This window comes from Clostridium sp. E02 (assembly GCF_003833015.1).
In the GTDB taxonomy this organism is placed as follows: Bacteria; Bacillota; Clostridia; order Lachnospirales; family Lachnospiraceae; genus Lacrimispora.
Genome location: NZ_RJLQ01000008.1, coordinates 1 through 54372 on the forward strand (window position 1 = coordinate 1; position 54372 = coordinate 54372).

Consider the following 54372-nt stretch of genomic DNA (forward strand, 5'->3'; position numbering starts at 1 on the left):
AATGAATACCTCCTTCGAGCCAGCCACTTGATGAAATATCAAAGGGTCTATTAAAGTTGCCCTATTTTGTTTCATTGTAAATATCAAATATTTTTTAATTCACTATTGACATTTATTAGCTGGACTAATACTCAGTTATTGTTATCTTAATCGGCTTATAGAGTATATCCTTTTTACTCTCATCAACATTCACAATCTCATAGGGAATATCTGAAATATAAAACGCCCCCGATTTATACGAGGACGTGTTTGGATTCCAGTATTCAATTTGACATTTTACTCTGTTTCCATGTGGGACAAAAGCATTCAGCCTGTCTACGTCCATTAATCGCAAATACGTGGTAGAAAATTCCATGGAGGTAGCTGTATGCGGCAGGGCATTTCGGTGGAGAGCGCCATCACCATCACGGTATGGGTCAAGGTCCATTATCTGATCCGGCGTACACTTATAGGATTCAAGCGCGATCAGCTCATTCGGGAACACTGTTCCATTTATTTTTAATAACCAGCCTTCAAACGCCAATCTCCCACCTCCAGACATACAAAAAAGCGCCATCTTTGCGACAACGCTTTCTTTTCATTCTATACCACAATATCATTTTAACATATTAGAAATGGGAAATGTGGGAAATATTAGCTAATAATTTTATTTATTCATTGCCTTTTAATTTATTATAAGCGTTATGTATTGTTTCAAATAATTCTTTATAAATACCTTCATCTGAAGGCCCTCCACATACATATCTGCATTTCATTATATTAAATTCATCATCATCGTTATAAAAAATATGCATATCCTCGTTACCAGTATAATGGTTTAACTTTCCTATTACATAATAGATGTATTTTTCTTTATTATGTTTTACTTCATACATTATAGTATTACCATCCGACCCCATACTATTTTCATATGGCTCGTAAACTTTACCTTGTGCCGCAAAATTATCGATGATGCTACAATAAACATGAAACTTTTTATCTTTAAGAGCAATACTACCTTCTTGATACATTAAATCATCTACATTATAATTCTCATTCTTAATATTCCAAATTAGATCTTCCATTACTGTTTTAGTTTGCCATTCAAACTGAGTATGCAAAATATTCCAATAATTCTCATATAAATTCTTATACATCACTTTTTCCCAAGTATCATTTTCACTCTTTTCATTTGCAATCTTTTTTAATAAGTCGACATGTTCTTCATTTAGCGATTCATTATTAGATATTATATTTAATATTTGTAATTTTCTTCGAAATTCTTCAATTACTCCTATCTTAATACCCGTCTCAAGGTTTATCTGTTGTATTGTTTTTCTCATATTTTCACCTCTCTGTTTTTATTTATACTCGGATTATACTCGCATTCTAGTTTTCTGTCAACTCAAATGCGAAAACAATTATAATATCACTTTGAAAAATCAGTTAAATCACTCGGTTCCAAATACTTATCAATCTTCTTCTGAACAGTAGTTCTATCATAATTCAATTCCTTTGCTATAGCTTCATATGACCACCGCTCAACATACCGATAATACAAAATCTGCTTAATCTCCACTAATTCGGGTCCCAGTTTTTCAAGATAGCACTCTATCTCTAATTTCATATCTTCAAACAGCTGCTCGTTGCCTTTCAAATCAATCAGGAGCTGCCGGACCATCTTTTCTCTTTCTTCATTTGATTTGACACTTGCACCGGAAACCACAAAATGGCACTCCGTATACGGGAACTGCTTTAGGGATCCTTTTACAATTCCATATTCAGAAGTCAACGGATTATTCTCATAGTATTTTATCCTACGCCTGAGACGCTTAATCTCGGATTCCAAATATGTATAAGTTGCTAAATACTCCCTCGTCAATTTCATAATCAAACCCTCCTCATATAAGTTTGCCTATTGGCACCTAATCCAGCACTCGGCGTATTTAAAGCGGTTTCCAAATCCCACCCCAATTTACAAACTCTGTCCCTAACCGTTGATGGTTTTATATCATGCTCTCTACACAATTGGGCAAATGACTTCCTATTAGTAGGTCTTTTAAATGCCCTTTCAGAAGACCACCCATGAGTAATTCGATTGTGAATTGTATCATACGTTAGATCTAATTCATTACACCACACCATTAAATCCTTCGTCTGTCCCTGGTAAGTAACAAAGATAGAATCTCTTTTATTAAATGCCTGCTGTTGCCTTGTAATCCAAATACAGTTTTGGGGTTCGTAATCACCATTCACATCTTTTCGTTCTATGGTTAATCCATTCCTGTATCCATTTGCTTTTGCCCAATCTGCAAATTCATCAAAGCCCTTTAACCACTCATCATAGATTTTGATTCCTCTACCACCGTAATCTTTATAACGCTTACAATTCGGATTCAAACAGCGTTTTTTCATGCTATGATACGAATTCCATAAGCTTAAATTTTCCTTTTTGGGATTTCTCAATGTTTTTGCCATAAAAATAAAATCTCCTTAACATGGTCTTTGAAAAACTGTGACTTTAGCTCCACCCATATTTTGTGTGAACAATGCAAACTGTGCCCAACCATCGGGTACATCATCATGAACATTCTTACCTTTTACGGAATAACTAAGCAGAAAACTCATCATGACCCCATAATCACTTTTAGATTTATACAAGGAAGAATCTTTAAATAAAACATGCTTTTTGACCCAATCCGCATTTACAATAATTTTTGTTTCCTTATTGCTATCAGTAAATTTAGTGGTTATATTGCAACGCCCGTTTTTTTGCTCCACCAGCTTATTCACTTCGTACCCCACACGGCTACCACCGTTATTGCTTTCAAATTGGCATTGCTGCAGCTTGTAATCCACGATTATCTTGGAGCACCTTTCATATTGAACACCATAGTCGGAATTATCATCACAGATGCAATCCAGGCAGTAATAATCATTTCCATATTGGGCCACACAAGGAAGAAACATATAATCAGTACCCTTATCCTTCGTATCACAAATGCCAAGAAAAGCTTCAGGCTCTCTTTCCGGAAGCGTAAAGTATCGTCTTAATTCATCTTCATGATATAGCAGTCCTTCACGCTCAATCGGTTGGCTTTTATATAGACACTTATAGGAAATGTCATCCATGGCCAATGCCTGGTCATTGAAGAAAGCAACAGAAAAACCATTGTATTCGTAATCAAAATTCGATTCCTCGGTTACCGGATCAATATCGGGGACCTGAATGAATCTCACTCTGTCACTGTCGTGATATAAGTTTTTAATCCGGCCAATGACATCATGTACGGACCATCTGGTTGCAATATGGATTTCTTTACAGCCGTCCATCTTTCTCTGTTTACCGTCAACACTGTAGAGGGACCAGAGTTTATCTAACCGTACTTTATTAAGAGCCTCTTCAATACCGCCAATAAGATCATCACAATACAGGTACCGGTTACACCTAACTTTACCGGCATTTTTTGAGCCAATAGATGTGCACTGAATATTGGGGAATGGCTTATATTTATTGAAATTAATCGTCTCTGTTTTAGCATTTGTGCTTTCAAGTCTCACGTCTGGGAATATTTCACACCAGGTGTATTCGTCTGAATTTGTGGTGATATCATATATACCGTCATAGAACATTCTCGTGATATCGCCGCTATGAGAATAAAACAAGCTAAAATCATCAGGGTGCTTTCCTATTACCCACGAAGCAAAGAATTTCTCTAAGGTAGTTTTCTGCGTTCCGGGAGGCATTGATATACTCAAAATATCCAGCCTATCATCTTCCAGATCCTGCATTGCCTGGATCAAACCATGCTTATTCAGTTGCTTGCGTTTCGGTAAATAAAAGCGGTCCTTTGCTTCCCGGTTCTTCTCTAGGTAAATCAGATAAGATTCAAATAAATATGGAGCCTCAAAGAGCAAAGTCCTCCAGTACAAATCGTCCCACCGTATATTCATGGTCTGGACAAAACTTGAGACCGCCCATTTCTTAATAAATCCGGAATAGGCCATGATAAAATCCCTATCATCAACCGGAAAATCCGGATTATCTTGCATTGTATATTGGAGTTCTGATAACAGAATGTTCAGAATGTCGTAAGAAGGCGGCGTCTCAATCTGCCGCTTTAATTTTTTGATTATTTCCCGGTGTTCCTGGAAATCCATAGAAAAAGAGCCCCCTTCCTCTGTTTATTAACAAAGGTCTGAAGGCTCACAAGGCGCTGGTTTAAATCAGACGTTATAATTCACATTATACATTTACAATAAAATCCCTTTGGCACTTGCTATTCTTACATTTGTACGGCATCATATGTATTCTTGTTTCTAGCAAAATTTTTACTGCCTTTTTGCCACAATAAGGGCAAGCCGCCCAACGGCTCTCGTCTGGCAATACTCTTATCTCCGCCTGCCCATCAAATCCATCTTCAGGAAGATTCATTAACTTTGAAAAATTCAATTCAATCACCGACCTCCTGTTATCGGCCATATAGCACATGCTTTTATGACCATCATTGCAAGTGACTTCAAATGGTTCCACTTTCAAAGCGTGAAATTGTTCATCAAGAGTATATTCGCGTATGTCCATGGAATCTATTAATTTTTTCTGGTCAGCACTAAGTTTTACCGTGACCAAATTATGTCTTTGCATAATTGCAGGATAAAAAACTCCATCTATCTCAATCATGCAATGCATTGGCTCATCATGTTTCATAACCCGCCCAAACGGCTCTCTCTCCATTGATTCAATTACTTTACTATTGCTCATTCTTCACCTCATATGCACCGATTAAATCGCCCAGACCATATATGCCATCATCACAAAGATGGTACAAACAAACTGGCCCCACAGGCACATCAACACCATTTGTTTGCATACTTCCTCTTATAACACCTGTCTCTTGAAATTCTTTACCGCACCGGCGGCAACGATATATTACTCTTATGTCTTTTGTTTCCTTTTCAGTTAAATCAAATGTTTTTTTCAGGGCTTGCAATTCGCTCTCTAAAGAACTAATTTCCCTGTATAGGTCTTTTACGTGATCTAAATAAACGCCGTACTTCACATATTCGCTTCCATTTATTCTTACTGGCAGAGCCGTAGTTGCTAATCTCAATTATTCCTACCTCCCAACGATTTAATGAATCTTATCCAATAGATGCTGGCAAAACGCAATATGCCGCTCATTCAATGCTTCTGTAAGCCATGGACTAACAGGTATACCATTGAACGCAAATATATCCTCTTTATTTTTAATGTGATTCCTAGAAGTTTCAATTTCCACTTGCAAGAAGTATTCCATTTCTTCCGTCTTGGAATCACCTGTATTTTCGCTAACAGAAACAGTTAAGGTTACAAAAAACATTGAGCAGCCTTCCGTTCTGATATTCTTCACTGTCAGGTCAAGTAAATCAATTAAATGCTCTCTTCTTAATTTTTCACAGTTCTTTAGGCTCTTATAATCAAAACTGATACTGACCGTTTCATTATCATCAATAACTGCCAAAACATCTCTTAACTTCATTTCTCTAACCTCGTTTCAAATCCGGCGGCAACCAATATTTTATTAATATCCCATAGGTAGTGAGCAAACCATGAATCATAATGAGTACCATGGCGTTCATCACGATATTTGTATAAGTCCCTGCGTTTAATCGATTCCCCGTCAGAAAGCAGAAGCTTCAGGCAATATGCAAGTGTGTTTCCATTATTCCTACCACCCATTCTTATATTTCTTTTTCCCAAGAGATAATCCTTTTGCCAGTCGTACAACGAAAAACCAAATGCATTTTCTATCTTTTGAATGTCCAATAAGTCTATTACTTTCATTTCGCCCTCCTTTTCATAGGCAGGCCATGTAGCCGCCGCCAGTTATTCTGCTCCAGCTGTTCAAACGTACACAGTCCACATAGAACCATAAACAGTTCTCCGGACGACGCTATCGTATCCACAGATAATTCCAAAGAAACCGGCTTAAGGAAGTTTTCTATTTCCTTTTGCATTTTCTGCAAAACTTGTATATCATGCTGTAAAAAATCCAGTTTTATTTCCTCGTATAAAGGAATGTCTGGCTTCGAAAGTTTCAACCTCTCACGGAATCCCCCATTGCTATCATAAATCGGCACGTAACAATCCCCAGTCTGAATATCAGGGAAACTAAACATTACACCATTATCATTTAGCTTCACAAGCAGAGCCGCAAATACTTCAACCAATGGCTCTTTATCACAGAATCCAAACATTCTCTTATAATACTCAAATTGCACTTCCTTACGAACTTCTTTTTCGTCCATACACCTCATACTTTCACCTCATTTTCGTAATAAAAAACCAACCACCGAATATTGATGGTTGGTAATATAAAGTCATTGATTAAAAAATTGTTCTCCCGATAGATTTGACCAGCTTAAACACTTTCCTGGCTTACCATATTCTCCATGTCTTCCACTCTTTCCCGGTAACCCATGTTTTCCACTCTTTCCTGGAACTCCATGCCTACCTGGCCTACCTAGACCACTTCCACTTGAGTTTTCAGTAAAGAAAACATAATATCCTCTTAAGTCAATAATCCAGCCGTTTTCGTACCAGCCAATATGATGTCCGCTAAATGTATATATTGTCTCACCATATAAATATGCTACTGGTTTTCCATTAAACAAATAAATATGCTCACCATCATCATCTAAATATGCAATGGGTCTACCGTTACAATCATAAAAATTCATAATATTCCCCCTTTATCTTTATAGGAATATTATATCACTCCAACCATCAATATTCAATTTCCATTGTGCAAATTGGGCTGCCCGGATTCGAACTAGGAAATGCAGAAATCAAAATTCTGTGCCTTACCATTTGGCAATAGCCCATTAAATAACCCCCCTAGATTTAACCCATGCCCACTCGGTTATGAGCCGGACGCTCTGATAGAAGATCCATGAGAATGCGATTACTTCCAGATCGGCACCATCGCCAAAATATACATGATTGCCATAATACCAAATCCAATCGTCGTTGCCTTATCTCTTTTCCAGATTAACCCTCTGGAAAACCAAAGAATGAAAATCACCATAATTACATTCCAGACTGTTACAATCCATTTAAGCAATTCCAAATCCTTTACCCCCTATTTCACATCTTCCAAATCAAACACAATGCCCCTGCAATATGGTTCTCGGTCCTCATATATCATGAATGTTTCATGGGGGATATCAGTTTTATAAGTCCAGGTAATAACATTCCCATTTTCATCTAATGCGGATTTGTCACACCAAAGGGCTTCAATCTTGTTTGTAGCATAACCATCACTGTCAAATGCACCTTGACGGTCAAAATATATCACGCCACCTTCAAAACAACCTTGTTCATCATAAATGGCACCGTCAAATTCCATCAAATCATCAGAAGCACCGCTGACGATAACCAGACCAGCTTCTTTTGCCTCCTGCCGAACGTCCTTGAACGGCTCATAACTGTATTGCCGGCCATCAATGAGCCTTTTCAATTCTTTCTTGTCCATGGGTAACTCCTTTCAAAATTCATAGTCTTCAGAACCGCATTCTGTATCTTCTACAGGATCCGTTTCTATACCAACTATCCTGTTTGCTAATTCCAATGCCATCTGGTCATAAGGCACTGAGCCATCTATCTCCTGCAGATAGCCATAAATGCAAGCCACAAGAGCATTGTACCAGTCACCTTTCTGCAGAAATTCATTTCTGACGACATCTGCAGCTTCTTGGAAGCTACCAGAGTTTTCAATACTTTCGCTGTTCATCCACTCAACAAACTGTCTAAAAAAAGAATCTGACGCAGTTTTCATTATTTCTTCATTTGCTCCGATTACTTTATAGTTTCTCAATTTTGGTACCTCCCTAAAAATTCAGCTGGCTGCTTTACGCCCAGGTGCCGCCACCTGATTGACCGCATTTAATCCGACTTCCCATGCACGCCGGAACCCTAAATAGCGATTTAGATAACAGATCCAATATTTACATGGAAACGGTAACTGCTACAGGCAACGGTACTCTTGCGGTACAATTAACCCTATCTAAACCTCTCAAAGTATATAGAGGTATAGTGGCAAATCTTATAGGGGGGAATTTATCATACACTGATACTGCTATAGCTTCAATAAGTGGAGGGGAAATTGGCTCTCAAAACATAACACTAAATACAACAAAAATAATCGCAAGTGGCAATACTTTTTCTGTTGCTGTATGTTACCTGATTAATTAAATGATCCATTTAAGCAATTATATAGATAGCACCGAATAAAACTACTTCTTCTATAACTATGTCTATGTTAGGAGTGAATGCCAAGACACCTTGTGGGGTGATGTATGCATTCATTATACTATAAGGCGTACTACATATAACTGGAACAGTATTTTCAGGGCCATAATTGGGTGCAGGAAAACCAGTAATACTATAAGTAGTTCCAGATGTAAGTGTTTCAAATGTTCGCACCCTTAAATTAATAATCATTAATTTTCCGATCTGCGTGTGTCCCCCTGCACCAATCGAAGCGTTCCATACCGGTGTTAACCCTGACCCATTTACAATATTATTTCCTAAATCGCTATTTACATTGCCTTATTACAGAAAATCTTTTTCCCATTCCACCTCAACCCTTAAGAATCTTATTCCTGTTTTCTTTCCAGAGTAACCATGCGATATAGCGCTTAACACATATCCGATACTTAATCCAGACCAGTCAGCCAGTTCTCTTGACGTGTCTGCCACATAAAGCGGCAACTCATACTTATCGGTTTCTACTGCCATGTACAGCTTTTTCTTCATAGCATACAACCCTTTTTAGTTTTTAAGAAAAATTGAAATCCATCTTCGTGACCGGACCCGATTTATTAAAGTCACGGTATCCCCATCTTTCTCAACCTCTACATTGCAGTTATACCGGAGAATGGTTCGTCGGAACTTTCTGGCCAGATCTTCATCTGGCAGGTTATAAATCATATACGGGTTCCCGGCTTTATCAATAATTGGTTTTTTATCATCTCCAACATCACTATTCGTGCAAGGAATAATTGCCCCTCTTGTATGCCTACCAAAATAAAAAAACAACCAACAGGCTAATGGCCACTTACCGTCATTCAGAAAGTACGGATCATATCTGGGAATCCACCAAGGTTTCTTTAAAGAAAACTGAACGTACCATTCATAGCATTCCTGAGTTCTGAAATTCACAAATGCAAACAGGAAAGTTCCTCTATGTCTTTTGGCTAACAATAATTTACGATTGAACATTTATGTATCCTCCAGGGGAAAGGCCTTTTTATATTTTAAAAATTTTTCAGGACCATCAATCACGCATATCATTTAAAATAAGCTTGCGCAGATATTCCGACATTGAAACCTTTTCTCTATCCGCTCTTCTCTCTACCCAGGAACGCATATCTTCATTAATCCTAAGCTTAATTGTTGATTCTTTCTTGTCCATTGTTGGTCTACCAGTTCGCATTTACTCACCTCTTTTCGGTCTACCATCCGTCATTTTAGGAACCGTTAAAGCCTCTTCTATGGACATGCCTTTATGCTTTACACGATAAGCTACCGTCTCCATAGAAACACCAAATTGAGAGCACCACTCTCTTGCTGGCTTTTCAATGCCATTTATGGTCCAAAGTACTTTCTTTCTACCTGTGGGACCAACCCATTCATCAATGGGTCTGCGATTTTTCATTTGCATTTCATCCGTTGCCCACCTGCAGTTAGATGGTTCGTAATTACCATTTACATTTATTCGGTCAATCGATAATTCATCTGAATATCCGTTGCTCAATGCCCACGCTTCAAATTCCTCACAAGAATCTAACCACTGAGGACAAATGCAGATTCCCCTGCCCCCATAATCCGCGTAGTTATCAGTCCGGGAATTATAGCACCTTTGTTTCATTCCTTGCCATATACGGTATATACGCCTACTGTTCAACGGATTTTCTTTTTTAAGTGCATTTCGCATAAGTTCGATAGCCATACAACCACAACTTTTTACCACTCCAGTTTCCCAGTTATTTGGATTGACGTGTGTTATTTTTCCGCAGTCACACTTGCAAATAAAACGCTTTTCTTTCCGTTCATTTTTCGTTAAGCCAGTAACTGTAAGAAAATTGTTTTTTCGTCCGATATAGGATTCATCATATTTTACCAGCTGAACATAATGCTTATGGCATTTTGAACCTTTCCATGTTCCATTAACAATTACGCTTGCCATAACCTGTTTCTCACCGCCACAAGTTAAACACCTGACGGTCAATTTATCAGGACTGCCAAATTCAACTTCAATAACCTCATAATCACCATGTCTCTTTCCAATCTCCGAAAGAATTAATGCTTTTTTATTTTTTAAAATTTTTTCAGCTTCCACCCTTGCTGCTTCTTTTTGGCATTTACACGATTTAATCAACTCGGACCATTTATTACGGCCATTTATCATCATGCGATGAATTACTTTTCCGCAAAGAGAGCATTTCAGCGTAACATCTCTTCCTCTTTCGGCAAAATCATAATTTATATCCATGATTTCATAAACGCCATTCATGGTTCCAATACGAGCCTTGTAATCGGTCAGCATACTGTCAGCAGTGAAAAGGTCAATTCCATGATTAATTAAATCCAACTTACTATTCATTGATAACTCCTTTTGTGGTACAGAATAAATGATTCATTTTTACTCGGATAGGTGACTGGCTCCTAAACTGCCTGCCCCTAGACCCCCTCCGGCTACCTGTTCAGTCTACGTTTTTAGAGTTCGTAAAACATATCAAAAACGAACTATTACGTATTTACAATGGTTTTATGGTGTGGTATGATGGTGTTAATAGATTATACGAACTTTTCAGAAGTATTTTACGAACTTTCAAGGAGGAGTACAGAATGAATAAAAAAACTGTTACACTAACCAGAGAATCATATCAGCTTATCATTGACACAATCCGGTCTGGCTTCACAGCCAAAGACGGCACTATCTGTAAGCCAAACAACCGGATCGCTACCGCCTTAGTACTGGAAGCCAACCTGGGCTTACGTATTGGTGATGTTCTGCAGCTCCATGCCTGCGACATTATCAAGGACGGCGAACGTTATCGTCTTGACATCACAGAGGGTAAAACTAAAAAGCAAAGAAACTTTACTGTGCCGGTTGATCTGTATAATTATATCTTGCAATATGCGCTTGATAACGGCATTTCAAGCCGGGCAAAGCTATTTGACATAAGTGAAAGAGCTATACAGAAGCATTTAAAACTGGTCTGCGAGGCTCTAAGCCTTGATAATATTGGTTCCCACAGCTTCCGCAAATTCTACGCGACCAACCTTTACAATGACAATGGATACAATATTGAGCTTGTTCGGCAACTCCTGCAACACTCAAGCGCGGCAGTTACTCAACGATACATTGGCATTCAACCAAAGCAAATTGAAGAAGCCATTCAAAAAAATCTATTCTTGATTTAACATCTGCCCTGGCAACCGCCGGGGCTTTTCTTATGCCCTTAATCCGGCAACTCATCAGCCGAACCTGGTAGCAGGTCGACCGTTTTTGCCCTATCCTCAATCTCTGCTCGGCTGTATTCCGGCTTCCCAGCTTTGTCATCATAGGCAATAATCTGGACATTGTCACGATACCCGTAATTTGCTTTCAAGGCGAACATGCACCCAATATTGCCCGTTTGTATCACTTCATCGTACAAAGTTGATTCGCATTCTGATTTCCATTTTTGCGCCGAAACGGAGTGCCCAGAAGCGACTCGACCATCATATTCCCCTTTTAACCAGCTGTTGATAGTGTCTTTATTGATATTTACCATCATGGAAAATCTAAGTAATGTAGGCTTAATTCTACATGTACAACAGATAACAGTATAGATATCCCATAATATATTAAGCTCTTTAATATCATACTCTTTAGTGACTGTATTAAATTTAACTTTATACTTACGACCTATATCTTTTAATAACTCAGATAACCCCTGAGAAGAACATAAATTAATATTACTATGTCTTTTAATAAACTCATTAGAGATATCCATAATGGTAGCAGTAATATTATTAATATATTCTTTATCGTCTGTGTCTTTATCATCTGTATTAAGCTCTATAATAAAGCTATTAACTGTATAATCATCTGATTTAGGCATTGTATTTATATCTCCTTTCTGGCTCTTATACAGGTATCATACAGATACATATAAAAGCTTTATATATTTATTATCTGGGTATATATCACAGGTTTATTAATCTTTAATCATCTGATCTGATAGTGCAAAATTCATCCGATCCACTGGGTCAGGAATGACCTGATATAGCAATTCCAGACATTCATTCCGCTGTTCTGGATCGGTGCATTTCCCAGTGCCATTAAACCTGCAGCTCTCCCGACCGCACTTATCACTTATTACCTGCATGTTATCAACTCCTTGATTTTAGATTCATTCTGATCCTGTTCTATCTGTGCTATCACCATTAGATTTAATATCCATTCTGACGTTCAAATTCGCCCCCGTGCGCCGTTTCAAATGTCTACTGCGGGCATTTTCTCACCTGTCCATTTAAAAACGATTTTTGGGCAAATAAAAAAGCCGCCACCTGTTGCAATGTACGTTATGCAACGGGTCACGGCTCCGAGAGCTACCAGGACGGAGGAGTAATATATAAAATTGCTATATATCCCTATCCACCAAAATGTATATATTAACGTGGCTATATACTGCCTTCTTTTAGTTGTCATTGTCTATACGTTACCAGATAATTAAATAACTGTCAATATCTGGTATAAAGTTTTTTTATATTCCCCTATATAGTTATTATACATACCTCAGGGGATACAGAAAGCCTAAGAGTATATTATTAATAAACTAATATGTCTATGTATATTTTATAATATATAGGGCTAAAAAATGCATATTTTCGAATACAAAAAGCAGGCTTCAAAGCCTTTTCTGCTCTTCTGCCTGCCTGATTTAATCACCATGATAAATTCTCAATGTCCGGAAGATATACCCTTGAGTATTTCTTGTAGAGCCCCCTCGGCTTTTTCAGATTAGCATAAAATGATTTTCAAATCAACCCTTGACAAGAAATTTTGTTTGTGCTATTTGTATTATAACAGCCGCCGGCATGGCTGCCCCCAAACGGTATGCCGGAGAGGTTCAGCCTTGCAGATGATGCAGGGCTTTTCTTTTTGTCCGCCCATGGAGCATATAAAAAGAGCCAGCAACCGCCGGCCCTTTAGCGCTAATAATCGTTATATATTTCTCCTCTGTTTCCTGCGTCGATGACAATTACCACCAATTCCCCATTATCCACCGTGTAAATGATTCGGTAACTCCCAACCCTTAAGCGCATTTGTTCGCTATGCCCTTTTAGCTTCTTGATGTCCTCGCCGTTTGGAAGTTGTTCTATTGCCGCCACAACTCTTCTTTTCTCATTCATGGGGAGTTTATCAATAAACTTTTTAGCTTTCTTCTTGATGATGATTTGATACATCAATCAATCCCCCATTCTTCTTTGCATTCTTCCAAACTGTATGTTTTATCTTTTTCCGGATCAGGATCGTTAAGATAATTTTGATACATTCTTTCGCAGAAAGCAGTATCCGCTTCTTCATCTGCCGTTATGCCCTGGATATATGCCAGCACATAGCCCAATTTATACTCTGGGACCTGATTCAATAGCTCTATCGCCCTTTCTCTATTGTTCATGGCTTAATCTCCTTTCTTTTGACACCTCATTATATTCTATTGTCATGTAATAATCAATTCTATTATTGCGTAACTTCTATCTTATCCTTATACTCCATTATTTGCCCAGGTTGACATTTCAAGAGTTTACACAAATTACATATGACTTCACAAGTGACATTCTCATTTTTTACCAACTTATAAACAGTGGCACGATGGATTCCATTATCTATAAGCCACTGCTTTTTTAACCCCTTCCTGTCCATTAAATTCCAAAACTTTTCAAAATCTATAATTCCATTTTCTCCGTAATTTGCCACTATCTCACCGCTTTCTATTATCGTGTATCATTCTATGTTTAATAATATTCTAAAATCATGTAATTGTCAACATTCTATTATCATGTATGTTTTTAACAATATATCGCCTTCAATTACATTCTATTTTTGTGTAATATGCCAGTATTCTATTATCGTGTATTTTTCTATTGATTTTTATTCTATTAACGTGTAATATAATCACATAGCAAGCAACACAAATCAATTCAATTTGAAAGGTCGTAATAATATGAAGATTAAAAAGTTTGAATGCATTATTGATGACGGTGAGCACGTTTGGAAAGAATATATCCCCGCAACTAGCAAAAAAAAGCTTATGAACACCTGGAGAGGAAATGGAGACTTTATAAAGATTGAAGAGATTCCGGAATACTTGCCATCAGCATTATCAGTCAGAGAAACCCTTGAGAAAAGCGGCTATGGGAAAGCAGAATGTGATCTTGTCTATAGAATTCTTTATCAATATGTAGAGGGCACGGAAAATTAAATTAACTCAATTCCCACCCCGGAGGTCACGAGGGCAGAAAGGACCACACATGAAAATAGAACATAGAGTTGATAACTGGAATCAAAATAAAATCTGGATCTGCAAAATATCAAAATGTAACCACTATTACATAGGCCAGCAAGTCGGTTGCCTGAACTTCCGACCAGTAAGAGTTTCAAAGTCTCATTACATGTCGATCTTCTTCAATTCAAAATTTGCTTATTAGGCGGCCACTGCCGCCCTCTAATGTAGCCGGACAAGTTCTGCAGGTCACAAGCCCTGGTAAATGCAGAGTGGGGGAAAACAAAAAATCGGAGGTAACAGAATGATTAAATTAACCACAACTGAAATTGCATGGATTATTGGGGAACTTGATAGGAATGCAGCAATTAATACAAATGCTGCCGCGTCCCCTGAAGCAAGCAACATTGAAAAAGGGCTCTTAAATCTCAAAGCAGAGAACTTAACCAGTATGTCTAACAAGCTCCAAAAAGTCCTTGACAGTGGCGACAAACGAATTGCAATAATTTAATTTACTGGCGGCGGTCAAGCCGTAGCGTCAAAGCAACCGCCGGATTATCAAATTTTAGGAGGATAACATCATGACAACATATTTTAAGAATGTAAAGAATTTAGAGGATTTAAAGAATCAGTTCAAGGCATTAGCAAGGAAGAATCACCCGGACGCTGGCGGCGACCCGGAAGTTATGAAAGCCATCAATGGCGAGTATGACGCACTCTTTCCAATTTGGAAACACAAATACAATACAACCGCATCGGAACCCACGAAAGAGACCGCAGACAGCACCAGAAGCGAATTTTACACTGATTTTGGTTGGAAAGGCTCAAGGCATGATTGGAGCCGCTCCACGAAGGAAGTAGCTGCACTGATCCGTGCCTATGTTAAAGAAGTTTACCCGACTTACAAGTTTAGCGTCCGCTTCTCATCTGCTTCCATGTGTTCAGAAATCCATGTGGAGTTGAAAGAATCCCCTCACGGATTATTTAAAGGTATTGAGGATTTAAGCAAGGAGGACATCAGCAATATCCACAGAAAGCTTAGGGTAAATAACCTTTTTAATAAAGATTCTTGGTTTGACCACGAGTTAAAAGCGGCCATTCTTGAGGCTTGGGAGATATCCGATTTTTACAAGGTTTACAATGATCAAACCGCCGCTGTCATTGAGGACGTGAACCGGGAAGTGAATAGTTATAATTTTGAGGATTGCGACGCGCAGATTGATTATTTCCACGTTGATTTTTACTATTTCGGTTGCAAGGTATCAAATGATTTTAAAATCGTTACTAAGACAGCGAGAATCAAAAAAAAGGAATCTAAACTATCTAAGGCCAGCAAGACACCAGAACCGGCAGAAACGCAAGTCCTGGAACAGAAAGGCGGCTACACCTACAAAATAACCAAAGGTGAAGACAGCCGGGACGGCTCCGGGCTCTGGCTTGTGCGAATTACGGAGACTTTGGACAGGGCTGCATACCTCGAAGAAAGCAAGGCCATGAACGACCGTGGCGGCTATTATTCAAAATTCCGGAAAGCATTTATTTTCCGTACAGACCCAACAGAAACACTTCAAACGGCATAACAGGCAGGCAAGAGCGAAACCGGGGAGCATTTCCCCGGCTGTCATTTATCCAAGAAGAAAGGAAGCAAGCACATGAGAACACACGAGACAGCTGCCGTTAAAATGCTTCAGAAAATGGGCAAGGAGGTGTCAAGGACTATGAGATTTTGCACTACTGTAGGAGTTGCAGAAAAAATGGAACAATCCAAAGAGTTTAAGCAATTTGTACATCATTCGCTTTCCAGGCACCTTAGCGGAGACTGGGGAGGCATAAACGAGGAGGACGCAGGAATTAACAACACGGACCCGGAATACGCCCTAAGCGCCTACATGCTGGACGGCGTCAAAATCTGGATAAAGCGGGATAATGATATTATAACCGTGCTTTTCCCAGATGAATATTAAGCCAGACGGTGACGGTTAAGCCGTGGGCAGTTCAGTTCGCCGCCGTTCTTATTTCCCGGCCCCCAGGGATAAGGGGAGAATGAAAGTCAATGAAAAAGAAATATAAAGACTTCTACGGCTGTACCGCTACCATATCACACCGACCAGAGGACGCGCGTTTAATTGTGCGGCTTCAAACAGGGAAGAAAATTAAAGATTCAGTACATAAGAATTTCGCTGCTGCCAGATCTGCAATGTATCGCTGTTCAGACAGCTTTCATCAACTATAGGCCATTGGAGTACCACCGGTTCGATTCCGGTGGCGGCTATTAAGCACTTGTAAAAGGTCCGTACCTGTCTACTACCTGGAGCAAGCCGGCAACTCTCTACCCTACACCGCCCCGGTGACGTAATCCGGCGTTTAAAGCGGTTGCACGATAGCACCCAGCATATTATCAGGCAACGCACTATAAGCCACGGGGCAGGACGTGGACGGGCGCGGCTTGAGGTATGCAAAAATCAAAGTGAGGAGGTACAAGCCTATGTTAAATAGAGCTACGCAACGGGGGCCGCCACTCTGGCGGTTCTGGCATCTCTCTGAATCTACCCTTGAAGTCGCTACTTGTATATGGTATCATAGCACCAAATAGCATTTATATGGCCTCAACCCTCTAAATGCGATCAAGTTGACCCTGTGCCATTTTAATGCTCACTACTAGGCAAATAAAAAGCCCTGATTAAGTATTAAGTCATATGGCACCATCATTGTAGGAACGTTGGCCTTTCTGTGGCTAGGTTGGAAATTCTCAAATTATTGTACGAATCTGCACTGGATTTTCCTCAAAATATTAACACAATCTAAACCAGATTTTCAACGGTAATTTTTGCAATTTCAAAATGGACATTTCAGATTTCCATTTTCTAACCTGGGGGGTATCATTTTCTCTTACCTAATTTTCATGTGAAAAGAATATTCACATTTTTATTTTCTGCAATTGAAATATAAAGAAATAATTAGTACAAATGCAGGAATTAAGATAGTTATTCCTAATATTTTATTTGTAATGATAAATAGACATATAGATATTATAATTAATATACCGTAAATTAAATATTGTCTTAATGGCCGATCTTTTATTGGATTTCTATTTGATTCTTCTTTACAAAGTAATGATTCAATATATCTTGTATATTCATCCTTATTCATTAATAGATTCCCTTGCTCGGATATTACTTTAAATTTTAAAAGCAACGTTAAAATTTTACGAGCTTCTTCACGATTCAACTTATTAAACAAAAATTTCTCAACATCTTCTATTTTGATTTTTTCCACTTCGTTCTCAAAAGTAACATCCATAAGCTGCCTTATGTAAGGATTGATGTCACCATCAACAACTATCCCCTCTTTAAATGGCTTATATGGCCCATACCTTTGCTCATATAAGAAGCCCAATTCATCATATTCCCTTTTGCTTATCCCGATGAAATCAACCAACTTTATACCCCCAGTACTATACCATAAATTTTAATAATGTAACCGAATTTTACAATAAGGTGACTATTGATAATATTTTTTCTTGCATATGTGTAAATAAGAATCATCACTATATCTTAATCTTTCTATATCAATGAGATTCGTAATTGATAACCTCAGCGATCTAAAATTTCATTATTAAAAATAGTCTTTCCGAACTGCGGGATAATCTCATAACTTTCATATTCCATTTATCTATCCTCCTGTTTTTCTTTCATCATACAACAAAATTAAATAAAAGAAAACACCCATCGACCCAAAATCGACAGGCATTTTAAATGGATTTATATCAGGATCTATTCGTAATTCTTTATAATCAATTCTTTATATCTCCTGCTCCTACCCTTATTTACCAAATTATCCATTCTATCAACTTCAATAATGGTATATCCCTCATACAAATTCCTGATCCACTGGCAATCGTTATAAGACAAGATGAATTTACCCTTTATATTACCTAAACAGTTCCGAAGTCTTTCATGATCCTCTGGATTGAACCGATCTGGATAATACTTCTCTGCTTCGTAATATGGTGGATCCAGATAGAATAAACCATCTGGCCTGTCATATGTTTTTATCAATCGTTCAAAGCCCTGGTTCTCTATTACCACTCGATTTAACCGTCCTGACACCTCTTTTAGATAATCAACAGTTTTCTGCATATCTCTTGGACTTACTCTAAAAGATTTACAATCTGTACCAAAACTCTCCCTGATCAGGCAGAAGAACCGAGCGGCCCGTTGTATGTCCGTCATTCCTCTGATATTCCGGTTTAGCTCATCAAAAAATTGTTCCCGGGACATAAGCAGCCATTCCAGTTCCTTCTGCAGTGGTTCCGGGTGATATTTTACCACCCGGTACAGATTGATCAATTCCCCGTTGACATCGTTAAAAACTTCCAACGGAGCATGTTTATCTTTTGAAAACAATACCCAGCCGGCTCCGCCGAACACCTCAATATACCTGTTATAGGCAGCCTGATCCGGAAACTGTTCAAGTATCTGCTTTCGTAATAACTTCTTTCCACCAATCCAACTAATAAAACTGTTCATGCAATAAGCCTCCTTTATAATTCGGAGCATACCACATAAAATTACTGAAATTCTATGATATTATTTAATATTTATATATCAAATTAATCTGTAAATATATGCATATTATTGTTTACTCAACAATTTATTCGTTGTATACTCTTTAATATAAAAGTATTTCAATAGGGGGAGAATTTTACTTTGAATTTAATGCTGAGCTTTCTAAAAAACAAATTGCAAAAAAAGAAGAAATCAATATACTTACTAAATGATATATTTACACCAGCTTCTTCAGCCAAAATCTCATATATTGAAAGGAAAAGCATAGAAAACAGTCTTTCAAAAGCACTTGATATTAAAGGAAAACAAATTGTAATTTATGGCCACTCAGGTAGCGGAAAAACCACAATACTACAGCACGTCCTAAAAAGTAAGTCAGTTATAAAGATTACTTCAAGATGTATTTCAACAAGCACCATGGATTCCATTATCTTAGACGCATTTGACGAATTAAATCCATATTATATACAAAGTTTTTCTCTCAATGAAAAGGATACTCTAAAGAGTGAATTATCAGCAGACTATTTGGGAATAAAGAGTTCTATTAATGCATCATTAGAAGTAAGTACTTCTGAAACAAAAAATAGGATTCTTCCTCCACAGTTAACAATACAACGTTTAGGACAATTTATCGGTCAAGCAAGTGCAATTTGGATCATAGAAGATTTTCATAAAGTCGCTGATTCTGAAAAAACTAAGATATCGCAGACTATGAAGTTGTTTATGGATATGGCAGAAGATTATCCGAAGTTAAAAGTTGTAGTATTGGGTGCGGCTGAGCACGGCTCTGAGATAGTAGCGCATGATAGAGAATTAAGTAATAGAATAACTGAAATTCCGGTGCCTCTTCTAAAAGAATCAGAAATTGAGTTGATTCTTAGAAAAGGTTCGGAAGCTCTTAATATAAAATTTGAAGATAAACTAATAAAAGCAATAACGAATTATTCCAACTGCTTAGCAACTATTGCCCATCAATTAGCTTACAATCTTTGCTTTAATAACAATATACATGAGACACTCCGATCTTGCAAAACAATTTATTCAATTGATCTAGAACAAGCAGTAAATGATTTTTCTAATGAAAAACAAGATACATATGATCAATTATATAAAGCAATTACTGAACAAAAAAAGGGAGTTTATAAAAATGTTGAAATCATTCTAAAAAACTTAGCTCAGCTTAGCGAAGAATATATCACTCAAAGCGAATTATTAAAGGAAATACAAAAAGAACATCCTAATTATCCACAAGGTAACTTAAGCACATATGTTAAACAACTCGCTTCCGCAAAAGGCGAAGAAACATTAAGAAATAATTCTGGAAGAATCAGCTTTTCAGATCCTTTTTTTAAATCATATGTAAAAATGATTAACTATAAATATGATAGCTGAAATTATTAGCCTCGCATTCACTTTCCAAATTATGCGAGGCTAATAATAATTAAATCAATTATGCTCAATGATCTGAAACGCTTTATTGTGAATATTAAATATCTGCCTTACACTATACCCCATTATGTCTGCAATAGCCTCCCAACGATAACCTCTTATGTATCGATATTTCAATAATCGCTTCTCCTGTTCATCTTCCAGTGTTTCGATTTTATCATACAATTCCGAGCAAATCTTAACTTTCTGATAGCGAAAATAAATAACTTTCTGTTTCAATTCATTCAGAGCAGAGATATATCCCACTTCAAACCCGCTGGCAATAATTCCTTTCTGTATCTTCTGAATTTCTTCGTCAGCTTCAGCAATAGCAGCATTGAGTGCGACCAGATTTTTTAATTGATTTCTTGTTTTATATTCCATTACGCTATGCACCTCTCTCTTACGTTTCTTAATGTGTCAGGAGTTGATTGAGCATAATATGCCGCAGTCACAGACGGGCTTCCATGACCCATGATCTCCTGAATTGTTCCAATATCCACACCTTTGTTTTTGAGTGTCATTCCAAGCGTCTTACGGATCTTATGAGGATATACCCTACTTTTCACCATGGCGCGCTTTCCGATAGATTTAAGTATGCTCCTGATTCCGGAAGTGGTCATTTGATTGTGTGGAGCTTTACACTGAGGAAACATAAAGGGGCTATCATCATTCCGAGAATCAAGATACTTCCGGTAATAATACCTGGCATCATCATCTAAGAATATCGGCCGGTATTTGTCGCTCTTCTCACCCAAGATCATGATATCGCCAGTATTCCAATCTATCTGGTCAAGGGTTATCTCTACCAGCTCCCCGACTCTGGCACCGGTGCTGCGCAGTACCTCTATTAAAGCACGCTCCCGGTAACTCTTGCAGGCGTCTTTCATTTTAGTCATCTCTTCAGGCTTAAAATAATCAATGGGCTTTTTAATGGCTTTGAGCGGATCCGTTGCCTCGACTGGATTTTCTCCAATCAATTTTTCTTTTCTCATCCATGTAAAGAAAGCAGAGAGGAAACGCCTTTCATTATTGACTGTTACAGCCTGATTTTTCTTGCCTCCGACATTGATATTCCGCTTTTCGTACCAGGAAAGGTAATAGCTGATATCGGATTCCTCTATCCTGTCCAATGGTTTATCGATCAGGGTGATCAGGCGTTTAACTGAACTAAGATATGCTTGTTTAGTGTTATCCTTGATTTTCTTTTTCACAATAAAAAGCTGAACAATGTACTTATTCTTCTGATCCGTATCATTCTGGTACTCTACAGGAAGAGTGGTTATTTCCTCCATATTGACATTGACAAATTCCTTTATGATTGTCTGGTGAAGAATTTCTAAAACATCCTTAGCCACATGCTCTGCCATGGCAACTATGATATTATTAATAACCTGTGCTTTTATGGTCTGCCCATTCATTATATGTAAGCTCCTTTTCTTTAAATTTCAGTTGCTTAAGGAGATAATTTATTTTATAATATCCTTAAGCGTGAAGTGGTAGAAGAACTTTGGTCGGGGACTCTGCCGCTTATTTATTGACTTTAGTTCGAATGTATGTTCTTTTTGAGCTATTTTTTTACCGGGGTCTATGCCCCGGCTTTTTACCTTTAATAATTGGTAAATTTTTACATCCATTTACCAAAAATATATTGCTATAATATAATTGCGTATATATCTTTTGTATATTTATATATGTAATTTTCATACTCGTACCGGCAGGGGAAACCTTGCCGGTACCCCCGAACTTATTTCTCAAAAGATTCTAGTTCTTCAATCTTCTGGAATAGATCCATTTCTTTATAATTCTTTTTAGGATACTGCTGATATGTAACCTTTGACTGTTTCCCTGCCACATACTGGTTGTAATAATGCTTAGCCAGTTCTAACGGAATATCCCTATGCTTTCCAGTTAACGTGCACTTACTTTTATCACTATAAACAATTTTTATTTTCCACATAGTCCTTTCCTTTCTACATTCAGGTAATCTGCAAAATTCATCTGTCCCACTGATTCCCAAGTTTCATACGGTATGCCAAGATAATCCAAGGGCACGCCCATGCCAAGTCCGCCATTTTCCAATGACTTAAAACATAAACGGTAATAGCCCGGGTGAGTGACTGCCATTCTTTGAAATCGGTTTGGCTCCGGTTCCAAATGAGCCCCAAATGCGCAAAACATACAACCTGTCCTCTGCTCACCTGAGAGATAATATTGACCACAGGGAGATCTCTTGATATCACCGTAAACGGAGCATATTTCCAAATCATTTTCAATAACATACCGCAATACATCTTGCTTTGTCCAGAATCCCATGGGCTGGCTTTTAATCGTTTTTCCGTCATACACATTGCAGCCTGTGTGTGAATAAAGGCGAGCCCTCACAAATCCCTCGTCTTGCGTTGTTCCAATGAACGGAACTCTCCCCGTTTCTCTTGTATATTTAATGAAAGGTTTCTTTTTCATCACGTCACAACATTTTTCAGAAGTATCAAAAGGTGCATTTAGAAGGCATCTCCATTTTTTCGGAAGAACTCCAAAAGAGCCTCTCTCATCACCATTCAGTAAATAATTCCGGTATCTATCTGATAAATCCCCGTGTCGTAGCTTCCTGATCTTCATAGCAGTTTCCTTGCTTACCAATGGATATCCTTCGCTTAAAACAACATCCCGGTATGTAATGCGCGCTCCCTTTTTATCCCGAGGTTCTATTTCCTTAAAATCACCATGTGCTTTTCTAGCAAAACGGACGATTTCAGGAAACTCCAAGCCAGTATTTGAAAACACGGCCGGGACATCTTCACCCAATGTCTTGCGGATCAGGTGAAGTAATACAGTACTATCCAGTCCTCCTGAATAACTAAGATATACTTGACCTCCCCAGTTATCATACCATTCCTGGATTCTGGTCTTTGTCAGCTGTAACTTTGTTTCCCACGGCAGATATTTTCTCTGAGAAAATTGCCACTCATTAAGTTTTAAATCATCTTCTTTTATAAACATATACGAAAGGAGCCGTCATGACTTTGCCCTGCAGGAGCTCCGACCTCCTTTCATTTTTTTGTAACAAAAAACCAACTACCGAATATTGATAGTTGGCAAAAATCAAATATTTTAAATGTGACTATTGTACATCGTTTCCGACAATTCTGTAGCTGTTCCTATTTTACCGCTTTGAATTTTACTTAACAATTCATTTATCATTTTTCTTAATTGTTCAATATTGGTTGCAAGATATCCGTCCATCTGCGCTCTGCTTAGTTCGTAAATCCGTCCTGCCTCTAATTGATTTAGCTTGTTACTGATTTCGTTCAATTCATGAAGATATTCTTCTGTAATCTTATAATCCAATTTTTTATCGCTCATATAAAAAACCTCCATTATTTATGATACCAAAATTATACCACCCCAACTATCAATATTCAATTATCAAAGATCAGTAGATCAAGCAAATCTAAGCTGTTCCTGGCTATCATCAATCCTCATGTTCGGCATTCGTTCGCCGATTTTCAGATGGGAACAATTCGCCGTAACCAATGCTTCTGCCACAGTGGGGACAACACTGTTTCCAATGCGGGCCACCTGTTCAGATACCGGGTACTTTTTCCCTTCATAGTCATGATCAATGATGTAATCCTCCGGGAAGCCCTGGCCCAGTTTCAATTCCGGTTCAGCTTTAAGCATTCGTAGAAAGATATCCAGAATTACATATTCATTACCAAGGACCGTAACCAAGGCAAATCGATCTTTTGTCACAATTGTATGAAGCGGTTCCTCCAAACCCACGCCAGATACATCACAGCCATAGTACTTAATAATAAACTGACTAACCCAGGTACATTTCTGCGCCGTTTCTTCATCAACACCATTCCTTAGCAGTTCTTCCTTGCTGATTGCAAGAACGCTGACCTTTCCAAAATGTCCAGGGCTAGTTGTAATCGTATGTATTGGTTCCCACAAAGACTGGCCTGTTCCCGTTTTATAAAATTTCGTAAGGAAAGCTGCTACAAGACCATAACGGTTACTGGTATCCAGTGTCATAATTGGTTCATCAACCGACTGCCCTCTGACATCGGACTTTGTTGTTTCGGAATGATACTGAATCAAAAGTGGTGCAACCACATGATTATGGTCAACCGTTGTAATTGTGTGTAATGGATCATTCATACCACTACCTGATCCTTTGTAATTACCCCCATAAGATTTTTCTATGAAAGGTGCGATAACCGGTGAAATCAGGCAATGTTCATTTTTAGTGACAACTGTACTCATAGGATCTTCTACGGATCTATTCCGATCTGAACAAAATCCCGTCTGCCCAATCTGCATAATGTACGGCGTCACCGTTCCAAAGCCATGCTTCTGCGTTATGGTGGGCATTGGCTCATGAATGCTCTGCCCACGGAAGTTGTCTCCCCCATGGTTCACCTGAACAATAAACGGTTCTGGGCAGTTGAAAACAAATTTATCCAATCCCCTGGCGATCCGGTTCATTGTCTTGTCTGCCAGTGGCTTTTTTCTGCCAAAGATAGACTTTCCTAAATCTGTTAAGTCCAAATATTTCCAAATAGGCTCCCACTTCTTTAATTCACCAGTACAGTATTTGTTATGTGTCGGCTCCGGCCAGACAATCGACTTGCCATCTCTGCGAAAGACTGCATACCATCGTTTTCTTGTGGTAGGTGCTCCGTAATCGGCTGCTATTAATATTTTTATTTCGATTTTTGTATATCCAAGTAAATACATCTTCTTTAAAAATTTCTTGTATTCTTTCCCCTGTTTCTTTCGTATTGGATATCCTTTTTTATTTAATGGCCCCCATCGCCTTATTTCCTCAACATTTTCCATTATTATTACATCTGGACGAATTTCTCTAGCATGTTTATGTACAGCCCAGGGAAGAATTCTCAAACCTTTCTCCCGCGGCTTGCCTCCTTTCGCTTTACTATGGCTGGTGCAATCCGGACTTGCCCACATCAAGGCTACATGACGGCCTTTTACGTATTTCTGCAAGTCTACCTTGAAGATATCCTCTGTTAAATGTAACGTATCAGGGTGATTCGTTTTGTGCATCCTGATGGCCTGCGGATCGTGATTAATAGCAATATCCACTGGCCTCCCCAATGCCATTTCAATTCCAACGCTCGCCCCGCCCCCTCCGGCAAAGCAATCTATTATTAAATCTCTCATTTTTTTAAGAAGCCCGGTATACCCTTACCCCTGCAGGAGGCTGGCTCCTTTCCTTATATTTACTTTCCTGTTCTCCAAATCCGCTCTAGTTCTTCCAGCGTTGCATGGATCAGGAGATTGGTTATAAAACTGCAATTGCCATATTCTTTGGACATGGCCCCGATCATATCAACAAGGCCATTCCAATATTCATCTGAATCAATCGGTTCGTTGTACTTTTTAAACAACTTCCATGCCCCGGTAAAACATTCCTCATACTGCTTGTCCTGTAGAGGAAAGCCCCCGGATTTAATTCGTTTTATTTCCTGCCAGACAACCAAACAGAATAACCGGTTCATAATAGGATTCTCGTGTTTCTTTACCATCTGCACCACATGTTCCGAATTGACCATCTGACGATTCTTCATAAGTTTCCAAGCGTCCGTATAAGCAGACCAATATTTCCTAAGTTCACCTACGTTCATATTCTACCGCCTTTATACTTCGTTCACAGGAGAAACAGCTCTCATCACCAAATCTTCCATCATAATGCCTGCAGGTACCGCAGTTCTTCCCAGACAACCATGTTATTATCTTCCGTAAAAACATATGTAAATCATATTTCATTTCTTTGCCTCCGTTCCTGATCAGGTAAAGCAATCGCTGAAAAACGGAATAAAGAACGCCCATAAACACAATGAATTCTTTGTGTAATAGATTCCGACTAATACCGCAACTGCAACACTTACCCATTTAACCCAATTCTTCAAATTTATTCTCCTTTCCTTTGTTCCGCTTTTAGTTGTCTAATATCGCCATCTTCCTTAGATACTGCTTTTTTCTCGCTTCCCGACAAGATTGGCAATACAAATTTTGTTTACGTTCCAGAAATTCCTTACCACAACGCTTACAGTATTGCGGTTTGATCCGCTGAAAGGATAAGCAGCTGTCACAGTCTGTTTCGCCAACTGTACAATATCCTTCCCAAGACTGACATATATCTCTCTGCCAATAGTCGCTTTCATCAAAGCATTGCTTATATTTATTCCGGATTATTGCCGCCAACCTGCTTACGAGTTCCTTTGTCTGATTCCGTTCTTCCTGACTCATCAGCAGGTAATGCTTGACCTTGCGCTCCGGACGGCCAGCTCCCCACGCTCCGGATCCAATCATGGCACGCACCTTGTCCAGATTCTCAGTCAGATACATCTGGTATACACGACCACGTATTGCTTTTACCGATTTACTCAAAACTTCGGACATTTGTTCGTATTTTTTCCCCGACACAATCAGATGACCAAGCAATTCAAATTCTTTATCGGTCCAATTCACATGATTGTCGACTTTCACAGGCCGGTCTAAGACTTGTAAATCTGTCAGCCTCCGTTGAATTGCACCTTCGGTTCTCCGAATTAATTTGGAAAGCTCCCTGTATCCATATTTTTGCTTTTTAACCAGCATAATCAATCTTGAATCCTCTGATGCCGTCCACGGTGTATTTTTAATTTGTCTTCGGTTTGAACAATCCAGTCTACGTTTTTCAGATACCCATTCCGGCTCTTCACCTAATGTCAGCAGTTCAAAATTCGAGAAGTCCAGAAACGTCTGATTTTTCTCCGCCCATTCCCAGAACTCTTCCAAATAAACCACCTTAAAAGAATTATTCTTAACTCGTTTTATATGTAAGGGAAAACCTCTATTCTTTACCCATGAAATCATTTTATATCCGCTTCCTGATGTTCCCATACCCAATGCAATCTGCAACTGATTCCAAGTAATATAATCCCCCGATTCAAGAAAAGCACCTAAACCTAGTCGCTGGCTTTTTAAAATAACAGCAGTTTCGGATCTGTTCAGATTTTTGGCAATTCCCTTTACTGATATAGTGCCCCATTTTTCTTCTAGGTAGGATTCATCTTCATGAGACCAAGTTTTTTTCATCATAGAGCCTCCTGACAGAAGTCCGTAATATTCATCTGCCCTGCAGGCTCAAAATTCATCCACAAAATTTCTCTTTTCTTACTGCTTACCTGCGAATAGCATGTTGTTTCTTCCCTGTACCAGCCCTGTAAGCGGTCATTATATAATTTACTATCATATCCGCTTAGAAGCACAGGGCCTTTATGAGCCTGTAATACATCTATCAAGTCATGATGTTGTTTATCTTCTGCCATTTCGTAACGATATTGCTTACCATGCCTTTCACTCAGCACATATGGAGGATCAGCATAAATCAATACTTTCGGATTATTAAACCGTTCTATCAATTCTACGGCTGGACGGTTTTCAATCTGTACCCCTCTGATCCGTTCGGCGGCTTGCATTATCTTTTCCGGTAATATGCACCAGTCTGATGCAGCATAAGCCTTTTCACGTCCCTGTACGTCATTCTTCCAGCCTACTTTTTCGCCAGTAGTTCGCAATCCGCGACCCATGTTGAGCCTTATGTAGAAATTAACTGCCTTACCAAAACTGTCCTCTGGTACCGTTTTAAAGGCATCATCATAAATTTGTCTAGCGTAAGGAGTTAAATATATTTCTCTGGCCAGTCGTTCCGGGTCCTTTCGAATCCAGTCGAAAAGATTTACCACATTCCCGTCCAGATCATTCACCGTTTCAATGTTTGACCTGGGTTTATTGAACAATACGGCTCCACTTCCCAAAAATGCTTCTAAATAACTATGATGTTCCGGGAAGTAACTTATAATCCAGTCTGCAATACTCCATTTACTTCCCGGATATTTCATTACTGCTTTCATCTTCCTTGGATCTTCCCTCCTCACTTTTTCGCAACAAAAAACCAACTACCGAATATTGATAGTTGGTTTCATGTATCAGTTATAATTTTCAAGCTTGGCTATCCAGCCTTTTCCACATTCCATATACCATCATTACTATCTCCCAAAATTGTTGCTTTATAGTAATGTGTTTTCCCAGTTACATCGTCACATTGAAATTTCCATACAAAATTAATATTTTTTAACGTGCTCAATATTTCGACTCCATTACTGTCTGTTGTTTTTTCGTATATTGCTGCATTATTAAATGACACCTCTGTTTCATCACCTGAAAGAAGAAAATTTTTTTTACATTTTACTGTATTAGATTCTGTAAGATACTTAGATTCATTATAAACTTCAAACGAGACTGATTTTATCACAGAAGTCGGATTAGTAGAAATATTTTTTAATTTTGCATGCATATTCATATAATTCCCGTTATTCCATGTATTAATTAACTCAAATTTTGGAATATATATGCGTTCGTTTTGTTCTTCTCTTTTGTACTGTTGTTCCGCCATTGCCATACTTTTCTTTTGTAATTCAATTACTAGAGCATTCACTTCATCTGTCTTTTTTTGAGCTCTGTAGTTTTGATATACTGTTATGATCCCTAAAGACAATGTTCCTATAAATGTTAATACAGAACCATAATATCCCAATATATTATCTCGATTATATTTTACATAAAGAAAATCGCCCGGAATATCATATATCTTGTTAAGTATTACAGGAATTATAATAGTTAAAAAAAACATAACGATAACACTTAATACAAAACCTACTATCACAAATATTTTCTTGTATCTTTTAAACATATTTGTTCCTCATTTTCATATAGTATACAGTATATCATAATACATATTTTACCAACTATCAATATTCAATTATCAAGGAACAATAAATCCTTTAAATTTCAGTTTAACTTTCTGATTGACATGTAGCTGTTATATTCAAACATGCCGTTTTTATCGTTATGTAAGCAGAATTTTATGTCTTTTTCAAGTTTCACAATATCAATACTTTCAATCATTCCAACAGCCATCATAAAAGCATTAATTGCATCTTCTTCTTTTTCGAATTGGCAACAAATGCTATTCGCAAAAACTTCATACATGATATTTACCTCCTTAAAATCCTAATTTTCTTAATGACTTCTTGGATAATTAAAAGTTTGTTGAGCTGCCTGTTTCGACTTTTTTTCATATTTGGCATCTCTTTTTAAATTTTCAACCTCTCTATTTAGGAGGCTTAAGTTTTCTAGTATAGTCTGTAAACAGCCTCTTGAAATAAACATTCTCTCTCATCTCTCTTTCTCCCTCCGGCCCCGATCGACCGGAAGGTCATGTAATATATGGCGTTTATCCTCTGCAAATTTTAAACGCATCTTCCAGTGTCTTTACCGATTGAGGGAAGCCCATTATAAAGAATCCGCCTATTTCCGTTACCTCAATATCTGTAAAATCTGCAATAAATTGGGCAGGCCAAGCTGTATCGTAAATCTTTCTGGCTCCACTACTATCTGCATATAAAAATCTTATGAAAGGGATTTTCGTTGCTTCCTGCTGATCCATAACGTTTTCCTCCTGTCTACTCCGTCAAATTGTGGTTTGGTCAACATCCAGATACTTCCTGTATTATTATTTTCCATTACACACACCATATTTTTGAGGTGATATGATGAAAAACAATTTATCTAAATTACTCTTTAAAAGTACCAGTACCAGATGTTACTTTATAACACTCCCAATATGGTTGCAGGTAATATTGCACGAAAATCATTCATACATTGATACCGCTGCACAATTGCACCATGTTGCCGGGATATTATTACAGCAAAAAGCAATGGTTTAACAGTGTTTAATTTTCTTTCCACAATTCAAGCAGAATTTCAAATTATATTCTTCCAGAAGCTCCGAATTAAATTCATATCCGCAATCCGGGCATTTTCCGAATGCCCCATCATTTACTGGCTGGGCTGGAATCTGTTTTTCCAAAGCACTGATAGCCATTTCAAGGGCTATCTTCTCGTTTACTGCATTTATTCCCGGTCTTTTTATGGACAAACCAAATCTCATGTTTACAAGGGTTCTTTCTGCTAAATATTCTGTCATGTCTATGCTCCTCTCTGTCCTGATTTATTAAAAACCTAATTAAAATTCAGCTACGATGTCCCTACTATTATCCAGATAGATCAATTCATAATACGGATGACAATTCTCTTTATGGCAGGTTCCGTCAAAGCAGATATCCAGATTCATGCTGTCATTTGAACCAACAATTATTCCTTTAATATTTCCTCTGCTTCTGGATTTTAAAATCACCTTCATTCCCATAAAAGCAAATGGTATTTTGCGATACTCCTTAATTCGCTCGAACTGTTCTATATCTCCAAATAAATCGCATGGTCTGAATTTATGGATCAGCTTTATGCTTTTTACAAATCGCAAAAACTCAGCAAAACTATCAAATAAATCACCCATTTCTAAGTAGGAATTATACTTAGCCTTTCCCGGCGTTTCACCACAAGCGGTTACCGGTCTATCATATCTTGATAAAGTAATCAAATATGTATTCATATTACCCTTTCTGCCTAAACAAGTTATGTATCAACCTTTAAATGGCTCTGCAACTTCCCGCCATGCCAATACTTGATAATAGTGAATCTTCTGAAACCATTGACTCTTCCAATTACCTGATACATAAACCATTCGGATATTCTGTACAACACCAGGTGAAATACCCTTAAATCCAGGCAAGGTTATCACTGTAGCTTCATATTCCCCGTAATATTTAGGCTGCCTTTCCTTAATCGGAACCCACCTTAAAGATTCAAGCACATCATCAAGAAGCCAGACTGTTCTTAACAATTCATCTTTGGTCATAGCCGCACGTTCCTCTCGTGTTGGCTTTAGAGTACTTAATGTCATAATTACCATCCCCTTTCCTAAAAAGGAATTTCGCTCTGCTCCACATTGTAAAATCCATCATTTGATTTATTCCAACTATAGATTTTATTTTCCGAAGGAAAGTTTTTAAGCCGCTTGGTTTCCTGCTCATAATACAGCGGTATGAAATAATCCATTGTGCCGCCGTCACGATCCTTTGCAATCTCGATTACATTGGTAGCTTCATATAACGGGTTATTGTCATTCCAGCCAAACATCTGCTTACCAAGCCTTTTAAAGTCATTATTAACTCTGTGAACTATCAAGGCATTGTCAACAGCATTTCCCAGATCCGCAGTACCGGAGATATCGTCAAGCCGGAGGAATCCCATAGCCTTTCTTGGGTGTGCTACAAATAGCACATGAACATTATGCTTCTTTGCGATCCGCTGCATATCAAGAATGAAGGCCGTCTGTGCTTCAAATTTGTTATCTGACAAGCAAAGAATATTGAACGCCATCAGGTTATCCAGAATCAACAAGTCCAGTTTCTTTTCTTCAATGGCTTTCTCAAATTGCTCTGCTACCGCCCGATAGTCGTTACCATAATCGTTGTTGTACAAGAAAAAACGTTGTCCCAACCATTCTGCTATCTGCTCTTTATATTTTCGCGAGACATTGTAATATCCTTCAAACTGCGTAGGCTCCGTATACCCTCTTCCGGCTGCCTGCAGGTCCATCCACCTCATGAAATTTTTTGGAGCCAATTCCCCTGAGAAGATTCCCACATTGTTTTCAGACTCTACCGCATCCAAAGTCATCTCAGAAATAACACTTGACTTTCCGGAAGCTCTTAAACCAGACATAACAGTTACATATCCTTTTTTCAATCCCCTCAGCTTCTTGTCAATATCAGCGATTCCACTTTTAACAAAACGTTCCTCCGGCACTTGGAGATCCAGTATATTCCTCGCAGTGTAGAATACCGGATTCCCCTGGACCGGAACTATGCTCTGAATTGGCCTCTGCTGTACTGGTAATCTTGAATAGATTTTTCGCTCATACTCCTGCTGCCGCTTTTCATAAGCATCTGGCTCAAATAACTTTCTCACGTCCTGCCATGTCTTATCCGAACAGGAATTATGAAAACAATGAAATCCAATAGCACCGGAACGGGCCTGAAAGATACAGGCATCTTTGCCCTTGTGGTTGCCATCAAACGGACACTCGTCCAAAATGTATTTAGTTCCATCACTGTAGCCGGCTTTTCTGTACCTGACATTGTACCGTTGCAGCCACTCTTCCAAGTCAAAATCTCTGGGACTGTAATTGTTATATTTCTGCGGCTTTTCCTGCTTTTCCGGTATCATGGACACTAACTTTTCCAGATAAATTTTGTCCGTGGGATTCTCACTCCCCACTGAAATCAATCGACTGAGCCTATGTGGATTCTGTTCGGTATTGCTACCTTTTCGAGCCATTGTCCCATAAAGTTTGCATATTCTGGAAGGATTAAAGTTGGTGGTATCAATTTTTAATTCATAATCACTGAAGAACATATCCAAAGCCGACAAACATTTTTTAACCAGTGCTTTGTTTTCCTCGTTATTGGCAATTTGTATCCGGTAAAGTAAATGAATACCATTTCCGCTCATTGCCGTTACTGGATCATTAAAACCAATATTCTTCATGAACACATAAATCTGATTGCCACGTTCCTTCGCTTTCTGTAACTGTTCTTCAGAACTGGAAACTCCAGCTGGACGCTGAGGGTCCACATCAATGAACAACCATTTATATCCCACGATATCATTGTCATTAGTTGTATTCTTAGCATTCATGACGAACTTTTCTCGCTGCTCCCGTGAATAACAATCTTCTTTTACCTTGCCCAGGGTTATGTAAATATTGCTGTCTGTAGAATTTAATCTGCAAAGCTGTTCAATTAAGTTTTCAGGGGATTTAAAATATCCACTATAAACTTTCCGGCCATTCGCTTCTAGGCACCGAACTTCAAACAATTCTCCATCTGGTTTTATAGTATTTATTGTTTTACGAATTTCGTCTGGTTTAAATAGCTTTTGACTTACTGCCATGTTTCTCCCTCCACAACTTCATCTTGTGACGATTCTTCAGGATAATTACAATCCAAGTAATCAACATATCCAGAATTAAAGAATGTGCTCCCATTCTGCGGTTTCCGCCAAGTATCTTTCTCCAAGTCAGCCTTGTAGCGATTAATGGCTCTTTCCATTTGGTCATAACCGATATCAAGTATACGCTTTTTTGCAGTATTAGACACTTGCCCTTTTCCACGCTTTAATGGGTATATCATCCACAAATTTTCAAACAGTGCATGGGCTTCCTGCACAATGTTCTTTTCTTTACTACTCTTCTCTTCTCTATTCTTATCTGTGTCACCGGACGGTATACCTTGGTTTCTGACCGGTATCATATCGGTATCATTGTGGTTGTCCTTTGGTATACCAGACTCTCCTTTTAAGGAATAAGAACCATTCTCCTTTACATCAAGCATAGCCATTTCTTCGCCGTATAATGTTTCCGTATAGCGATCTTTTCGAAGGTAATTATTTATTCGCCAATGCTTAATCACACAAATTCCATCAGGGAATTGAATAATAAAACGTTTCATCAAAAGCAAATCATAATCATTTTGTGTAGCACTTATATTCCTCATAATCTTTTTAGCATTATTCAAAAAACCATCGTCATCGGCTCGCATTGATAAATGAAAATATAAAGCTTGTGTTGATAAAGGCATATCCAAAAAAGCATCACTATCTATTATTTTCACAGAAAACATTCTTTTTTCAGCCATCTTTACACCCCAATTCTGTCACATTCTTAGCCTTTTTCCTGGCTCTATATGCCCTACGTTTCCGGTTAATCTCTTCTTTATTTTCAGCATATTGCTTACGTCGCTTTTCCAAAATCAAAGATTTGTTCTCATCGTATTTTTCTCTTTCTTTTGCCAAGATTTTCTCACGATTAGTATAATAATATTGCCTGTCTTTTGACCTTTTAATATCAGCATAACCAGGGGAATAATTTCTCTGATATTCAGAGTAATAAGTCTTATATTTTTTTCTATATTCTTTGTTGTACTGACATATTTTTTCTTTATGTTCCTGTTTGTATTTACGATTGTATATATCATATTTTTCAAGCCCAGCTAAAAGTCTAGCATGCCTATCAACGATCATGAGTACATCAATATCATCCTGACCAATCAGATCACTATGCTTACACTCAGAATAAGGACAATTCAACTGACATTGTATCGTTGGAACAACTGGACAAAACATATCAAAAGCACCACCTGTCAAATCTTATTTGCTGACCGGAAATAGAAGCTCCGGCCAGCTGCTTTAATTACGTATAGGGGAAACCCCTAACAACTCCAAGATCTTTGTCCCGGACTCTTCCGGCCTGCAAAAAAGGAACTTGCAACCATATTTCAAATCCATAGTCAGGCAGGCTTTTGCCAACCATTCCCCGGTAGCTGCATGGGGATATTTCTGGACCTTTTTATACCGGAGCTTTCCGTTCTTCCAAAATCCAATCATCTGATTACTGTTGACCAAAATATCAAGCCTGGGATTGTGCCAGATGGATAGATCATCTATGCAAGTTACCTTGTCCTCGTTTTCAACCAGTATGTAAAGCAGTATTCCACTATTCTGCGCCCGTTTAAGTCCCCGATGAAAGAATCCGTGTCTTTTAACGTAAAGAGCCTGTAATGATGATATTACGCTTTCAGATACTGCGTGCTTATAACAGATCCCATTGATTTCTTTTTCTGCAAATCGATCAGTATCATCGTCACAAATTGCATGAAAGACTTCATCTGCAAAGTTAAGAGAAATACATTCCTTTTCAAAGACTTCATTTATCTTTTCTGCAACTTCTTTTTTTGGCATTTGCTTAACCTGGATATCTCCGATGAGCTCCGCAATATCTTTTTTAGTATCTATGCAAACACTCTGGTTCGCTGGAAGCGTATAATCTCCGCAATACAAGGCAGTTCTGTTATAATGCACTCCAACACTCTGAAAGTATACGTGCTTTGCTTCATGTTTCTTCTCCTGCTGTCTGGTATCCTCCAGAATCATCAAACAGAAACACCTCCCCGCGGATAATAGGTGCGCTCACTTTCAAGCCATTCCTCTTCTTTTTTCTGATCTTTAACCATGCTACGTAATTTATCAATGAAGGGTTTATTGGCCTTGTCAGTATAGAATTTTGCGACTCGCTCAAGTTCAAGAGATCTGTCCTTTGCAGCTCTGCGTCTGTTCCGGCTGATATGCCAACGAGTAGTTATTTTGTTACGCTCTTTGCAGTTATTCTCGAATTCAATAGAATGAAGAAAATCCTGTACTTTTTTATCTTCTGCGAACATTTCTGTACATGCTGCCTGATATTCTTTCTGGCAGATAGACAGATAATCAAGAAAATCTTTTATTAATTCCGAAGGCTTCGGTTCACTTTTCTTTTTCACATACAGCACCTCCCTTAATTAAACGGTAGTCCCTCATCTTCGACTCCATCCGGAATATTCATAAATCCGTCTCCAATGGAGCTGGATACATCTGGTGTACTTGCGGGTCGTTCTCCTCCAGAAGAAGTATTCTTACTATCAGCAAATTCCTGTTCTTCAACAATAATATCTGTCGTATAAACCTTTACGCCATCTTTATTTGTATAATTACCGGTCTGAATTCTGCCAGAAACAAGCACTCTCATACCCTGACGAAAATACTTCTCTGTGAATTCTCCGCCCTTATCAAATGCAACACAGTTGATAAAATCCGCTGTCTGCCCATTATCCTGCCCTTTTCGTTTTCTACGATCTATCGCAAGAGTATATCTAGCTATTGCCATAGCACACTCACCCTGGGAATATCTTACTTCTGGATCACGAGTCAATCTCCCCATTAGGATAACTCTGTTCATGTTTGCCCTTCTTTCTTCGCCGACTCATAGACTGAGCCGGCGATATAAATATTATGAGATCACTGTAAACTGTGGGAATTCTAATAATTCACTTTGTAGATATTCCTTAATACTTTTCATTGCTGCATTTTTCCAAGCTCCACCATCAGCCTCAAATATTGCACATTCAACTCCATGCCCTTCACTCTGCCGCATACGGAACACAAAAGCACTCACAGGCTGTTCTACCTCAACAAAGGTTCGAAACGGGCGAAGATAAACCGGATTAGGAACAATTGCCTCTTCTACAGAAGTGATACCTGTTTTAATAGTAGCCTTTTGAGTTATGCCATCATCACCATACTGAGCAATAGATTCGTCTTTCACAGTACCAGCAAATCTTAACAATAACTCACGATCCTTATTTTCAATAAATTTAGACTGTAAAGCGATTATAAAACTTTCATGGTCAATATATCTTCCGTATTCAAAGCATGGAATCATAGCCTTCACATTTAAAAGGCATTCACGTTTCCGATCCAAATCAAGACAAGAAATTAATTTGACTTCTGTTGGGGACATTACCTGTACCAGCATCTGTTCCGACATTTCATCAGTAAACGCCTTAGCATAATCCACCAAACTGGTAAGTGTATTCATTTCAATGGCCGCTGCGCGCAAGTTATTGTCAATACGATGAACCTGCTTGTCGGTGTATGTATCCCCGTTTATTGTTAGAATCTGTGCTTCATTTAATCCAACCACATATTGTAATGCGTCCCTTGTCATATCCATAATTCATTTCCTCCTTAAGCCTGTTTGCTTGCCCTCATATCAACTACTTTGCCTTCTTTTTCCAGCTTGATCTCGCCGGTTTCTGTATCGACACTCTTTCCATCAATCACTATGTCACCTTTTGGTATTAGACATTCTTCTAACGACATCTGACCACGAAGCTGCTTACCATATTCTGTAGCAAATGTTTCTCCAGTTTTCAAATTCTTACCTATCGCCATTCTAGTAGCGATAGGAACAACAGGTGCTGTCTTTGTTTCTACAGATACATCTACCTGCGCATCGTCTCGATCTTCATTCTGCTGTAAAGTCACCTTAACGGTAATAGCTCGCTTATTTTTCCATGGGGTATTCGGGTCCTGCATGTTGTCCAGAACTTTTCCCATAGCTACATCAAACTTTTCCTGTAGGGCACCACCTGCAAACTCTTCCAAATTCACTTTTACCATGTTATCTTCCTCCATAGGCACAAATTATAAGTTACATATATTTCAACCCGGGTTAAAATCGTTTTATAGTTTAGAGACTTTTCGGTCCTATTTATCAGTAACTCCTTAATCTTAATTTCATCTTTTTAAGTATTTTTTTCTCCAATCGGCTGACATAAGATTGAGAGATTCCAAGCCATTCAGCTACGTCCTTTTGAGTATGAGATTCTTCACCAATCCCATAAAGTTGACAGATTATTTTACATTCTCTATCCGGAAGAGAATGGATTATTTTATGAAGCTCTATGGTCTGTTCTTCCTGCTCTAATCTCATCATTTGTTCATCTTCGTAGTTTAATGTATCTTCAATGGTCAACGGATTTTCATCGGTACCATGAATAATTGTTTCAATTGATAATGCTTGAGGATGCCTTTTATTTTTACGAATATACATCAAAATCTCATTGTAAATCACTCTGGTAGCATATGTAGCGAAATTTATCCCTTTGTCTAAATCAAAAGTATCTGCCGCCTTTATCAGGCCAATCATAGCCACGGATTCATAATCCTCTTCATAGCTGAACTTCTGGGCTACTGAAATAGCCAGTCTCATATTATTTGTGATTAAGCATTCTCTACGTTTTTGTGGTTCCATAGAACGGAGTATTCCAATATCATTCTCATCTCTGTTAAATTTAGGAATGCTTTTGCTCTCACTGCAAATCGTAGTAATCAACTCCTTTGCTAAAAAGGATCTTTATTTAATTCCATAATAATCCCCGGCACCGCACAAACTACATTTACGTTCCTTCCCGTCACTTTCTGCATTTCATTGGTAAAATACTTACCCGAACTCGAACCTGCTCCCAAATGGCACATTATGACAGTTCTAAGGTTTGGTGACTGATTCGCTTTAATGGCTCCAATACAAGTTTCCAGAGAAGCATGGCCCAGAAGTTTGTGTTCGTAGTTCGGAAGGTCCTTATTAATAAACTGCTCCTGGTAATTTGCTTCGATCAGAAAGTGTTGAACCTGCTGCTTCTGGAAATTATATGGTATGTACTCATAGTCAGTGATAAACAGCATTCTTCCCATTTCCTTATGTTCAATCAGATAACCATAGTTCGGCGTTCCATTGTGAGGAACATAGAAAGGAATACACTTAAATCCTCCCACATGGAATGTCCTAAATTCTGGAACATAATAAAACTGCGCTACAAGGATTTCTCCCACGGCTTGTTTTGTTTCATCATTGGTATACACCGGGATTCCGGCTTTTTGAAAATCTTTAGTATATTTAGAATGATCTGCATGCCCATGTGTGAGCAAACAGCCTTTTATCTTTAGAATTTGCCAGTCAATGGCCTTTTTGATATCTTTAAACGGGCAGCCACATTCCAAAAGCAGGATTTCATTATCTGCTATAAGAGCATATCCGTTTCCCTTGCTGGAGCTACCAATTACTTTTAATACCATTTCAGCCCCCTGTTTTCATATAACCTTTAATAGGGCACATTTCTTCCCATATTTTCATTAGATTCATGGTACTTAATTTTAAATAATCTTTTCTGCCTTTCCGTTCCAACCTGATACTTTCCAAATCTATGTAGCAGGTTGATATTCCTAATTGCAGGAGGAGATATGGAATATTACTATCATAAAAAAGCCAGCCTTTTACTCCTTCATATGGTTTGAAATTTCTCAATCCTTTAGTCCTAGCAAGTTCATCTGCTTGTAATTCTGACAAGTCATGAAGATATGCTCCTGATTGAGTAATAAGAGCTATCATGATTGCTCCCTTCCATCGTAATCCTCACAAGAATGGCTGTAATCTGTTTCAAGGCCGTAATCCTCTGAATCTGGATTATCACAAACCCATTCATTAAGCGGTATAGGGATATGATGTGCGCACGTTCCACAACATTCTTTCATTCTCCCACCTCAATTTCCTCATCAGCCGGGAAGCGGAATATACGGGGAAGCATATGATATTCAACGCTTCCTTGCCCCTGACTTGCCGGCATAATCTGACCACCAACAGTGGATTGCATTAAATCATCCAATTCTTCCTGTGAAAAGCCACAATCTGAAATAATCAGGCTTGGCATTATTCCGATATATTCCTTATGTAACATTTCCATGGCTTTCTGGGCCTTTTCATTCGAAGAATAGTTTGCCAACAAATCTACACGTTCACTGTTACATGTTTTACATTTGATTTGATTATTCTGAATCTGAATGCAAATCTGCTCATATGGATAATCAGTGCCGCTTTGCGATATGATTCTCATGATATCCTCCTACGCCCAATCCGGCTTTTGCGGCTGTGGTGCTGGCTCCGGTTCGGGTTCAGCCTGCTGCTCTGATATTTCCTCTTCACCTGCAGGTAATTCATCCTGTTCAACCGGATCAGATTCCTCTGGCATTGGAAATTCCTGTGCATTGGCATAACTCTGAACATCATGGGCCACATCTTCTGCAACAACGTCAACCGAATCAATACTTTCTGCCGTTTCAGCTGCTTCGACGGCAAATACATCACCATACTGCTGAACAATCTGCTTACAGGCTCTGGAAATCACTGTTTTTTTTGCCATCATATCGGTGAATTCTGCATGAGTGCCACTGTTCTCTTTGTAGCCATAGCCTTTCTTCCAAGCCGTTTTAATCTGGTGAATGTTCATCACTTCCATGTATGTACTGCTGCTGTCACCAAGGATAACGATGCAATAGGCACCTTTGATTTTAGTTAAGTCAATATTCTCAAAATCCTGTGTATGTTCATCAAGAATTTTTCGGCCGTTTTCAATATGGTATTTGAACGTATCTCCTTCATAGATGACTTCGGCATTAATATCTTTTGCGCCGTATCTATGGGCCATTGCTTTATGTCCATGATAGGACACCTGGCATTGTAACTTCCCGCCGTAGGCTATTGGATAACACTGCCGTTTCTGCATAGACAATCCCATTGTCACCATATCCATAAGCGAATTGGCAATACTGGCCTGAGAGCAGGTTTCTAAAACATATTTACCGTTCCTGTCCTTAGTTTCTTTCAAAATGAGATATGCTCCCATTAATGCATTCGTAGGATTATAATCTGCCGGGAATGTAAGTCCATATTCCTGCTTCTGTTTCAACTGTGCATTTAAGCCGTCAATAAGGGCATTATTTACAATTAATGCTGCCTGCTGATTTGCAGTTGTCGCAACTTCCTGTTTTGCCATGATTATCTATCCCCTTTCTGGCTTTTGAACATCTGCCGAAATCTCTCCAGCCAGTTAACACCAGCTGCCTGCCGAACCATATTTCTTGAATTACTATGGTACGCCGCCGCTGTTGCTACGCTACCCAAAACCTTACGATTCTCATTAAAACTCCGGTGACTTCTCTGTTTATGTTTTAATGCTCCTGACATCTCTATTTCTCCTTTTCCAATAAATAAGTTGCTTCCATATCCGCTTCATGCAATGCCAGAACCAAAGGATATTTCTCCATGGCAGTTCCCAGAGTATTCCAAAGTTCTTTTGGCTCGTATGAACCCATGTGCCAGCGAATGGCATATCTTTCAGCCGGCAACAGCTTTATATATTCCTCAATCATCATGACTGACTTTTCACCGTGCCCATACGGGATCCTATCATCCACTGTATAGAATGGAACCTGTACCCAGGCGCCGGATTCATCTTTTTTGTTACGCATTTCAGTGATGTAAAAATACGTTTTACAAAGGTCATGAAGCAAAGAAGAAATTACGACGCTTTCACTTTGCACATTTACTAATATTTTGTGCCAAATAGCATTGTCACTGGCTTTCTTTTCTGCCAAACAATCAAGAACATTCAGACTATGTTCCAATAAGCCACCCTCATATGCTCCGTGGAATCTGGTACTGGCCGGAGCCGTATAAAAATCACTCTTACGGATAAATTCAAGGAGATTTTCGATTCCTGGGCGCTTTGTTTCCAATAACAACTTTTCAAATCTTTCAACTAATTCCTGGTTCATATTTCCTCCACTTTTTCGAATTCATAAACGCTGTTCATGGTCTCAATTTGAATCCGGTTTTCTCTTTTACCAATGTCTGTTACAGGACTCGTTCTCAAAGAAAATCCCCGGTAATCGGTACCATCAGCTTTAGCAATGTAATTAATCGTCATAGGAAGCCCAAAGTGTGCCTTTGGTTCTTCACAAATTCGGCCGACCCGTAACGGATATCTCCCATCATTTCTTGGTGTGCCGTCTTTATGGTAGATTCCAATAATTTTGTATCTCTCCAAACATTCAGTAGCTTCTTGTAATTCAGCCACTGGTTCTTTTTCTGTAACTTTCCCTACAATTGTTTTTACCTTAAGTGTAAATGCTTTAATCTCGCTCTCCGGCACATCAATTTCGGTAACAACTCCCTTTGCAGAAGAATTTATCTGAACCAAATCCCCTATAGATACTTCTTCATCAGAAAAATATGTATATGCTTTACCGCTGGGGATTTCTCCCTTTAAAAACTTCACTTTAATAATCTGCATTTAGATTTCCTCCATTTCCTTTTCAAGCTTTCCGATCTGTTCATCAATGAGATCTTTAAAGTTGGCAATTAACCTGCACATGCTTAATGTGCCAAGGTCGGAATTGCTAGCAACTGTTTCTCTTCCAGAAACAAGCCTAAACACAATTGAATAACATTCCGGCGGCATGTTAAAAGACTCTTTTAAATCTTTTAGATTTCTGATCTGTTGCATAATTGGTTCGGCTTTCTCAAATTGAACTTTATTCACTTTGGGTTTTCTCCATTTCCTTTTCCATCATTTTGGCTATTTGTTTCAAATATCTCATATCTTCATCTTTTAGGCGTTTACCCGCCGTAATAAATATCTTCAATGCGTGCATGAACTCAGTAATGCGAACAAGGCTATCAGCGTCCATTATGCAACCTCAACCATCAACTCTTTGTTATCTGCTCGGCTCATAACAATCAACTGGCTATCACATACTGGCAGCCGCCACGGGTCAAGGCTTTCCCCGTCATCAAGAATTACAGGACACTGAATGCCTACAATTTTCTGAATAGTCAAAGCGATAATCATCATGGCTTCTATCTTCCTGCCATGGTTCGCCGTATTGTCATGAATCTCATATCCATCAATTCTTGGGACACAGTAATCTTTCTTGTATCCGCCGTTCTTAGCAAAGGCAAACAAATCCCATGTTACCCTGCCGCCAAAATAGCTGTTAATTGAATCAACCAGAAGTTCATTCTTTCTTTGATCAAGCTGATCCAGTAAATCAAGAATTCTTTCACAGTCAGCTTTCGATTGTTCTTTCTGCAGCTGTTCATTACGGAGAAACGATAATCGTTCTTCCAATTCCACATTCTTAGCTGTTCTGGATATCTTCTCTTTCACAGAATCCAATTCTGCCTGAATCTCGGTTTTCTGTAACCGTAGTGTGGCTCGATAATCAGCTCCTGTATTCACAGATCTTAGAGCTTCTTCCTTTTTGAGAATCTCTTGGCAAAGGGCTTCATATTCCTGATTGTCTGATAAATCAACCTTATCAGGGAGGGAATTTAACTCCTCCAAAGCTTTGTTTTTGGCACTATTGACAGCAACTTTCTGCTCATTAGCAGTCTTAAGACGGTTCTCTATATCTGAAAGTTCGATCCCTTCCATACGCTCAACCTCTGCTTTTAATGTGCGGCCCTTTTCGGAAATGGAAGTTAACAGATCCTTCCTTTGCTGTTCCCACTCATTTTTGTCATTCTCATACTTCGCACGGTGCTTCTGGCTGTTTACTTCATACTGTTCTTGTTTTTGTACCTTAATGTATTCTGGTAGATCCTGTCCGCAGGTTGGGCAGACAAATACATCTGATTCCAATTTAGGAAGTGCTACATACTGAGGAAAGACTCTCTGCGATGTATTAGTGTATTCTTCCAATAAACTCGATTTATGTTCCTTTTTTCGGTCTATAGCTTCCAGTAATCTTTGCTTATCCATTTCCGCCATAGAAGAATTATTCATGGCTCGCCGAAACTGCAGTTCAGCTTCATCAATTCGCTTCTGAATCTCTTTCCTCTGCTCAATCAGAATTGCATTGGCAGCCTGCTCAATGCCGGAACGTTTAAACTGTAATTCCATAATATCTTTGGACATGGAATCAAATTGTCTGGACTGTGAAAGGGAATCTTCTTCCTGTTTCTCAATGCCTGCAATCTGGCGCTGCAGCTCGTTCTTCTGCAGTTCTATTTCCGCAGTATCAATATCATCTACAATCTGCCGATTAACCTCGTCTATACGCCCAGGATAACCAGCGATTTCTTTATTCAGTTTTGTAACACTGGCTTTATTCATGGAGGAAATTTCTTCGATATCATACTTTTCAAGCAAAGGTGCCAGTCCTGCAAATTCCGGATACTTAGCCACAATATCATTTATGGAAATATCCTGCGGTAGTTTAAAAAGGAAGTCTCTCATATCCTTAGGTTTCTTTGCCAAAAACGCACCGATATTCATACACATAAGCAGATCATCAAAGCTGAAATCGAAATAGGCGATAAAGTCTTTAAGATTCTTCTCAACACCGTTTATGGAATATGTATTATCGTCAGAGTAACTACCGTCTTTTTTAGTGGTCCGCTTCTGAACTTTCTTTGAAATGATTTCTTTCCCATCAACTTCCATTGTGATTTCACCGACCACCGGAACATCTGCCACAGGAACCTTGTCAACTTCCCGACGCACCTTCGGATTACTGGTCAAGTCATTGCCTACTCCGTGAAGCACCCACATGAGCAGTTCTGCAGTGGTGGATTTACCCAAACCATTTGCACCTTTAATGTGGGTAATCTTGTCTCCAAACTGCACATCAAAGTTTTTAAATCCTTTGAAGTTTTCGCAGTGTGCGCTAACCAACTTTACTACATGCATTTGAATTTACCTCCCTTAACTCTTTTATAAATCTCTGGACAGCCAGAATCATATTATCTTCCAAATCCTGATACGGATCTGAGGATTCTTTAAATTTCTCTTCTGCTTTTTGAGTATTGTTTTCCGCTACTGTACACTCTTCTTGTTTCAAGCGATAATACAAAAGTTTTAACATATTTGAATTAGTAGTGTTATCGAATGATAAGTACTTTTCAATAGCATCATGCTGACCTTTAGCAATAACAACTTCAAATGCATGCCGTATTGCCCTTTCTACTCGGCTACCAGAGGAATTGTCCTTCTTACCGATGTTAGTATATAATGATGTAATCTTGTCCTTTTGATGTCCGCTATCAAACAACTCAATAATATCTACAATATAGTCAAGTCCTATTAAAGAAGCGGGCATGCCCATATTGAGCAATACATTTTTAGCCCTGTCTTTAATCATTTGTCACATACCTCCAACTGCGAAACTGAAACCTCATAAGCCAAGCGTTTTACAATCTCTGTCTCTGAAAGTTTCTTTTCGTATTCCCTGCTCTGAATTCTTCCATATATTTCCATCCGACTGCCGACAGAAAGCCCCATAGCATATCTTGCGGTTCTCCCCCATACGATGCAGGGAATATAATCTGATTTTCCATATGGGCGGTTCACTGCAAGAAGCAAATCTGCAATCTCCCGTCCAAGCGGAGTCTTCCTATATACCAGTGGTTTGCACAGAAACCCATTTAGCGAAATAAAATTCGTTTTCGTATAGTCGGTGAATTTTTGATCCATTAAGATTATTTCCTTCACGAAAACTGAGAGAACAAGTCTTTTTTTATCTCCACCGCACCGGTTAAATGAACGAAATTGACCCATAATTTCTACTGTGCTACCCATAGATACTTCATTCATATTAAGCAGCCTTTCCGAAATAATAAGTGGAATAATGTCCACCTGTTCGCTGAGACGCTTTACAGCTAAATCTACTGTATAAAATTCTTCGCCGAATGCCTCATGGTTAAAGGTAAAACCGGAAACAATTTCTCCGATTAAAGTAACTGTATTGTTGGTAATTATTGTATCCATCTTGATTTCCTCCGAATCTCTACGTATAATAGAGATGAAATGTATTTAATAGTTACTTGGATTCCCTGGGAGTTGCACCTCCTGGGGTTTCTTCTTTTTCAGCTTCAATAAGTCCTGTTACAATCGCATTGATCCACCATTCCTTTTGATTCCAATTGACCGTAACTGGTGCATTTTCATCAATCACCTGCAAAATAATTTCTGCCGCTTTCCACTTGTCCATCATAGGGGTTACCTCTCAATCCTCATCTGCCGTGCCAATGATTCGGCCATCATTAATGTATACCGCACGCCGCGCTCCAGATATAATCTGTATGTCCAATTCTGAAATTGGCATTAAATTAACGCTTATCTGCTCTTCTTTTGAAAACTCATTCATGCAAGTTTCTCCTCCTTCTTTTTAGATTTATGGGCAAGAACATTTTCCTGAATCGGGTTCGTTCTTTTCCCGTTTCCAATGGACCCGATTTTTTTAAGGATCTTCTCTACTTCTTCTGGACCCACAATGCAATCATCATAGACTTCGATAATTGCATTTCCAATTTTTGTTTCCTGTACTTTCAATTATTACACCTCCCTACTTATCTCCCCTTTTTCTTGTCATACTCTTCCGACCCCTCAATAATGTAATTACTGGGGCCAACCAGAATACATTTTATGGAGGAACTACTTCTCTTCTTTTTTCTAAATCTTTCTGTTCTAAACAACCCATCTATCTTCACCCCCTCTATCCAATTTTCTTGTTCTCTGAATCATTCGTCCCTATTTTGGGACGTTCGGATAAAAAAATAAGAGTTTTCATTTCATTGTTCTCAATGCCAAGTTCTTCACATATTCTGTCAATTTGATCAGTATTAAAATATCCTTTCCCATTAATCTTTGCATTTATAGTATTCTTGGACATTCCAATTCTCTTTGCTAGCATTCTCTGCGACATTCCTGCTGAAACAATAACACCCATTAACTTGTTTTTATCAACCATAAATCTTCACCTCCGTTCCATTTTTGGGACACCTTTATATTAGCACACCATAAATGGAAAGTCAACCCATATTTGGGACGATATTAAATTTATCTTTGTACATTGTATTGCATTATTGGGACGAATGTGGTAATATATCTTCAGGAGGTGATTAAAATGAGCGAGCGTTCGAAACGTATTTTGTTTGCTATAGAAAAATCCGGATTATCCTATGGTGAACTTTCAAATATAACAGATATACCAAAGTCTGCTTTACAAAGATATGCTACTGGAGAAACAGAAAAGGTCCCTATAGATAGGATTGAAGCTATTGCAAATGCTACTCTAGTATCTTCCGCTTATCTAATGGGTTGGGAAGATAATAAAGATAATAGTAATTCCAATGTTCACACTATATCCAATGTCTTCCATATAGAATTAAAGCGATTCTCTCTTGCCGGCGAAATTGCTTGTGGAAAACCTGTATTTGCGAATGAAGATAGAGAAAGCTACATTATGACAGGAACTGATATCAATGCTGACTTCTGCTTAAAAGCAAAAGGTGATTCAATGATAAATGCCAGAATACATGATGGAGATATTGTATTTATCAAAAAGCAGGACATTGTAGAGAATGGTGAAATAGCGGCTATAGTTGTTAATGGAGATAACGAAGCTACTCTGAAAAGATTCTATTACTACCAAGAAAAAGCTTTGATGATCCTTAAACCAGAGAATCCGACTTATGAGGATTTGATATATGTTAAAAACGAACTGAATAACGTTCATATTCTTGGAAAAGCCGTAGCATTTCAAAGTGATGTAAAATAACTTGAAACGGGAAATCGGTTCAGACATTGAGCTGATTTGGCTATACAATATGGAGAAGAACGGTATAATGGAATCCGTAAACGATGGCATTAGAGATATGGATTTTACAAGCGAAGGTTAATGCAGTATTACGATTAAAATAGCTTATGGCGTTTTAATAAAATTCTAAAGAAAAGGAGAATGAGAATGAAAGAGATACTGAAAACGATTTCATTAATTGAATTAGTTGGAGGAGCCATAGCAAGTTTTTTCTTTGCTAAGTTTTTTGGAGTTAGTATATTATTCACGGGTGAAACGGAAAGAAACTGGTTATTGACTATTTTAATCTTCGTGTTTGCATTATTTTGTACTTTTGTAAATTTTGTAATATTAATGGCAATCTACGAAATTTTAGATAATCAAGGTCGAATCTACGAAAAATTAAATCAAACAACAATAAAATTAGATAAACAGGAGGACAACGAACCATCTTTGAATAAATGGAAATGTTCGACGTGTGGCAAATATAACTATAATTACGTTGGAACCTGCAGTTGTGGAAACACTCGTTAAAAATCGAAATCAAAAACCGCCCGGTGCTATCAACATCGAACGGCTTCATATAAAATTATACCGGCAGTGCCGATACACTATTCTTGCAAAGTCATTGTATCATCCTGGCACTAAACTGTAAATCGGTATAGTGTAATTTTTATACTTATTTTCAAGAAAGAAGGTTATATTCAATGTCTGATTATCTAATGTATTTGAGAAAGTCCAGGGCTGATCGTGATTTTGTTGAAGAAGATGTCATGAAAACTTTAACTCGGCACAAAGAACGTTTAGATGCATTCTGCCGGGATCAGCATATTGCTGTTTCCAAGGTGTTCTACGAGATTGTTTCTGCAGACTCTATCGCAGCGAGACCAGAGATGCTTAAACTGCTACAGTTGGTTGAAGCAGGCAAGTATGAAGGTGTTATAGTTATTGAAATGGATCGTCTTTGCCGTGGTGACAGCATTGACCAGGGAATTGTAATCAATACTTTTAAATATTCCGCCACCAAAATTATAACTCCATATAAAACATATGATTTTGCAAATGAATTTGATGAAGAATATGCTGAATACGGTTTAATGATGGGGCGAAGCGAATATCGAAAGATAAAGCGCCGCCTCTGGAATGGACGGCTTGATTCTGTTCATGAGGGCAAATATGTTGGTGGAAATCCTCCGTATGGATACGAAACCTACAAACTTCCCAAGCAAAAAGGGTTCTCATTGAAAATCATTCCAGATCAAGCAGATGTAGTTCGCCTTATTTTTGACATGTATGTAAACGGCTTTTTGGAAAATGGCGTATTTAGAGAATCAGGTTCTTATGTAATAGCAAAGAAACTTAATGAAATGGGATATGTTGACCAATTCAATCTTCCTTGGAATCAAAGTCATGTCACAAAAATTTTAACTGACGAAACATATACCGGGAAAGTTGTCTTTATGCGACGCAGAGAGCAAAAAGAAGTTAGAAATGGGGAATTAATTACTATTCAGGTGAATAATAGTCCAGATAAGCTTGTTGTAAACGGTCTTCATGAAGCAATAATTAGCGAAGAATTATTTCAAATGGCAAAGGAAAAACGTGCCCTAAACCGAATCCCACATCTGCGCCGAGCAGCAGAAATGCAGAATCCTTTATGCCATATTGTAAAATGCGGATTGTGCGGGAAAAATCTCCGCTTACGATCAGCAGACAGCACTGGACAAAGGGGACTTTTTTGCGCCAACGTTAATTGTTTATGCAAAGGCTCATATTTGGGATTGGTGGAAGACCGACTAATTTCGGTTTTAAATCATTGGACTAAAGATTACCTTATAGAAAATAAAAATACTGAAGCTGATGATATTATACCTATAAAGTCTCTTGAAAAGACAATTACTGTGCTCAAAAAAGAAATGGAAGTGGCACAAAAACAGCTTGCAAATATATATGATTTGTTTGAAAAAGGTATCTATAATTTAGAAATATTTAGCGAACGTTCATCAATTTTAAATAGTACCATTTCTTCACTTAAAGAGCGATATGAAGCATCACAGAAAGAATATAAAAAATTTCAGGAATACAAAATTGCAAAAAGGACACTGGTTCCTAAGATTCAAACAGTTATTGAAAAATACAATTCCATAGAAACGGCAGGAGAAAAAAACATTTTGCTCAAAGAAATCCTTGAGAAGATTGTATATGTAAAAGAAAAAGGAGGCAAAACTCATGCAGACAATTTTACACTGCAAGTTTTTCCTAAGATTCCAAAATTGTAATTTTTACCGCACTGATATTCACCTCTATTCATAGCCGCCGCCAACATAAAATCAGCTGGAAACTCATAAGCTCCCTGCATCCTTGAAATGGTTATATGACCATCTTCCAAAGGCTGTCTTAGGATTTCCAACGTTGATTTTTGGAACTCTGCCAGTTCATCCAAAAACAAGACTCCACCTGATGCCAGAGATATCTCACCGGGTTTGGGAAAACGTCCTCCTCCAGCAAGTGCATGAGAACTAATCGTGTGATGTGGACTTCGAAAAGGACGGTTCGATACCAAAGGGATCTCTTCTGTTAGAAGACCAGATACGCTATAAATTTTTGATATTTCAATCATCTCTTTTTTCGTTAAGGAAGGTAAAATCGTTGGAATTCTTTTCGCTACCATCGTTTTTCCTGTTCCCGCTGGACCAATATACAATATATTATGCATACCAGCCGCCGCCACTTCTGTTGCACGGCGAAGCAATGGCTGCCCCCCAATTTCAGAATAATCCATATCGTAATGACTCGCCTGTATTCTACAAATCCCTTTTCTATTTGTTTGTCCCAAATCTTTTAATGGTTTGTTTAAGCATGCAACTAATTCTTTTAAATGATTCACACCGATGATTTGGATTCCGTCTATTAATATACTCTCTTCAACATTGTCCATAGGGAGAAAACAGAATGATTTTCTGTCTTTTTTTGCAGATGCTGCAATGGAAAGCGCGCCGTGTATTGGTTTGATTTTACCATCTAGTCCAAGCTCTCCAGTAAACACACATTGATTTAAAACTTCTGGTTGAATTAAATCGGAGGCTGCAAGAACAGCAATTGCAATGGGGAGATCAAATGCAGCTCCCTCTTTACGGATATCCGCTGGGGATAAATTAATTGTGACTTTTTTTGAGGGAAGTCGAAAGCCCGAGTTCTTAAGCGCAGTACGAACACGGTCTTGTGCTTCTTTTACCTGAGAAGAAAGATAACCAACCATGGAAAAGCCCGGAAGACCATCGCTGACATCTGCTTCCACCATAATCGGGACTCCTTCTACTCCTGTAATTCCTACACTATAAACTTTACTGTACAAGGTATTACTCCTTTCCTATTCAGTGAAACAAAATGGATATTCATGCAGAAATGCATATGAAAATTCAAGAATTTGAACTTAGATTAATGATAACTAAAAAAGAAGGAAAAAGCAAGATCAATTTCTACATAATCCCTCTTTTTCAACCATTTAAAACTTAGAAATCATTCGGTATCTTTTAAACTTTGAGAGAATTCAGGCATATAAGGCCGGTAACGCAAAGGCATATGGTTTCGCTGACAAGTTATATTTATTCGTTCTCTTATGGTAACATTTTTCCGGAATCGTTGAAAGAGATTTTCATACTCATCCTCTCCTTTCGCTTTGTTTAACTTCTGTTCCCATTCAGAAGAGTTCAGTTCAGACAGAAACCACAAACGGCCAGCGGGATGAAATACAGCTTTTTTCCGATTTTCATCATAAAGCATCCAGTTTTCTCCAGACAGCCGATCCATAAAGTGAGGTGCAAGAAGTACCAGTACATCATTCTTAGGTCCTATGCGGCTTACCAACAGTCCCTCCTCCATCTCTACAAAACGGACAAAACCGGTAAGAAGATGAGTCTCATTATCAACAAAGCGGTTCATCTGAAATATGTCATATACCGCCTGTATCTGTAGCTGGTCCGTAACCCTTCGGCCAATATGAAATCCGTAAATCAAAAAACGGTAAATCTTATCTGCACGCGCTTTGTCAACACTTAAAGTTGCTTTATAAACGGTTTCATATGCTTCTTCCGATATCTTCTTGCGTATGGATTGAATCACTCTATCTGCATTCTCTAAATCGCAGGGGACTTCTACATATTGACAGAACAGCTCTATGGTCTCTCCATCATCAAACAGTGCAAGTTTCACATTCTCATGGCCCTTTCTGCTTGTCCAAGCAGCATATACACCACTTAATATTCCTTCCAGACTGTTTTCACATAAATATACTGTCTTCACAGAGAAACACACCCCGTCCCTATCTGAATTTTGTCTTTATGCTGAACCCCAACATCATCAAAAAGTGAAAGTTGGCGAAACATTCCTGACGAGCTAATATCCCATACTTTTCTCTTCTCATCCCCCACCAGATGACGACAAATATAATCTTCTTCAATCTTTACAGGATACATCATTCTTCCAGAACAAGTAATAAAATAATGAGCTCTTTTTAAAACCACACCGATCTTTTTCAATGCATCAAAAGAGAGTGGTCCCCCCCTTCTGGCTGCTATGATTCGTCTAACCGATTTAACACCCATACCTGGTACCCTTAAAAGCGTATAGTAATCGGCTTGGTTTATCTCTACCGGAAACAGTTCTAGGTGACGCAGTGCCCAATCGCACTTTGGATCTAGAAGTACATTAAAATTAGGCCGTTCCTCTGAAAGGAGTTCCTTCGCTTGAAATCCATAGTAACGCAACAGCCAGTCGGCTTGATAAAGTCTGTGCTCTCGAAGAAGGGGAGGACCACCAGGAAGTGAAGGTAGTTCACGATCCTGATTCACTGGAACAAAGGCGGAGTAATATACTCTTTTTAAATCGTAGTTATTATAAAGAGCTTCAGCAACCATCATCATCTGAAAATCACTCTCGGGTGTAGCTCCTACAATCATCTGGGTACTTTGCCCTGCCGGTACGAAAGAAGACGTTTTCTTATACTCAACCAGTTCAAACTGATTGGCCGTAATTCCTTTTTGTATCTGTTTCATAGGGGTCAGTATCTTTTCTCTGGTCTTTCCCGGTGCTAATTTTTTCAACCCCTCCGCTGTGGGGAGTTCTAAATTAATGCTCATCCGGTCTGCAAGAAATCCTGTTTTCTCAATCAAAACGGGGTCTGCACCTGGAATCGCCTTCACATGGATATAACCATGGAAATGATACTCCTCTCTCAATTTCTTCAAAGTCTGATAGATAAGATCCATTGTATAATTCGCATGATGAAAAATGCCTGAACTCAAAAACAGTCCTTCGATATAATTACGGCGGTAAAACTGAATGGTAAGCTGACACACCTCATCTGGCGTAAATGCGGTTCGAACTACATCATTTGAGCTTCGGTTGATGCAGTACTTACAGTCATAAATACACTGATTGGTAAATAATATCTTTAACAGTGAAATACATCTGCCATCTGCAGAAAAGCTATGGCAGATTCCTGCTTTACTGGCACTTCCTATGGTTCCTGCCTTACCTTTTCTATCCACACCACTAGAAGAACAAGACACATCATACTTTGCAGCATCGGATAATATCTCCAGTTTTTCTTGTACACTTAATTGTTCCTGTATTAACACTTCATCACCTCGAACACTTGTTCTTTTGTTCTATTCTAGCACATATGATCTACAAGTTCAAGCATTTTCGAATCTATGTTCTTATATTGAAAAAAGGAGAAGAAAGAGAAGGCGTTTAACCATGCAAAACTGCCTTCTTTTTCTTCTCCCTCTAGGATGATTGGTTCAATTTTGTATATCCTTGTGGATTGTTCTTCTGCCAGTGAAAAGAATCCCGACACATATCCATAATATCTCGTTTCGCCGTCCAGCCAAGCTCTTTTTTTGCTTTCCCTGGATCAGAATAACACTGTGCAATATCGCCAGCTCTACGATCCTTAAGATCATACGGTATCGTCAATCCATTGGCCTTTTCAAATGCATGAATCACATCAAGCACACTATAACCGGTACCAGTTCCCAAATTATAAATCCAGATATTACCTGTTTCAGACTTCATCTTTTCCAATGCTTTTACATGACCAACCGCCAGATCAACCACATGGATATAATCCCGAATACACGTTCCATCTGGTGTATTATAGTCACTTCCGAAGACCCCCAGCCGTTCTAGTTTCCCTACTGCCACCTGAGTAACATAAGGAATAAGATTGTTTGGAATTCCCTTTGGATTTTCTCCGATCCGTCCCGACTCATGAGCACCAATGGGATTAAAATACCGAAGAATCATAACCTTCCACTCTGGATCCGCTGTATTAAGATCCGAAAGAATCTGCTCAAGCATTCCTTTTGTCCTTCCATAAGGATTGGTAATTTCCCCCATGGGGCACTCTTCCGTAATCGGAACAAATGCAGGGTCTCCATATACCGTTGCAGATGAACTAAATACAATGCTTTTTACTCCATGTTTTCTCATAACATCACAAAGAACCAAAGTTCCAGTTAAGTTATTGTGATAATATTCCAACGGTTTCTCCACCGACTCTCCCACCGCTTTCAGGCCTGCAAAATGAATGACTGATTCAATATTTTCTTTTTGAAAGACCTCTTCCAGTGACTTATGATCTAATAGATCCACCTCATAAAAGGTTAAATTTTTACCCGTAATCGCTTCGACTCTTACCAATGACTCTCTGCTTGAGTTACATAGATTATCAACAACCACGACGTCAAACCCCGCTTGTAATAATTCTATGCAGGTATGACTTCCTATGTATCCGGCACCTCCTGTAACTAAAATAGACATGTTGATATCCTCCTTGTTGAATGTACTATCCCTATTATAAGCAGTCGAGAGGAAAATAACAATGTAAAATCTTTTAAAAAACAGTTTAATTATTTAGTTTTTCCTTAATATCGTCTAAAAAATAGATGTGAAAAAGTGAAAAATATTTTTGAAAATATTCCCAATGCGGTGGAAGACATTCCCATCTGGATGAAATTCTTCA

General features: G+C 38.4%; 80 protein-coding genes and 1 tRNA gene (1 of these 81 only partly in view). 9 read left to right on the forward strand and 72 right to left on the reverse strand.

All coding sequences use genetic code 11. The features are described 5' to 3' along the window. Window positions 1-124 precede the first annotated feature (124 nt). The 19 genes from EFT72_RS07140 to EFT72_RS07225 form a co-directional block, all read right to left on the reverse strand. Window positions 125-523 (reverse strand): DUF6711 family protein, encoded by a 399-nt coding sequence (locus EFT72_RS07140; protein ID WP_124066226.1) that lies wholly within the window; start codon window positions 521-523, stop codon window positions 125-127. Between the two features lie 127 nt (window positions 524-650). Next, window positions 651-1322, reverse strand: a complete 672-nt coding sequence (locus tag EFT72_RS07145; protein ID WP_124066227.1) for a hypothetical protein — start codon at window positions 1320-1322, stop codon at window positions 651-653. An 86-nt stretch (window positions 1323-1408) separates the two neighbouring features. Then, window positions 1409-1867, reverse strand: coding sequence for a sigma-70 region 4 domain-containing protein (locus EFT72_RS07150; RefSeq protein ID WP_243109968.1), 459 nt, complete (start codon window positions 1865-1867; stop codon window positions 1409-1411). Window positions 1868-1869: 2 nt separating this feature from the next. Further along, complete coding sequence (locus tag EFT72_RS07155; protein WP_124066229.1) at window positions 1870-2457, reverse strand: hypothetical protein; 588 nt, start codon at window positions 2455-2457, stop codon at window positions 1870-1872. 15 nt (window positions 2458-2472) lie between these two features. After that, on the reverse strand, window positions 2473-4140 hold the full coding sequence (locus tag EFT72_RS07160) for a hypothetical protein (RefSeq protein ID WP_124066230.1): 1668 nt from the start codon (window positions 4138-4140) through the stop codon (window positions 2473-2475). 85 nt (window positions 4141-4225) lie between these two features. Next, window positions 4226-4741, reverse strand: a complete 516-nt coding sequence (locus EFT72_RS19640) for a hypothetical protein (protein WP_243109969.1) — start codon at window positions 4739-4741, stop codon at window positions 4226-4228. Further along, the gene (locus tag EFT72_RS07170; protein WP_124066231.1) at window positions 4731-5090 is read right to left on the reverse strand and encodes a hypothetical protein; all 360 of its coding nucleotides are present in this window, start codon (window positions 5088-5090) and stop codon (window positions 4731-4733) included. Before EFT72_RS07170 ends, EFT72_RS19640 begins: the two co-directional genes overlap by 11 nt. A gap of 21 nt (window positions 5091-5111) precedes the next feature. Further along, window positions 5112-5498 carry a hypothetical protein gene (locus EFT72_RS07175; RefSeq protein ID WP_124066232.1) on the reverse strand — a complete coding sequence of 129 codons (387 nt, stop codon included), beginning with the start codon at window positions 5496-5498 and terminating at the stop codon, window positions 5112-5114. Beyond that, on the reverse strand, window positions 5495-5803 hold the full coding sequence (locus EFT72_RS07180) for a hypothetical protein (RefSeq protein ID WP_124066233.1): 309 nt from the start codon (window positions 5801-5803) through the stop codon (window positions 5495-5497). The genes EFT72_RS07175 and EFT72_RS07180 overlap by 4 nt, the downstream gene beginning before the upstream one ends. Further along, window positions 5800-6276, reverse strand: coding sequence for a hypothetical protein (locus EFT72_RS07185; protein ID WP_124066234.1), 477 nt, complete (start codon window positions 6274-6276; stop codon window positions 5800-5802). Before EFT72_RS07185 ends, EFT72_RS07180 begins: the two co-directional genes overlap by 4 nt. 63 nt (window positions 6277-6339) lie before the next feature. Continuing rightward, entirely contained in the window at window positions 6340-6699 is a 360-nt protein-coding gene (locus EFT72_RS07190) for a 4-fold beta flower protein (RefSeq protein ID WP_124066235.1), read from the reverse strand. A 72-nt stretch (window positions 6700-6771) separates the two neighbouring features. Beyond that, window positions 6772-6843, reverse strand: a tRNA-Gln gene (locus EFT72_RS07195). An 80-nt stretch (window positions 6844-6923) separates the two neighbouring features. Then, window positions 6924-7088 (reverse strand): hypothetical protein, encoded by a 165-nt coding sequence (locus EFT72_RS19220; protein WP_164473106.1) that lies wholly within the window; start codon window positions 7086-7088, stop codon window positions 6924-6926. A 12-nt stretch (window positions 7089-7100) separates the two neighbouring features. Beyond that, on the reverse strand, window positions 7101-7493 hold the full coding sequence (locus EFT72_RS07200; protein ID WP_124066236.1) for a hypothetical protein: 393 nt from the start codon (window positions 7491-7493) through the stop codon (window positions 7101-7103). Window positions 7494-7505: 12 nt separating this feature from the next. Then, entirely contained in the window at window positions 7506-7835 is a 330-nt protein-coding gene (locus EFT72_RS07205) for a hypothetical protein (protein WP_124066237.1), read from the reverse strand. A 737-nt stretch (window positions 7836-8572) separates the two neighbouring features. Beyond that, a complete protein-coding gene (locus tag EFT72_RS07210; RefSeq protein WP_124066238.1) occupies window positions 8573-8776 on the reverse strand; it encodes a hypothetical protein in 204 nt (67 codons plus the stop codon). A 15-nt stretch (window positions 8777-8791) separates the two neighbouring features. Then, window positions 8792-9241 (reverse strand): hypothetical protein, encoded by a 450-nt coding sequence (locus EFT72_RS07215; protein ID WP_124066239.1) that lies wholly within the window; start codon window positions 9239-9241, stop codon window positions 8792-8794. Window positions 9242-9296: 55 nt separating this feature from the next. Next, on the reverse strand, window positions 9297-9455 hold the full coding sequence (locus EFT72_RS07220) for a ribbon-helix-helix protein, CopG family (RefSeq protein WP_124066240.1): 159 nt from the start codon (window positions 9453-9455) through the stop codon (window positions 9297-9299). Then, window positions 9456-10625, reverse strand: coding sequence for a hypothetical protein (locus EFT72_RS07225; protein WP_124066241.1), 1170 nt, complete (start codon window positions 10623-10625; stop codon window positions 9456-9458). A 245-nt stretch (window positions 10626-10870) separates the two neighbouring features. Between EFT72_RS07225 and EFT72_RS07230 the strand changes: the two genes are divergently transcribed. Continuing rightward, window positions 10871-11449 carry a tyrosine-type recombinase/integrase gene (locus tag EFT72_RS07230; protein ID WP_124066242.1) on the forward strand — a complete coding sequence of 193 codons (579 nt, stop codon included), beginning with the start codon at window positions 10871-10873 and terminating at the stop codon, window positions 11447-11449. 38 nt (window positions 11450-11487) lie between these two features. On the opposite strand, the gene EFT72_RS07235 is transcribed toward EFT72_RS07230, so the two are convergent. The 4 genes from EFT72_RS07235 to EFT72_RS07245 all read right to left on the reverse strand — a co-directional run bounded on the left by EFT72_RS07235 (window position 11488) and on the right by EFT72_RS07245 (window position 13695). Then, window positions 11488-12132: a hypothetical protein gene (locus tag EFT72_RS07235; protein ID WP_124066243.1), complete on the reverse strand. Its 645-nt coding sequence runs from the start codon at window positions 12130-12132 to the stop codon at window positions 11488-11490. A gap of 96 nt (window positions 12133-12228) precedes the next feature. Further along, entirely contained in the window at window positions 12229-12399 is a 171-nt protein-coding gene (locus tag EFT72_RS19225; protein ID WP_164473107.1) for a hypothetical protein, read from the reverse strand. 829 nt (window positions 12400-13228) lie between these two features. Continuing rightward, window positions 13229-13480 (reverse strand): type II toxin-antitoxin system RelE/ParE family toxin, encoded by a 252-nt coding sequence (locus EFT72_RS07240; RefSeq protein WP_206426616.1) that lies wholly within the window; start codon window positions 13478-13480, stop codon window positions 13229-13231. Beyond that, window positions 13480-13695 (reverse strand): hypothetical protein, encoded by a 216-nt coding sequence (locus EFT72_RS07245; RefSeq protein ID WP_124066245.1) that lies wholly within the window; start codon window positions 13693-13695, stop codon window positions 13480-13482. Before EFT72_RS07245 ends, EFT72_RS07240 begins: the two co-directional genes overlap by 1 nt. 546 nt (window positions 13696-14241) lie before the next feature. On the opposite strand from EFT72_RS07245, the gene EFT72_RS07255 reads away from it, so the two are divergent. The 4 genes from EFT72_RS07255 to EFT72_RS07270 all read left to right on the forward strand — a co-directional run bounded on the left by EFT72_RS07255 (window position 14242) and on the right by EFT72_RS07270 (window position 16484). Then, on the forward strand, window positions 14242-14499 hold the full coding sequence (locus EFT72_RS07255; protein ID WP_124066247.1) for a hypothetical protein: 258 nt from the start codon (window positions 14242-14244) through the stop codon (window positions 14497-14499). Window positions 14500-14824: 325 nt separating this feature from the next. Next, entirely contained in the window at window positions 14825-15031 is a 207-nt protein-coding gene (locus tag EFT72_RS07260; RefSeq protein WP_124066248.1) for a hypothetical protein, read from the forward strand. Between the two features lie 70 nt (window positions 15032-15101). Continuing rightward, entirely contained in the window at window positions 15102-16100 is a 999-nt protein-coding gene (locus EFT72_RS07265; RefSeq protein ID WP_124066249.1) for an LPD29 domain-containing protein, read from the forward strand. A gap of 72 nt (window positions 16101-16172) precedes the next feature. Further along, window positions 16173-16484, forward strand: a complete 312-nt coding sequence (locus EFT72_RS07270) for a hypothetical protein (protein WP_243109970.1) — start codon at window positions 16173-16175, stop codon at window positions 16482-16484. 961 nt (window positions 16485-17445) lie between these two features. Here the strand turns inward: EFT72_RS07270 and EFT72_RS07275 are convergent. Both EFT72_RS07275 and EFT72_RS07280 read right to left on the reverse strand, forming a co-directional pair. After that, window positions 17446-17958, reverse strand: a complete 513-nt coding sequence (locus EFT72_RS07275) for a hypothetical protein (RefSeq protein ID WP_124066250.1) — start codon at window positions 17956-17958, stop codon at window positions 17446-17448. 335 nt (window positions 17959-18293) lie between these two features. Then, entirely contained in the window at window positions 18294-19049 is a 756-nt protein-coding gene (locus EFT72_RS07280) for a DNA adenine methylase (RefSeq protein WP_124066251.1), read from the reverse strand. Window positions 19050-19229: 180 nt separating this feature from the next. Here EFT72_RS07280 and EFT72_RS07285 point away from each other — a divergent pair, with 180 nt between their 5' ends. Next, a complete protein-coding gene (locus tag EFT72_RS07285; protein ID WP_124066252.1) occupies window positions 19230-20480 on the forward strand; it encodes an ATP-binding protein in 1251 nt (416 codons plus the stop codon). Window positions 20481-20534: 54 nt separating this feature from the next. Here EFT72_RS07285 and EFT72_RS07290 read toward each other — a convergent pair whose 3' ends face one another. The 42 genes from EFT72_RS07290 to EFT72_RS07470 form a co-directional block, all read right to left on the reverse strand. Beyond that, entirely contained in the window at window positions 20535-20900 is a 366-nt protein-coding gene (locus EFT72_RS07290) for a hypothetical protein (RefSeq protein WP_124066253.1), read from the reverse strand. Beyond that, window positions 20900-21937: a tyrosine-type recombinase/integrase gene (locus EFT72_RS07295; protein ID WP_124066254.1), complete on the reverse strand. Its 1038-nt coding sequence runs from the start codon at window positions 21935-21937 to the stop codon at window positions 20900-20902. Before EFT72_RS07295 ends, EFT72_RS07290 begins: the two co-directional genes overlap by 1 nt. A gap of 326 nt (window positions 21938-22263) precedes the next feature. Next, window positions 22264-22476, reverse strand: a complete 213-nt coding sequence (locus tag EFT72_RS07300) for a hypothetical protein (RefSeq protein WP_124066255.1) — start codon at window positions 22474-22476, stop codon at window positions 22264-22266. Then, the gene (locus tag EFT72_RS07305) at window positions 22464-23519 is read right to left on the reverse strand and encodes a phosphoadenosine phosphosulfate reductase family protein (RefSeq protein WP_124066256.1); all 1056 of its coding nucleotides are present in this window, start codon (window positions 23517-23519) and stop codon (window positions 22464-22466) included. Before EFT72_RS07305 ends, EFT72_RS07300 begins: the two co-directional genes overlap by 13 nt. Before the next feature lie 111 nt (window positions 23520-23630). Next, window positions 23631-23882 carry a hypothetical protein gene (locus EFT72_RS07310; protein ID WP_124066257.1) on the reverse strand — a complete coding sequence of 84 codons (252 nt, stop codon included), beginning with the start codon at window positions 23880-23882 and terminating at the stop codon, window positions 23631-23633. 78 nt (window positions 23883-23960) lie between these two features. Beyond that, on the reverse strand, window positions 23961-25706 hold the full coding sequence (locus EFT72_RS07315; RefSeq protein ID WP_124066258.1) for a DNA cytosine methyltransferase: 1746 nt from the start codon (window positions 25704-25706) through the stop codon (window positions 23961-23963). 59 nt (window positions 25707-25765) lie between these two features. Further along, on the reverse strand, window positions 25766-26170 hold the full coding sequence (locus EFT72_RS07320; RefSeq protein ID WP_124066259.1) for a hypothetical protein: 405 nt from the start codon (window positions 26168-26170) through the stop codon (window positions 25766-25768). Then, a complete protein-coding gene (locus EFT72_RS19230; protein ID WP_164473108.1) occupies window positions 26157-26312 on the reverse strand; it encodes a hypothetical protein in 156 nt (51 codons plus the stop codon). The genes EFT72_RS07320 and EFT72_RS19230 overlap by 14 nt, the downstream gene beginning before the upstream one ends. 171 nt (window positions 26313-26483) lie before the next feature. Next, window positions 26484-27629, reverse strand: coding sequence for a hypothetical protein (locus EFT72_RS07325; RefSeq protein WP_124066260.1), 1146 nt, complete (start codon window positions 27627-27629; stop codon window positions 26484-26486). Next, window positions 27626-28444, reverse strand: coding sequence for a DNA adenine methylase (locus tag EFT72_RS07330; protein WP_124066261.1), 819 nt, complete (start codon window positions 28442-28444; stop codon window positions 27626-27628). Before EFT72_RS07330 ends, EFT72_RS07325 begins: the two co-directional genes overlap by 4 nt. A 98-nt stretch (window positions 28445-28542) precedes the next feature. Next, window positions 28543-29283, reverse strand: a complete 741-nt coding sequence (locus tag EFT72_RS07335) for a hypothetical protein (RefSeq protein WP_124066262.1) — start codon at window positions 29281-29283, stop codon at window positions 28543-28545. Between the two features lie 98 nt (window positions 29284-29381). Next, complete coding sequence (locus EFT72_RS07340) at window positions 29382-29582, reverse strand: hypothetical protein (protein ID WP_124066263.1); 201 nt, start codon at window positions 29580-29582, stop codon at window positions 29382-29384. Between the two features lie 244 nt (window positions 29583-29826). Continuing rightward, on the reverse strand, window positions 29827-30039 hold the full coding sequence (locus EFT72_RS07345; protein ID WP_124066264.1) for a hypothetical protein: 213 nt from the start codon (window positions 30037-30039) through the stop codon (window positions 29827-29829). A gap of 276 nt (window positions 30040-30315) precedes the next feature. After that, entirely contained in the window at window positions 30316-30579 is a 264-nt protein-coding gene (locus EFT72_RS07350; protein ID WP_124066265.1) for a hypothetical protein, read from the reverse strand. A 39-nt stretch (window positions 30580-30618) separates the two neighbouring features. Next, window positions 30619-31044 (reverse strand): hypothetical protein, encoded by a 426-nt coding sequence (locus EFT72_RS07355; RefSeq protein ID WP_124066266.1) that lies wholly within the window; start codon window positions 31042-31044, stop codon window positions 30619-30621. Window positions 31045-31074: 30 nt separating this feature from the next. Continuing rightward, a complete protein-coding gene (locus EFT72_RS07360; RefSeq protein ID WP_124066267.1) occupies window positions 31075-31395 on the reverse strand; it encodes a hypothetical protein in 321 nt (106 codons plus the stop codon). A gap of 17 nt (window positions 31396-31412) precedes the next feature. Beyond that, a complete protein-coding gene (locus tag EFT72_RS07365) occupies window positions 31413-33449 on the reverse strand; it encodes an AAA family ATPase (protein ID WP_124066268.1) in 2037 nt (678 codons plus the stop codon). Continuing rightward, window positions 33440-34192 carry a hypothetical protein gene (locus tag EFT72_RS19645; RefSeq protein WP_243109971.1) on the reverse strand — a complete coding sequence of 251 codons (753 nt, stop codon included), beginning with the start codon at window positions 34190-34192 and terminating at the stop codon, window positions 33440-33442. The genes EFT72_RS07365 and EFT72_RS19645 overlap by 10 nt, the downstream gene beginning before the upstream one ends. Then, window positions 34185-34679 (reverse strand): hypothetical protein, encoded by a 495-nt coding sequence (locus EFT72_RS07375; protein WP_124066269.1) that lies wholly within the window; start codon window positions 34677-34679, stop codon window positions 34185-34187. The genes EFT72_RS19645 and EFT72_RS07375 overlap by 8 nt, the downstream gene beginning before the upstream one ends. 63 nt (window positions 34680-34742) lie before the next feature. Continuing rightward, on the reverse strand, window positions 34743-35489 hold the full coding sequence (locus EFT72_RS07380; protein ID WP_124066270.1) for a hypothetical protein: 747 nt from the start codon (window positions 35487-35489) through the stop codon (window positions 34743-34745). Continuing rightward, complete coding sequence (locus EFT72_RS07385; protein WP_124066271.1) at window positions 35486-35872, reverse strand: hypothetical protein; 387 nt, start codon at window positions 35870-35872, stop codon at window positions 35486-35488. The genes EFT72_RS07380 and EFT72_RS07385 overlap by 4 nt, the downstream gene beginning before the upstream one ends. A gap of 14 nt (window positions 35873-35886) precedes the next feature. Further along, the gene (locus EFT72_RS07390; protein ID WP_124066272.1) at window positions 35887-36327 is read right to left on the reverse strand and encodes a single-stranded DNA-binding protein; all 441 of its coding nucleotides are present in this window, start codon (window positions 36325-36327) and stop codon (window positions 35887-35889) included. A gap of 51 nt (window positions 36328-36378) precedes the next feature. Beyond that, window positions 36379-37101 (reverse strand): hypothetical protein, encoded by a 723-nt coding sequence (locus EFT72_RS07395; protein WP_124066273.1) that lies wholly within the window; start codon window positions 37099-37101, stop codon window positions 36379-36381. A gap of 14 nt (window positions 37102-37115) precedes the next feature. Further along, a complete protein-coding gene (locus EFT72_RS07400) occupies window positions 37116-37550 on the reverse strand; it encodes a hypothetical protein (protein ID WP_124066274.1) in 435 nt (144 codons plus the stop codon). Between the two features lie 94 nt (window positions 37551-37644). Next, window positions 37645-38184, reverse strand: a complete 540-nt coding sequence (locus EFT72_RS07405; protein ID WP_124066275.1) for a sigma-70 family RNA polymerase sigma factor — start codon at window positions 38182-38184, stop codon at window positions 37645-37647. An 89-nt stretch (window positions 38185-38273) separates the two neighbouring features. Further along, window positions 38274-39005 (reverse strand): MBL fold metallo-hydrolase, encoded by a 732-nt coding sequence (locus EFT72_RS07410; protein ID WP_124066276.1) that lies wholly within the window; start codon window positions 39003-39005, stop codon window positions 38274-38276. A gap of 1 nt (window position 39006) precedes the next feature. Further along, the gene (locus EFT72_RS07415; protein WP_124066277.1) at window positions 39007-39276 is read right to left on the reverse strand and encodes a hypothetical protein; all 270 of its coding nucleotides are present in this window, start codon (window positions 39274-39276) and stop codon (window positions 39007-39009) included. A gap of 38 nt (window positions 39277-39314) precedes the next feature. Further along, the gene (locus EFT72_RS19235) at window positions 39315-39461 is read right to left on the reverse strand and encodes a hypothetical protein (protein ID WP_164473109.1); all 147 of its coding nucleotides are present in this window, start codon (window positions 39459-39461) and stop codon (window positions 39315-39317) included. After that, window positions 39458-39820, reverse strand: coding sequence for a hypothetical protein (locus tag EFT72_RS07420; RefSeq protein WP_124066278.1), 363 nt, complete (start codon window positions 39818-39820; stop codon window positions 39458-39460). Before EFT72_RS07420 ends, EFT72_RS19235 begins: the two co-directional genes overlap by 4 nt. Window positions 39821-39829: 9 nt before the next feature. Then, entirely contained in the window at window positions 39830-40759 is a 930-nt protein-coding gene (locus tag EFT72_RS07425) for a recombinase RecT (RefSeq protein ID WP_124066279.1), read from the reverse strand. 2 nt (window positions 40760-40761) lie between these two features. After that, window positions 40762-40950 carry a hypothetical protein gene (locus EFT72_RS07430; RefSeq protein WP_124066280.1) on the reverse strand — a complete coding sequence of 63 codons (189 nt, stop codon included), beginning with the start codon at window positions 40948-40950 and terminating at the stop codon, window positions 40762-40764. 2 nt (window positions 40951-40952) lie between these two features. Further along, window positions 40953-41540, reverse strand: a complete 588-nt coding sequence (locus EFT72_RS07435; protein ID WP_124066281.1) for an HD domain-containing protein — start codon at window positions 41538-41540, stop codon at window positions 40953-40955. Further along, window positions 41537-42058 carry a hypothetical protein gene (locus EFT72_RS19650; protein ID WP_243109972.1) on the reverse strand — a complete coding sequence of 174 codons (522 nt, stop codon included), beginning with the start codon at window positions 42056-42058 and terminating at the stop codon, window positions 41537-41539. Before EFT72_RS19650 ends, EFT72_RS07435 begins: the two co-directional genes overlap by 4 nt. After that, the gene (locus tag EFT72_RS07445) at window positions 42059-42307 is read right to left on the reverse strand and encodes a hypothetical protein (RefSeq protein WP_124066282.1); all 249 of its coding nucleotides are present in this window, start codon (window positions 42305-42307) and stop codon (window positions 42059-42061) included. After that, the gene (locus EFT72_RS19240) at window positions 42300-42455 is read right to left on the reverse strand and encodes a hypothetical protein (RefSeq protein ID WP_164473110.1); all 156 of its coding nucleotides are present in this window, start codon (window positions 42453-42455) and stop codon (window positions 42300-42302) included. The genes EFT72_RS07445 and EFT72_RS19240 overlap by 8 nt, the downstream gene beginning before the upstream one ends. After that, window positions 42455-44458 (reverse strand): AAA family ATPase, encoded by a 2004-nt coding sequence (locus EFT72_RS07450; protein WP_124066283.1) that lies wholly within the window; start codon window positions 44456-44458, stop codon window positions 42455-42457. The genes EFT72_RS19240 and EFT72_RS07450 overlap by 1 nt, the downstream gene beginning before the upstream one ends. Next, a complete protein-coding gene (locus EFT72_RS07455; protein WP_124066284.1) occupies window positions 44436-44909 on the reverse strand; it encodes a sporulation initiation factor Spo0A C-terminal domain-containing protein in 474 nt (157 codons plus the stop codon). Before EFT72_RS07455 ends, EFT72_RS07450 begins: the two co-directional genes overlap by 23 nt. Beyond that, the gene (locus EFT72_RS07460) at window positions 44906-45535 is read right to left on the reverse strand and encodes a single-stranded DNA-binding protein (protein WP_124066285.1); all 630 of its coding nucleotides are present in this window, start codon (window positions 45533-45535) and stop codon (window positions 44906-44908) included. Before EFT72_RS07460 ends, EFT72_RS07455 begins: the two co-directional genes overlap by 4 nt. A gap of 52 nt (window positions 45536-45587) precedes the next feature. Then, window positions 45588-45761: a hypothetical protein gene (locus EFT72_RS19245; protein WP_164473111.1), complete on the reverse strand. Its 174-nt coding sequence runs from the start codon at window positions 45759-45761 to the stop codon at window positions 45588-45590. A 12-nt stretch (window positions 45762-45773) separates the two neighbouring features. After that, a complete protein-coding gene (locus EFT72_RS19250) occupies window positions 45774-45914 on the reverse strand; it encodes a hypothetical protein (protein WP_164473112.1) in 141 nt (46 codons plus the stop codon). Further along, window positions 45911-46099, reverse strand: coding sequence for a hypothetical protein (locus EFT72_RS07465; protein WP_124066286.1), 189 nt, complete (start codon window positions 46097-46099; stop codon window positions 45911-45913). Before EFT72_RS07465 ends, EFT72_RS19250 begins: the two co-directional genes overlap by 4 nt. 163 nt (window positions 46100-46262) lie before the next feature. Next, window positions 46263-46517, reverse strand: a complete 255-nt coding sequence (locus tag EFT72_RS07470) for a helix-turn-helix transcriptional regulator (protein ID WP_124066287.1) — start codon at window positions 46515-46517, stop codon at window positions 46263-46265. A 156-nt stretch (window positions 46518-46673) separates the two neighbouring features. On the opposite strand from EFT72_RS07470, the gene EFT72_RS07475 reads away from it, so the two are divergent. From EFT72_RS07475 to EFT72_RS07485, 3 genes are all read left to right on the forward strand, one after another. Continuing rightward, entirely contained in the window at window positions 46674-47327 is a 654-nt protein-coding gene (locus EFT72_RS07475) for a LexA family transcriptional regulator (protein WP_124066288.1), read from the forward strand. Window positions 47328-47513: 186 nt separating this feature from the next. After that, window positions 47514-47879 carry a hypothetical protein gene (locus EFT72_RS07480; RefSeq protein WP_124066289.1) on the forward strand — a complete coding sequence of 122 codons (366 nt, stop codon included), beginning with the start codon at window positions 47514-47516 and terminating at the stop codon, window positions 47877-47879. A 173-nt stretch (window positions 47880-48052) separates the two neighbouring features. Further along, window positions 48053-49624, forward strand: coding sequence for a recombinase family protein (locus EFT72_RS07485; protein WP_124066290.1), 1572 nt, complete (start codon window positions 48053-48055; stop codon window positions 49622-49624). On the opposite strand, the gene EFT72_RS07490 is transcribed toward EFT72_RS07485, so the two are convergent. The 5 genes from EFT72_RS07490 to EFT72_RS07510 all read right to left on the reverse strand — a co-directional run. Then, window positions 49573-50700 carry a YifB family Mg chelatase-like AAA ATPase gene (locus EFT72_RS07490; RefSeq protein WP_124066291.1) on the reverse strand — a complete coding sequence of 376 codons (1128 nt, stop codon included), beginning with the start codon at window positions 50698-50700 and terminating at the stop codon, window positions 49573-49575. The genes EFT72_RS07485 and EFT72_RS07490 overlap by 52 nt on opposite strands. A gap of 164 nt (window positions 50701-50864) precedes the next feature. Beyond that, on the reverse strand, window positions 50865-51647 hold the full coding sequence (locus EFT72_RS07495) for a TIGR03915 family putative DNA repair protein (RefSeq protein WP_124066292.1): 783 nt from the start codon (window positions 51645-51647) through the stop codon (window positions 50865-50867). Beyond that, on the reverse strand, window positions 51644-52984 hold the full coding sequence (locus tag EFT72_RS07500; RefSeq protein ID WP_124066293.1) for a putative DNA modification/repair radical SAM protein: 1341 nt from the start codon (window positions 52982-52984) through the stop codon (window positions 51644-51646). Before EFT72_RS07500 ends, EFT72_RS07495 begins: the two co-directional genes overlap by 4 nt. 151 nt (window positions 52985-53135) lie before the next feature. Then, the gene (gene galE / locus EFT72_RS07505; protein WP_124066294.1) at window positions 53136-54170 is read right to left on the reverse strand and encodes a UDP-glucose 4-epimerase GalE; all 1035 of its coding nucleotides are present in this window, start codon (window positions 54168-54170) and stop codon (window positions 53136-53138) included. 114 nt (window positions 54171-54284) lie between these two features. Then, window positions 54285-54372, reverse strand: the 3' portion of a protein-coding gene (locus EFT72_RS07510) for a hypothetical protein (protein ID WP_124066295.1). The gene runs 2177 nt beyond the window's last position; the window shows 88 of its 2265 coding nt (coding positions 2178-2265); its start codon lies off the right edge, out of view; it ends in the stop codon at window positions 54285-54287.

What these genes read in the sequence shown, in the direction of transcription:
- EFT72_RS07405 (WP_124066275.1), bottom strand. Translation starts at nt 38,184, where the DNA reads ATGGAACCACAAAAACGTAGAGAATGCTTAATCACAAATAATATGAGA.
- EFT72_RS07175 (WP_124066232.1), bottom strand. Translation starts at nt 5,498, where the DNA reads ATGAAGTTAAGAGATGTTTTGGCAGTTATTGATGATAATGAAACGGTC.
- EFT72_RS07450 (WP_124066283.1), bottom strand. Translation starts at nt 44,458, where the DNA reads ATGCATGTAGTAAAGTTGGTTAGCGCACACTGCGAAAACTTCAAAGGA.
- EFT72_RS07475 (WP_124066288.1), top strand. Translation starts at nt 46,674, where the DNA reads ATGAGCGAGCGTTCGAAACGTATTTTGTTTGCTATAGAAAAATCCGGA.
- EFT72_RS07310 (WP_124066257.1), bottom strand. Translation starts at nt 23,882, where the DNA reads ATGAGCGATAAAAAATTGGATTATAAGATTACAGAAGAATATCTTCAT.
- EFT72_RS07420 (WP_124066278.1), bottom strand. Translation starts at nt 39,820, where the DNA reads ATGAGAATCATATCGCAAAGCGGCACTGATTATCCATATGAGCAGATT.
- EFT72_RS07470 (WP_124066287.1), bottom strand. Translation starts at nt 46,517, where the DNA reads ATGGTTGATAAAAACAAGTTAATGGGTGTTATTGTTTCAGCAGGAATG.
- EFT72_RS07240 (WP_206426616.1), bottom strand. Translation starts at nt 13,480, where the DNA reads ATGTATCAAATCATCATCAAGAAGAAAGCTAAAAAGTTTATTGATAAA.
- EFT72_RS07230 (WP_124066242.1), top strand. Translation starts at nt 10,871, where the DNA reads ATGAATAAAAAAACTGTTACACTAACCAGAGAATCATATCAGCTTATC.
- EFT72_RS07280 (WP_124066251.1), bottom strand. Translation starts at nt 19,049, where the DNA reads ATGAACAGTTTTATTAGTTGGATTGGTGGAAAGAAGTTATTACGAAAG.
- EFT72_RS07155 (WP_124066229.1), bottom strand. Translation starts at nt 2,457, where the DNA reads ATGGCAAAAACATTGAGAAATCCCAAAAAGGAAAATTTAAGCTTATGG.
- EFT72_RS07215 (WP_124066239.1), bottom strand. Translation starts at nt 9,241, where the DNA reads ATGTTCAATCGTAAATTATTGTTAGCCAAAAGACATAGAGGAACTTTC.
- EFT72_RS07400 (WP_124066274.1), bottom strand. Translation starts at nt 37,550, where the DNA reads ATGGTAAAAGTGAATTTGGAAGAGTTTGCAGGTGGTGCCCTACAGGAA.
- EFT72_RS07255 (WP_124066247.1), top strand. Translation starts at nt 14,242, where the DNA reads ATGAAGATTAAAAAGTTTGAATGCATTATTGATGACGGTGAGCACGTT.
- EFT72_RS07360 (WP_124066267.1), bottom strand. Translation starts at nt 31,395, where the DNA reads ATGACATTAAGTACTCTAAAGCCAACACGAGAGGAACGTGCGGCTATG.
- EFT72_RS19230 (WP_164473108.1), bottom strand. Translation starts at nt 26,312, where the DNA reads ATGAAATATGATTTACATATGTTTTTACGGAAGATAATAACATGGTTG.
- EFT72_RS19225 (WP_164473107.1), bottom strand. Translation starts at nt 12,399, where the DNA reads ATGCAGGTAATAAGTGATAAGTGCGGTCGGGAGAGCTGCAGGTTTAAT.
- EFT72_RS19650 (WP_243109972.1), bottom strand. Translation starts at nt 42,058, where the DNA reads ATGCAGATTATTAAAGTGAAGTTTTTAAAGGGAGAAATCCCCAGCGGT.
- EFT72_RS07315 (WP_124066258.1), bottom strand. Translation starts at nt 25,706, where the DNA reads ATGAGAGATTTAATAATAGATTGCTTTGCCGGAGGGGGCGGGGCGAGC.
- EFT72_RS07145 (WP_124066227.1), bottom strand. Translation starts at nt 1,322, where the DNA reads ATGAGAAAAACAATACAACAGATAAACCTTGAGACGGGTATTAAGATA.
- EFT72_RS07295 (WP_124066254.1), bottom strand. Translation starts at nt 21,937, where the DNA reads ATGAATGGGCAGACCATAAAAGCACAGGTTATTAATAATATCATAGTT.
- EFT72_RS07455 (WP_124066284.1), bottom strand. Translation starts at nt 44,909, where the DNA reads ATGATTAAAGACAGGGCTAAAAATGTATTGCTCAATATGGGCATGCCC.
- EFT72_RS07235 (WP_124066243.1), bottom strand. Translation starts at nt 12,132, where the DNA reads ATGCCTAAATCAGATGATTATACAGTTAATAGCTTTATTATAGAGCTT.
- EFT72_RS07395 (WP_124066273.1), bottom strand. Translation starts at nt 37,101, where the DNA reads ATGGATATGACAAGGGACGCATTACAATATGTGGTTGGATTAAATGAA.
- EFT72_RS07390 (WP_124066272.1), bottom strand. Translation starts at nt 36,327, where the DNA reads ATGAACAGAGTTATCCTAATGGGGAGATTGACTCGTGATCCAGAAGTA.
- EFT72_RS07325 (WP_124066260.1), bottom strand. Translation starts at nt 27,629, where the DNA reads ATGATGAAAAAAACTTGGTCTCATGAAGATGAATCCTACCTAGAAGAA.
- EFT72_RS07220 (WP_124066240.1), bottom strand. Translation starts at nt 9,455, where the DNA reads ATGCGAACTGGTAGACCAACAATGGACAAGAAAGAATCAACAATTAAG.
- EFT72_RS07335 (WP_124066262.1), bottom strand. Translation starts at nt 29,283, where the DNA reads ATGTTTAAAAGATACAAGAAAATATTTGTGATAGTAGGTTTTGTATTA.
- EFT72_RS19640 (WP_243109969.1), bottom strand. Translation starts at nt 4,741, where the DNA reads ATGAGCAATAGTAAAGTAATTGAATCAATGGAGAGAGAGCCGTTTGGG.
- EFT72_RS07225 (WP_124066241.1), bottom strand. Translation starts at nt 10,625, where the DNA reads ATGAATAGTAAGTTGGATTTAATTAATCATGGAATTGACCTTTTCACT.
- EFT72_RS07185 (WP_124066234.1), bottom strand. Translation starts at nt 6,276, where the DNA reads ATGAGGTGTATGGACGAAAAAGAAGTTCGTAAGGAAGTGCAATTTGAG.
- EFT72_RS07425 (WP_124066279.1), bottom strand. Translation starts at nt 40,759, where the DNA reads ATGGCAAAACAGGAAGTTGCGACAACTGCAAATCAGCAGGCAGCATTA.
- EFT72_RS07350 (WP_124066265.1), bottom strand. Translation starts at nt 30,579, where the DNA reads ATGACAGAATATTTAGCAGAAAGAACCCTTGTAAACATGAGATTTGGT.
- EFT72_RS07330 (WP_124066261.1), bottom strand. Translation starts at nt 28,444, where the DNA reads ATGAAAGCAGTAATGAAATATCCGGGAAGTAAATGGAGTATTGCAGAC.
- EFT72_RS07150 (WP_243109968.1), bottom strand. Translation starts at nt 1,867, where the DNA reads ATGAAATTGACGAGGGAGTATTTAGCAACTTATACATATTTGGAATCC.
- EFT72_RS07430 (WP_124066280.1), bottom strand. Translation starts at nt 40,950, where the DNA reads ATGTCAGGAGCATTAAAACATAAACAGAGAAGTCACCGGAGTTTTAAT.
- EFT72_RS07210 (WP_124066238.1), bottom strand. Translation starts at nt 8,776, where the DNA reads ATGAAGAAAAAGCTGTACATGGCAGTAGAAACCGATAAGTATGAGTTG.
- EFT72_RS07375 (WP_124066269.1), bottom strand. Translation starts at nt 34,679, where the DNA reads ATGTTTTGTCCAGTTGTTCCAACGATACAATGTCAGTTGAATTGTCCT.
- EFT72_RS07300 (WP_124066255.1), bottom strand. Translation starts at nt 22,476, where the DNA reads ATGTGGAAAATAAAAATTGTTTATAGTGATAAAAGTAAGTGCACGTTA.
- galE (WP_124066294.1), bottom strand. Translation starts at nt 54,170, where the DNA reads ATGTCTATTTTAGTTACAGGAGGTGCCGGATACATAGGAAGTCATACC.
- EFT72_RS07270 (WP_243109970.1), top strand. Translation starts at nt 16,173, where the DNA reads ATGAGAACACACGAGACAGCTGCCGTTAAAATGCTTCAGAAAATGGGC.
- EFT72_RS07180 (WP_124066233.1), bottom strand. Translation starts at nt 5,803, where the DNA reads ATGAAAGTAATAGACTTATTGGACATTCAAAAGATAGAAAATGCATTT.
- EFT72_RS07320 (WP_124066259.1), bottom strand. Translation starts at nt 26,170, where the DNA reads ATGAACGTAGGTGAACTTAGGAAATATTGGTCTGCTTATACGGACGCT.
- EFT72_RS07245 (WP_124066245.1), bottom strand. Translation starts at nt 13,695, where the DNA reads ATGAACAATAGAGAAAGGGCGATAGAGCTATTGAATCAGGTCCCAGAG.
- EFT72_RS07290 (WP_124066253.1), bottom strand. Translation starts at nt 20,900, where the DNA reads ATGGAATATAAAACAAGAAATCAATTAAAAAATCTGGTCGCACTCAAT.
- EFT72_RS07160 (WP_124066230.1), bottom strand. Translation starts at nt 4,140, where the DNA reads ATGGATTTCCAGGAACACCGGGAAATAATCAAAAAATTAAAGCGGCAG.
- EFT72_RS07345 (WP_124066264.1), bottom strand. Translation starts at nt 30,039, where the DNA reads ATGGATCAGCAGGAAGCAACGAAAATCCCTTTCATAAGATTTTTATAT.
- EFT72_RS07460 (WP_124066285.1), bottom strand. Translation starts at nt 45,535, where the DNA reads ATGGATACAATAATTACCAACAATACAGTTACTTTAATCGGAGAAATT.
- EFT72_RS07355 (WP_124066266.1), bottom strand. Translation starts at nt 31,044, where the DNA reads ATGAATACATATTTGATTACTTTATCAAGATATGATAGACCGGTAACC.
- EFT72_RS07365 (WP_124066268.1), bottom strand. Translation starts at nt 33,449, where the DNA reads ATGGCAGTAAGTCAAAAGCTATTTAAACCAGACGAAATTCGTAAAACA.
- EFT72_RS07260 (WP_124066248.1), top strand. Translation starts at nt 14,825, where the DNA reads ATGATTAAATTAACCACAACTGAAATTGCATGGATTATTGGGGAACTT.
- EFT72_RS07265 (WP_124066249.1), top strand. Translation starts at nt 15,102, where the DNA reads ATGACAACATATTTTAAGAATGTAAAGAATTTAGAGGATTTAAAGAAT.
- EFT72_RS19245 (WP_164473111.1), bottom strand. Translation starts at nt 45,761, where the DNA reads ATGATGGACAAGTGGAAAGCGGCAGAAATTATTTTGCAGGTGATTGAT.
- EFT72_RS07340 (WP_124066263.1), bottom strand. Translation starts at nt 29,582, where the DNA reads ATGTATGAAGTTTTTGCGAATAGCATTTGTTGCCAATTCGAAAAAGAA.
- EFT72_RS07410 (WP_124066276.1), bottom strand. Translation starts at nt 39,005, where the DNA reads ATGGTATTAAAAGTAATTGGTAGCTCCAGCAAGGGAAACGGATATGCT.
- EFT72_RS19250 (WP_164473112.1), bottom strand. Translation starts at nt 45,914, where the DNA reads ATGAATGAGTTTTCAAAAGAAGAGCAGATAAGCGTTAATTTAATGCCA.
- EFT72_RS19235 (WP_164473109.1), bottom strand. Translation starts at nt 39,461, where the DNA reads ATGAAAGAATGTTGTGGAACGTGCGCACATCATATCCCTATACCGCTT.
- EFT72_RS19645 (WP_243109971.1), bottom strand. Translation starts at nt 34,192, where the DNA reads ATGGCTGAAAAAAGAATGTTTTCTGTGAAAATAATAGATAGTGATGCT.
- EFT72_RS07200 (WP_124066236.1), bottom strand. Translation starts at nt 7,493, where the DNA reads ATGGACAAGAAAGAATTGAAAAGGCTCATTGATGGCCGGCAATACAGT.
- EFT72_RS07305 (WP_124066256.1), bottom strand. Translation starts at nt 23,519, where the DNA reads ATGTTTATAAAAGAAGATGATTTAAAACTTAATGAGTGGCAATTTTCT.
- EFT72_RS07480 (WP_124066289.1), top strand. Translation starts at nt 47,514, where the DNA reads ATGAAAGAGATACTGAAAACGATTTCATTAATTGAATTAGTTGGAGGA.
- EFT72_RS07435 (WP_124066281.1), bottom strand. Translation starts at nt 41,540, where the DNA reads ATGAACCAGGAATTAGTTGAAAGATTTGAAAAGTTGTTATTGGAAACA.
- EFT72_RS19240 (WP_164473110.1), bottom strand. Translation starts at nt 42,455, where the DNA reads ATGGACGCTGATAGCCTTGTTCGCATTACTGAGTTCATGCACGCATTG.
- EFT72_RS07190 (WP_124066235.1), bottom strand. Translation starts at nt 6,699, where the DNA reads ATGAATTTTTATGATTGTAACGGTAGACCCATTGCATATTTAGATGAT.
- EFT72_RS07485 (WP_124066290.1), top strand. Translation starts at nt 48,053, where the DNA reads ATGTCTGATTATCTAATGTATTTGAGAAAGTCCAGGGCTGATCGTGAT.